This is a genomic window from Ructibacterium gallinarum (assembly GCF_014982785.1).
In the GTDB taxonomy this organism is placed as follows: domain Bacteria; phylum Bacillota; class Clostridia; order Monoglobales; family Monoglobaceae; genus Ructibacterium; species Ructibacterium gallinarum.
The window spans coordinates 57672-114609 of record NZ_JADCKB010000008.1 but is presented as its reverse complement, the minus strand read 5'-3'; the positions used below and the strand labels follow the sequence as shown (position 1 = coordinate 114609).

The following is a 56938-nucleotide window of genomic DNA, read 5'->3' as shown; positions in this document are numbered from 1 at the left end:
TTTGGAATTTCACCCCGGCAATACGCCCGTGAACACCGGAAGAACCCTGAACCGGGCATACAAATTTAAATTACTCGATTTAAAATAAAAAGAATCATGAAAAAATAGTTGACAAGGGGCTGGATTTGTGATAGAATAGCCCTTGCGCTGGTGTAGCTCAACTGGCAGAGCAGCTGATTTGTAATCAGCAGGTTGCGGGTTCGAGTCCCATCACCAGCTCCACAACGTCGGAGCAAAGTTCGCTTTGCTCCGATTTTTTATTGCATAAAAAATCAGTCGCCTGCTTCCTTGCTCCTCCTTTTTCCCAGAAGCGCACGCGCTTCACCACTGCCGAACGAGTTTGAGAAAAAGATAAAGCTTCAGCCCGCAGCCGCAGAGTAAGAAGAAAATCCTGCATAAGCTTCTGCCGGCGCCCACCGGCCGTCACTTTTCGGGAGCCCTTTGCGCTCAAAAACCGGGCACGGATGAACGGTGTTTGCCGCCGAAAAGGCGCAAAAATTTTATTTCCGTGCCGTCCGGGAGAGGCATGACGGAACCGGGTTCGGCGAATCATTTAAAAATAAAATTTTTGCACAAGCGCGTGCGCTTCTTTGCGGGAGCCCTTTGCTCAAAAACCGGGCACGGATCAGCGCGTGCGCTTCTTTGCTGTTTCTTTTGTTTGGCAGTAGTGATGCGTTTACGCTTTCCGGTAAAAGTCAACCAGCACCAACCCCATCCATAAAAGGCCGGTGACGCCAAAAAAGGCATAGAGATGCGCCACAAGGCCGGCAAAGCCCAGCATGGAAAAGGGCAGGGCCGCAAGGCAGAGAACGGCGGCGCGGAAAATCCTTTGTTTTGTCCCTGCCGGGGCAAAGGCAGAGAGAATTCCAAACCCCTGGGAAACGGCGGTGGTGCAGATTGCCATCATTAAAATGAGGGAATACAGATATTTTTCACTTCGCCCTGCCATGGCCGCCAGCTGAAGCATGGGGATTTCACTGTCCCACAGGGCGTCGAAATACTGGGACTGCACCGCCCAAACGGCTGTAATCAAAATTCCCAGCACCAGCCCGCCGGTGACTGCCGCCGTCCGAATTTCCTTCATGGTGATTTGTTTGCACAGAGGAATCAGAACCGAGGCGGCGGAAATGGTGTTGTAGCTCACATAGCAGATGGCGGAGGTCAGCATGCCGCGGCCTAGGGACGCAAACGAAAAGGCGGATTGGGTGCCAAACAGTACCGAACAAATACAAATATAGAAAATACCTGCAATCATGCAGGGAACTAAAACCGTATTAAGCGCTACAATCCCCTTAAGGTCAAAGGCCAAAATGAGGAAACAGACAGCGGCCATGAAAAGGCAGCCTGCCGGTGAGGGCAGCATCAGGCTTTGGCGGAGCAGTGCGCCGGAGCCGGCCAGCATGGTGAAAAATCCACAGAACAAATAAAGAAGCATAAACAGGCGTACCGCCCCGGCTCCGCGGCCTGCAACCGCCTTAAGATATCCGTCAAAGGTGGTGATGCCGGAAAGAGAGGCCCGGCGCAGAATGAGATAACAGACCGCAATCAAAAGAAAGGTGGCAAGGACAATACCGCTGTGGTCGGTGCCGCCGGGGAAGTTGAAATATTCCATGATCTCTCTTCCCGAGGCAAACCCTGCCCCGATGACCAGCCCAATATATACCATGGCAATTTTCAATCCGTTCTTCATTTTTTTCTCTCCCTTGTCCACTGTATTTTGGGGCCGAAGCGGCCTGTTTTACTATATATAGCGGACAAGGGTAAATATGCAAAAAATCCGTAATTTTTTCTGAAAAAAACTTGACAAAACCCCTTGAATGTGATAATATAATTCATACCTCTGTGAAGAGGCTTTATTTGTGTTAAAAAAAGTCCGGGGAACTCTCAGGCAGAAACCGGCTTTTGAATTTGGATAAACGAGGTGAAAAAGATGCAAACCAAGATTACGCTGGCCTGCACCGAGTGCAAGCAGAGAAATTACGATACCACCAAGAATAAGCAGAACTGCCCGGACAGACTGGAAATGAACAAGTACTGCAGATTCTGCAGAAAGCACACCGTGCACAAAGAGACGAAATAAGCTGTTAAAGCAGTACGCTTTCAAGGAGTGTAAGTTATGGAACATACAAAGCCAAATTTCTTTGTAAGAATTGTGAATTACTTCAAAGAAGTCAAGTCTGAAATGAAAAAGGTGGTATGGCCGGCCTTTTCCAAGGTGAGACAGAACACCATTATCGTTATTATTTATGTGTTGATTGTGGGCGTAGTCATCTGGGCGCTTGATATGCTCTTTACCTGGGGCATGTCGTTCTTTATCAATCGGTAGAAACAGGAGGGAAGGGGTTTTTCCCTGATAATATGGCAAGTGCAAAATGGTATGTAGCCCACACCTATTCCGGCTACGAGAACAAGGTCATGACCGATATTCAAAAGACGGTGGATAACCGCGGTATGCACGATGTGATCCAGGAGATACGAGTGCCCATGGAAGAGGTTATCGAAATGAAGGATAACCAGAAAAAAGTGGTAGAGCGCAAAATCTATCCCGGCTATGTGATGATCAAGATGATCATGACGGATGAGAGCTGGTATGTGGTGCGTAACACCCGGGGTGTGACCGGCTTTGTTGGTCCGGGTTCCAGCCCGGTGCCTCTTACCCCTGAGGAAGTCGAAAGTATGGGTCTTGAGCATACCACCGTTTCGCTGGACTTTGAGGTCGGCGACCATATGCGGGTCAAGTATGGCCCTCTGGAGGGTTTTGTCGGCGTGATTACCGAAATCCAGATGGATAAGAAAAAGGTGCGCGCCAAGGTTTCCATGTTCGGCAGAGATACCGATGTGGAACTGGAGTTTAACCAGGTAGAAGCCCTGGCATAGCCCCGCGGCAGCGAATCACAGCCTGCGGCGGCGGAATCGGCGCAAAGCGCCGGGACATTTTATTCATTTGTTACCCACACGGAGTATTCCGTTTATATATTCCGGCAGAGGCCTGCCGGTTTGTGGGAGGGAAGGCCGCGGTTTTGGCGGGTATCCCGATATTACCACGTTTGTGAAACAAGGAGGTGTATTGAAGTGGCACAGAAAATTACAGGTTATATTAAACTGCAGATTCCTGCGGGAAAGGCAACGCCGGCTCCTCCGGTTGGTCCTGCGCTGGGTCAGCACGGTGTGAACATCATGGATTTCACCAAGCAGTTTAATGAAAGAACACAGAAGGACGCAGGTCTGGTAATCCCGGTTGTTATCACCGTATATCAGGACAGATCCTTCACCTTTATAACCAAGACTCCCCCGGCTCCGGTTTTGATCAAAAAGGCCTGCAAAATCCAGAGTGGTTCAGGCGTTCCCAACAAGACCAAGGTAGCAACCCTGAGCAAGGCGGATCTTCAGGCGATCGCAGAGCAGAAAATGCCCGATTTGAACGCGGCTTCTTTGGAAGCGGCAATGTCAATGATTGCTGGAACAGCACGGTCCATGGGCGTTACCGTGGAGGAGTAGTTAAGTCACAGGCACTGAAAATTGTGGGAGGAACGCTTTGAGCGTTCTGTGAAACCACCAAGGAGGATGTAACATTGAAGAAAGGTAAAAAGTATCAGGACAGCGTAAAGCTGATTGAAAAGGGCAAGCAGTATGACCCGGCAGAAGCGCTGGATCTGGTCTGCAAGACCGCAACCTGCAAGTTTGATGAGACCATCGAACTGCATGTGAAGCTGGGCGTTGACTCCAGACACGCGGATCAGCAGGTCCGGGGCGCAGTGGTACTGCCCAACGGTACCGGTAAAACGGTACGTGTTCTGGTCTTTGCCAGAGAGGGCAAGGCAGAGGAAGCCAAGGCCGCAGGCGCTGATTATGTGGGCGCTGAAGAGCTGGCACAGAAGATCCAGAGCGAAAACTGGTTTGATTTTGACGTAGCAGTTGCTACTCCGGATATGATGGGTGTAGTCGGACGTATCGGACGTATCCTGGGCCCGAAAGGCCTTATGCCGAACCCCAAGGCGGGTACGGTTACCCCGGATGTTGCTAAGGCGATTTCCGACATCAAGTCCGGTAAGATTGAGTACCGGCTGGACAAGACCAATATTATCCATTGTCCCATTGGCAAGGCGTCCTTCGGCGCTGAAAAGCTTATCACCAACTTTAACGCATTGATGGGTGCGGTGATTAAGGCAAAACCGGCGGCGGCCAAAGGCCAGTATTTAAGATCGGTCACGGTTGCTTCCACCATGGGCCCCGGCATCAAGATCAATCCCAACCGGATTGAGGGCTAAGGGCACATTCCGTTAGAAAAAGATGCAATGGAATAGATTCCGCAGACAGCAGGTGGCATAGCCGTAAATCCTGCCGAGGATGACTTTGTATGTATCAATAGGCATATAATGTCCCTCGCAGACCTGCGGGGGACTTTTTCGTTCGGCAAAAGAAAGCAGTTCCCATGCGGAAGGAAACGACAGAAAGGAGGATGTACAATGCCGAGTCAAAAAGTATTAGAAAACAAAAAGGCGATTGTTGCACAGCTGACAGAGAGATTCCAGAACGCTCAGGCGGGGGTTCTGGCGGATTACAGAGGTCTTACGGTTGCACAGGATACCGCTTTGCGTGCCAAAATGAGAGAGGCAGGCGTAGAGTATACGGTGCTTAAAAACAACCTGACCCGGTTTGCGGCAAATGCGGCAGGCCTAAGTGAACTTGACGAGATTCTGCATGGCCCGACGGCAGTGGCAACCAGCACAGACGACGTGGTGGCGCCCGCTAAGGTTCTGGTAGAATTCGCCAAGGAAAACGAAGCCCTGGAACTCAAGGGCGGTTTTGTAAACGGAAAGGTAATTTCCCTGGATGAGGTTAAGGTTTATGCCGCAATTCCGTCCAAGGAAGTGCTCATTTCCAAGATGCTGGGCTCTTTGCAGTCACCCATTAGCAAGCTGGCAAGAACCCTGCAGGCTATCGTAGACGAAGAAGCAACCCCGGGTAAGGCTGCTGCAGAGGCTGCGCCCGCCGAGGAAGCACCCGCTGCTGAGGCCGCTCCGGCTGAAGAAGCACCGGCTGCCGCTCCGGCTGAAGAAGCACCGGCTGCCGCTCCGGCTGAAGAAGCACCGGCTGCCGCTCCGGCTGAGGAAGCACCGGCTGCCGCTCCCGCTGAGGAAGCACCGGCTGCCGCTCCCGCTGAGGAAGCGCCCGCCGCTGAATAATCTGTGGTATAGACGCCGCTGAGCAGATGCTGAAAAGATAGCATTCCTTGCGGCAAGAACACCGCCGTTGCGGCCAAAAACAGGTTTTGGCTTAGGAAACGGCAAATCAACTTTTGAATAGAAAAAATTATATAATGGAGGATTTTAAAATGGCTGACGTAACAAAGATTCTTGATGAAATCAAAGAACTGACCCTGCTGGAAGTAAATGATCTGGTAAAGGCTTTGGAAGAAGAATTCGGCGTATCCGCTGCCGCTCCGGTTATGGTAGCCGGTGCAGCTGCTGGCGCTGCCGCTGAAGAAGAAAAGAGCGAGTTTGATGTTGTACTGGCAAGTGCTGGTGCACAGAAGATCAAGGTTATCAAAGTGGTAAGAGAGATCACCGGCCTGGGCCTGGCAGAAGCAAAGGCTCTGGTAGACGGCGCTCCCAAGACCGTAAAGGAAGCTGCTGCAAAGGACGAAGCAGAAGAGATCAAGTCCAAGCTGGAAGAGGTTGGCGCATCTGTAGAACTGAAATAATTTCATCCGGGGTCTCCCGGAAGAAAAGAACGGTTTATAGAATGCCGCACCTTGCAGAAAAAGCGAAAATTGCATAATTCTGTATGAGAGCCCTCGGCGTGTACCTATGTGCGCGCCGGGGGCTTTTTGTTTTGCGGGAAAGAAAATCCATTTTAACAAAAAGTGTTGTCTCGTTTTTCCTGCAAGGTGCGGCCACCGGCCCGGCATAAGCTTATGCGGGATTGTCCCTTGCCCTGCGGCTGCGGGCTGAAATCTCGCCTTTTCTGATACGTTTGCTCGGCGTTTGGTGAAGCGTTTGCGCTTCTGGGCAAATTTTTTTCAAAAAGGGGTTTCTTTTTTTTCATTTCTGTGTTATAATATAGTAGCATAATATTATCCTGCTGGCAGTGTACCCATTTACAAACCAAGGGCGGCCGGCGGTAAAAGAGTGATGTACCATGAAAGAACATGTAGTATCCGGAATTAAAAAATTGGCAGTGATGCTGATTGCCAGTGTCATGCTGCTGGGCATTGTGCCGGTGGGGCTGGTTTCCCGACCGGCCACAGTCAGCGCGGAAGGGGAGTTTCTGCGCCTTTCGCCCGCGGCGGAGACTTTTGTCTCCTCCAAGCCGGAAGAGCGGACGCTTTCCGGCAGTCAGATCGCGCCCGGCATCGTCATTACGGGCGGCAGTTATGATGCCTACTATAAATTTGATCTGCGGAATCTGCTGGATAAGGATCCGGAGGAGATTCATGATGCCCGGCTGCGGCTGGGGATCGTCAATGCCGGCGGCGAACCGGAAACGGTAGTGCGGCTGTGGCTGATGCCGGAAGTAAACTGGAATGAAAATATGAATTATACCTCCCGGCCGTCGGAGGTGGGAGAGATTAAGCTTTGCGAAACGGCGGTCAATACACAAAATAATGAAATTCCGCTGGAAGCGGATCTGACCGAGTACCTGAAAAAATGGGTAGAAGACGGCAGAGAGTTTGTAGCTTTGCATCTGGATATTCTGTCGCCTTCCGTTACCATATCCTTTGCGGGAAGCGGCTATGAAGACCCGGCGTACCGTCCGGGCCTGAAAGTGGTGACCGGTTCTGCCCAGGATCCGGATCTGCCGGTGCTGTCCAAATCGGAACTTACGGCGGCAGAAACTTGGGGCAGTACGGTTCCTTATGACTGCCTGGCAGCGGGCGGCGGCGCAGAAACCTATCTGCGGTTCCGGTTCCAAAAAGAGAATATTAAGGGTGCGGTTTACCTGGCACAGCTGCAGCTTCAGATGCTTTCGGCAGAGGAAGGAGCGGAGTTTGCGGTGTATCAGGTTCTGGGAGAAAATACAGAAACGGCGGAAAATGCGCCGGGACAGAAGGAACTTCTGCTTTATAGTACGTCTATGCCGGATGCCGGACGCCTGCGCAGTATCGACCTGACTGATATCGTAAACGATACCCTAAGCCGGGGAGAAGAGGAGCTGGTTCTGCGGCTTGCCGGCGGCGGAAGCGGCCAGACGGTGTTTGCCGGCGGAGAAGATGCGCCCCGCCTTGCTATGCGGGTATCCGATGATTACCGGGTGCAGGCGGCGGTGGAAGCGTCGGTACATATGTTGGGTGAAAATACCGATCCGGAGGCAGTGACCTCTGCCCTTTCAGATGGATATACGGCGCCGGACGGCGTGTACGCGGAAATCCGCTGGACTGCGGAGGATGCGGAAACCGGTGAAAATGTTTTCGATGTGCTGGAGGCGGACGGAACGGTCAATCGTCCACGGTGGTTTGAGCCGGCGGAGCGGATCAAAGCAACCGGCCGGATCGTGTCCGGAAGCTGTGTCCGGGAACGGGCGTTTTATCTGACGATTTTGCCGGAGGAGGCTCCGAATTATACCGGAGAGAGTTTTGACAGCTGTGTTTATCCAGGGCTTGCGGAGAGTGAAGTACAGCAGCGGTTTGAATCGGAAAATTGTCAGGCCCGCAGCCGGTGGGTCGGGACCAAGAACTTTGCGTACCGGACGCTGGATCAAGACGGTATGATGGTGCTGAACCTGGCCTGTGACAGCGAAAAACAGAATTACCTGACGGTAAAGATCTGGATGGATGACGGTGCGGCGGAAACATTGGCTATGCAGAATCTTGCCGGTTCGGACAGCGATTGGATTGTATTGAGCGGTTCCGGCCAGACGCCGGAGACAGACGGCGGTTTTCTGTACCGGACCTATCCATTGCCCGAGGAAATGACGCGGGGCAAAGAATTTGTCAGTTTGGGCCTGCGGCTGGCGCCGGAGGCGGAAGCAGACACTCAGGTAAATATTTACGGCGCGTATCTTACCCAGTCCCCTTATTTTGACCCGCTGGCTTTTGCCCAGCAGGGCGAAGAAGTTGCGGGGAAGGAGCCGATTACCGACACGGCGTTTTATAAGTTTTTGGAACGGCTGTATCTGGTGACCCGCCAGCCGGTGCTGGAGCTGTGGGAGCAGACCCAGAGCAGTGAAGTGGTAGCTGGACCAGAGCCGGCGGATGAAAAAGCCGTATTCGGACCAGAGCCGGCGGGAAATACACAGACGGGCGCAAGCGGCCTGGACAATGCCGCAGCGGTGCAAAACAGTGCGGCGGCGCAGCAGACACAAACGGCGGCCGGCACTGGAGCAGAAACAGCGGCCGGCGCTGAAGCAGAAACAGCGGCCGGTGTGCAAAAAGAATATATGCCAAAGAGCTATACATGGGTGGATGAGGATACCCATACGGTTTTGTTCCGCAGCGGAGGGGATCAAATTGCGGTATCCATGCCCCGGGACGGGAAGCTCGCCCAGGTGCGCCGTAACGGCGCCTATTACGATACCTACAGCGAGGTGGATGCGGAAGATCATGAAAACGGCATTACCACGGTTCATTATGGCAAATATGAGATTTTGCTGAACCGGACCGGCACGGGGGCGGCTCGAATCCCTGTACAGGGACTGGAGGGTATCTACCAGGATTTGGTAAGCGGCGAGTATTACAGCTTTTTAGGCCCCGGCGCTTTGGCAGACGATAGTGTTCTGCCGGAGGGCACACAGCTTAAAAATGGCAAAACCGCCGTACTCGAACCCGGAAACGCCATGATTTTGGAGTTTTTGGCAGAGCCGCTTTATACTTCGGACTGGCGGGTCAGCGCGGTGAACGGCGTTTCCGTATCCCGGATAGAATTTGCCGCAGAAACGCCCATACAGTCGGTTTCCGTTAAGAATGTAGGGAGAATATCGGCGGAAACAGAAGATTTACAGATTATCTGTGCGGTTTACGAACGGGGGATTTTGGCCGGCGCGGCACGGCAGGAGACGGCGGCGGTGGCCGGACAGGGAGAATATACGGTTTCTTTTGCAGATGCCGGACTTTCCATTCGCCCCGGACAGACGATGAAAATATTTATAGAGCCTTCGGACGGGACGGCGGGCGCTATGACGCCTAAGCTAGAGCTTCCCTGATGGAGAGTATACATAGAGAGGATTTCGAGTTATGGCTTTTTGCAGAAAATGCGGACAGGAGATTCCGGATGGAATGCGGTACTGCACAGCCTGCGGTACGGATTCCCAGTCCGGAGAAACTTACGGCGGCGGTCAGAACAGCTGGCCTTTTGAGATGCGGGACGAAACATGGGCGTTTCACCCGGAGGATATCCGCCGGAATAAGGGTTATGCGGTGCTGGCCTATTTGGGGATATTGGTACTGGTGCCGATTTTGGGGGCAAAACATTCCGCGTTTGCCCGGTTTCACGCAGGGCAGGGGCTGCTTTTGCTGATCATCGGCGTTGCCAAATCACTGTTTTTCAGGATTTTGCAGGCAGTGCTTGATACCACCATTTTCGGAATTTTAGAGCCGGCCTTTGCGGCAGTCAGCGGCATTTTGTCTTTGCTGCTCCTGGCGGGAATGGTTTTTGGAATTGTTTGCGTCGTACAGGGTAAGGCAAAAGAATTGCCGATCATCGGCCGCTGGCGTCTGCTGAAATAGAATACACAAAAGGGACCGCTGCAAGTGAGAAAAACTCATCTGCGGCAGCCCCTTTTGTATATATTATAAGGATTAAAGAATGGAGACAATACCATAGGCTGTAAAGCGCCTTGTTCAAAACGCCGGCACTCTTTTCATCCTATTTTTTTAGACGCGACCAAAAAGAAAAAAGTTCCCTGAAAAACAGGATTTTCATGAAAATTTAAGATTTCCCTAAAAGGTGTATATTTTTCCTGAAAACCGTATAAGATGAATATGAATAATCCATGAATATTCGCCGCGGAATATTGACAAAATTCTTGTTTTTGATATATAATTGTGATATTATGTAGAATTATATGCCGGCGCAGGGAAACGCCGGCTTGTTTGGGAGTAAGGGAAAGAAAAAAGAAAGGCCGGTTTTGAAAATGAGTATGCGTTATAAAATTGTGGCAATGGCAGTTACCTGCTTTTTGGTGATTTGTTTTACCGTGCTGGGCGTGATTGCGGCAAAGAGGATCTCTTCTCAGCCGCTGGGCAGCCAGGTGGCCATTGAGGAATTGGACAAAGAGGACAGCAGGGTTGGAATGGTGAATTTTTTGATTATCGGCGTGGATGAGGACGGCCTGCGCAGTGATACGATTATGCTGGTGTCCTATGACGGGTATTCTGACCGGCTGAATATTTTGTCTTTGCCCCGGGATACCCAGGTGGTAATGAACGGGTATAAGCAAAAGCTCAATGCCGCCATCGGCGTGGGCGCTCAAAACGTGAAAAACGGTAAGGATCAGGAACCGGAGGAAGAGCTGATCCGTCAGGTCAAAGCGCTTACCGGCCTGCCGGTACACTATTTTATGACGGTGGATTTTGACGGTTTTATCGAGATTATCGATGCCCTGGGCGGCGTGGACTTTAATGTTCCCTATAATATGAATTATGACGATCCGGCACAGGATCTGCATATCCATCTCAAGAAAGGTCCCCAGCATCTTGACGGCCAGCAGGCGCACGATTTTGTGCGGTTCCGGCATAATACGGATAATTCTGCCCCCGGCGAATATGCCATGGGCGACGAGGGCCGGATTTACTGGCAGCAGCGGTTTTTAAAGGAGCTTTTGCTTCAGAAAGCCAAACCCCAGTATTTTGCCAATATTACGGATGTGTTTGATGTGATTACCCGAAACGTGCGGACCAATTATACCGTACAGGACCTGTTGATGCATATTGATGAGATGCAGAATTTTGATTTCAGCAATATTGGGATGTATGAACTGCCTGGTGAGGCCAAATATATGGATGAATTGTGGTGGTATATTTATGATGGGGACAAAACATCAGCCCTCATTCAAGAGGTATTCCTGCCCCGGAGCGCGGAGCAGTGGGCCCAGGAGCAGGCGGCGGCCGAGGATGCCGGAGCAGAAGGGACGGACGGTACCGCCGCCGCAGGCGGGACAAGCAGTACAAGCGGAACGGGAAGTACGGCAAAGCCTTCGGTAACTGTGGCGCCGGCGCCTGAGGGTACCGCCAAAAGCCAGAGTGCCCGCACAGCTTCTCCGGTTCGATGACAAGAAGGACAAATGATGACGGCGCCCGGTTTTGGGGTGCAGGGCTCCCGAAAAAGTACGGCTGGCGGCCGGGCTTTTGGGAGCTTTTTTGCAATAAGAGAACAGCATGCTGAAAAAAAGGAGGATTTTTATGAAACGAAATATACTATGTGTCCTGCTTTCTGCGGGACTTTGCCTGTGGGGGCTTACGCCCGCCGCACAGGAACAGGAAATTACGGTAACGGTGGATGGTGCACCGGTGGTGTTTGCCGACCAGCAGCCGGTGATGGAAGCAGACCGGATTTTGATTCCGATACGGGGCGTGTTTGAGGCTATGGGAGCAGAGGTCACCTATCTGCCCGCCCAGGACGGCCTGCCGGAGCGGGCGCTGGCGGAAAAGGACGGGACAGCCATTGTATTTCAGATTGACGGTACTGCGGTGTCCGTAACGGAAAACGGGGAGAACCGGACCGAATATCTGGATGTTCCCGCCCGGCTCATGAACGACAGAACCATGATCCCTCTGCGGTTTTTGGCGGAGACACTGGGATATACGGTGGACTGGATCGAGGAGGAAAACCGGGCGGAAATCACCGCACCGGACAGCGGAGAGACACCGGACAGCGAAGAGACGCCGGACAGCGGAGAAGCCATACAAAACAGCGGCCGGGTGGCTCTTGGGCAGTATAACGGTATGGCAATCGCCGCAGACGGCAGTGTCTATGCCTGGGGGGACGGCGAATACGGTCAGCTGGGCGGCGTAGAGCGTGCGGAAGAACCGGTTTTGCTCTCCGGCCTCAGCGGCGCGGTGGCCGCGGCCTGCGGACGGCGGAGTATGTATGTGTTAAAGAGCGATGGTACGGTTTGGAGCTGGGGTTATAACGGCGCCGGCGAGCTGGGCCGGAAAACGGAAGGGGAAGCGGACCCGGTACCCGGGCAGGTAGAAGGGCTTTCGGGTATTACGGCAGTATCTGCCGGGGAGAATTTTGCCCTGGCCCTCAGCAAAGACGGCAAGGTTTATAGCTGGGGAGATAACCGAAGCGGGCAGCTTGGGCTTTCGGATACCGAAAACCGCCAAACGCCCCAGGAGATTACCGCCATCAGCGGCAGGGTGATTTCCCTAAGTGCCGGAAGCGCACACGGGGCGGCGGTGACCTCGGATCAGACCGTATGGCTGTGGGGGTCCAACAGTGATGGCCAGCTGGCAAAGCCAAAAGGGGTCAAGCAGGAAGAGACGCCTTTCCGGCTTAGCAGTATCAGCAGGATTACGGCAGTGTCTGCCGGGGAGATGCAAACCCTTGCCCTGCGTACGGACGGCAGTGTGTATATGTGGGGTACAACCTATATTGGTCTGCCTAAGGAGGAGACCGGTGAGACGGAAGAAACGGAAACACCGTCTGCGGAAGGAGAGAGCGGCGAGGAAGAAGCTGTGGTGGTGAAGCAGATCGATGAAGAAGGCTATTACCGTTATGATGAACCTCTGCGGATGCGCTATATCTATTATGATATGGAATGGGAAGAAGACCGGATCCAAATTTTAATTGATGCGGCACAGATCAGTGCCGGCGGTGCACAGAGTGCGGCGCTGGTGGATGGAAAGCTGTATGTCTGGGGTGACAGTCCCTTGATGCCTTATCGTCTCAAAGATCAGAACTGGCGGTATTATGCCCAGGAGTATACCGGTCTTGACGGACTTTCGGCGGTATATGCCGGCAGAGAGAAAGAGGTATATATGCTGCAGGACAGCGGACAGCTGTGGCGGCTGGACAGCAGCGGCAAAACCCAGATCATGGATCTGGGTACGATATAAGGTGTATGGCTTTGTCCTTACCGCAAGGGATTGTGTACTAAAAAATATACGGAAAAAACTGCACAAAATTTATGAAAAATTTTAAAAAAAATCATGAAAATCACCAAGGGTAAACCTGTGGAAAAAACAGGCGGATCCCTTGACAAATGCGGAATTTTGGGATAAAATAATACGGTTCGCAGTATGCGGAAAAGGAGGAGAAGCATCCCATGGAGGATCTGAGAGCGGCGCATAAGGCCGTTGGTCTTAAGCAGTCGAAAAAGGCGGTGCTTGCCGGGCGTGCGCAAAAGGCGTATGCGGCAGCGGACGCAGATCCGTGGGTGATCGAACCTTTTGTAGAGCTGTGCAAGGAACACGGCGTAGAGCTGGTGTATGCCGAAAGCATGAAGGCGCTGGGACGTGCCTGTCATGTAGAGGTGCCTACGGCTTGTGCGGTTTTGCTTTTTAGCTGCGAGGAAAACAGGTAAAAGCGCTTTGGCGTTTTTATAGATAATTTATATGCATGGAGGTGAACATATTGCCAACATTTAACCAATTGGTCAGAAAAGGAAGAGCAACGGTAGAGAAGAAGTCAACGGCGCCGGCTTTGCTGACGGGTATGAATACCATCAAGAAAAGACCGACCGACCAGGCATCGCCCCAGAAGCGCGGTGTTTGTACTTCTGTTAGAACCATGACGCCTAAAAAGCCGAATTCGGCACTGCGTAAGGTTGCCAGAGTTAAGCTTACCAACGGAATCGAGGTTTCGGCGTACATTCCCGGAATCGGCCACAATTTGCAGGAGCACAGCGTGGTTATGATCCGTGGCGGCCGTGTTAAGGACCTTCCTGGTGTGCGTTACCACATCATCCGCGGTACGCTGGATACGTCCGGTGTGGACAAGCGGCTGCAGGGTAGATCCAAGTACGGCGCAAAACGCCCGAAATAATCCGTGCTTTGTAAACTGACACAATGAAATGTAAGTGCATATATGTTCATGATATAAATGGCTTTATATGCACGGCAGCGGGGAAACCCGTTGAGTACCTTAATGGTGAATAAACCTGAAGAAGGAGGGGAAGAGAAGTGCCAAGAAGAGGTCATATTGCCCGCCGTGACGTGCTGCCTGATCCTGTTTATAACAGCAAGACGGTAACACGTTTGATCAACAACATCATGTTGGACGGCAAAAAGGGTGTAGCTCAGAAAATCGTTTATGATGCGTTCGAGATGATCAAGGAAAAGACCGGCAAGGATCCGGTGGAGGTTTTTGAGGACGCAATGAACCAGGTTATGCCGGTACTGGAAGTCAAAGCCCGCCGTGTCGGCGGTGCCAACTACCAGGTGCCGATTGAGGTGAGAGCGGAGCGCCGGGAGACTTTGGGTCTGCGCTGGATCACCATGTTTGCAAGAAAGCGTTCTGAGAGAACCATGGCGGAGCGTCTTGCAAACGAATTGATGGATGCTACCAACAGCACCGGCGGTGCCTTCAAGAAAAAGGAAGACACCCACAAGATGGCAGAAGCGAACAAGGCGTTTGCCCACTATCGCTGGTAAGCCGAATACCAAAGCGGATTTTGCTTTGTAATACGCCGGAAAACTCCTGCGGATTGCCGCAGGTTTTTTCGGGGTGAGAGAAAAATCAGGACTGCCCGGCATGGACCGGGGGCCCGCGAAAGGAGAAACTTATGGGAAGAGCGTTTTCGCTGGAGAAAACCAGAAATATAGGCATCATGGCGCATATTGATGCTGGTAAGACAACCACCACGGAACGTATCCTGTTTTATACCGGACGTGTGCATAAGATCGGCGAAACCCACGAGGGTGCGGCTACCATGGACTGGATGGAGCAGGAGCAGGAACGCGGTATTACCATTACCTCCGCTGCAACCACAGCACAGTGGAAGAACCACCGTATCAATATTATTGATACCCCGGGACACGTGGACTTTACCGTAGAGGTGGAGCGTTCTTTGCGTGTACTGGACGGCAGTGTTACGGTGCTCTGTGCAAAGGGCGGCGTTGAGCCTCAGTCTGAGACCGTATGGCGTCAGGCGGATAAATACCAGGTTCCGAGAATGGTATATGTCAATAAAATGGATATCATGGGCGCTGATTTTTACAATGTAATACAGATGATGAAAGACCGCTTAAAGTGTAATGCGGTACCGATTCAGCTGCCTATCGGCGCAGAGGATGAGTTTAAGGGCCTGATCGACCTGATCGAGATGAAAGCATATGTTTATTACGATCAGCTGGGTCAGGACGAGAGACAGGAAGAGATTCCGGAGGATATGAAAGAAAAGGCAGAGGAGTACCGTCAGGCACTGCTGGAGTCGGTGGCAGAAACCGACGAAGCATTGATGGAGAAATTCTTTGAAGACGGCGATTTGTCTGTTGCGGATATCAAGAAGGCGATTCGTAAGGCTACCATAGCAAACGAAATGGTACCGGTACTGTGCGGATCTTCTTACCGGAATAAGGGCGTACAGAACATGCTGGATGCGGTAGTTGACTTTATGCCATCCCCGCTTGACGTACCGCCCATCAAGGGAATTATCCCCAGAACCGAAGAAGAAGCCGTGCGGCATTCTTCTGACGATGAGCCCTTTGCGGCTTTGGCATTTAAGATTGCTACCGACCCGTTTGTAGGAAAGCTGTGTTTCTTCCGTGTGTATTCCGGAACCCTGCACAGCGGTTCTCACGTATACAATTCCGTAAAGGATAATAAAGAAAGAATCGGGCGTATTCTGCAGATGCACGCAAACCACAGAGAAGATATTGAAGTGGTATATGCAGGTGACATCGCGGCGGCGGTTGGTTTGAAGAACACCACCACCGGTGATACCCTGTGTGATGAGAAGGCGCCGATTATCCTTGAGTCTATGGAGTTCCCGGAGCCGGTTATCCGTGTTGCTATCGAGCCAAAGACCAAGGCCGGCCAGGAGAAGATGGGTATTGCCCTGTCCAAGCTGGCAGAAGAAGACCCAACCTTTAAGACCTATACAGACGAAGAGACCGGACAGACCATCATTGCCGGTATGGGCGAGCTGCATCTTGAAATCATCGTAGACCGTCTGCTCCGTGAGTTTAAGGTAGAGGCAAACGTGGGTAATCCCCAGGTATCCTACCGTGAGACCATTCGGACGGCGTCCCACGTGAACCACAAGTACGCAAGACAGTCCGGTGGTAAAGGTCAGTACGGACACGTTGTTTTGGATATCGAGCCTTTGGAGCCGGGCAGCGGCTATGTGTTTGAGAACAAGATTGTCGGCGGTGCGATTCCGAAGGAATATATCCCGGCGGTTGACGCCGGTATCCAGGGCGCAATGCAGACCGGTGTGCTTGCGGGCTATCCGGTAGTTGACGTAAAATGTACCCTGGTAGACGGTTCTTATCACGAAGTGGACTCTTCAGAAATGGCATTTAAGATTGCCGCTTCCATGGCCTTTAAGGAAGGCTGCAAAAAGGGTAACCCGGTTATCTTGGAGCCGATCATGAAGGTAGTTGTTAACGTACCGGAGGATTACATGGGCGACGTAATCGGAGATCTGAATTCCCGCCGCGGCCAGATCCAGGGTATGGAGGCAAGAACGGGCGCGCAGGAGATTACGGCAATGGTTCCGCTGTCTGAGATGTTCGGATATGCGACAGAGCTTCGTTCCAGAACCCAGGGCCGTGGCCAGTATTCCATGGAGCCCAGTCACTTTGAAGAACTGCCAAAGAGCATTGCGGAAAAGATCATCAAAGAGAGAACCAAGACGGAAGACTGATTTCCCTGCCGAATGCAGAGGTTTTTAGTCGATGCAAAAAAATAATTTCAAAAGAAATTTTAAAATTTTAAAAAAAACTATTGAAATTATGATAAAAGAATAGTAGAATAGACGTATACTATTTTGTTAAAATGATAAATTTTCTATAATTCCAATTGTAGGAGGAAAGTAAAATGGCAAAGGAAAAATTCGAAAGAAGCAAACCCCATGTCAACATTGGTACCATTGGCCACGTTGACCATGGTAAGACTACCCTGACCGCGGCAATCACCAAGGTTTTGGCAATGGAAGGTAAAGCGCAGTACGAAGCCTATGATATGATCGATAAGGCTCCGGAGGAGAGAGAAAGAGGTATCACGATCTCCACTGCACACGTTGAGTATGAGACGGCAAACCGTCACTATGCACACGTTGACTGCCCGGGACATGCTGACTACGTAAAGAACATGATCACCGGTGCTGCTCAGATGGACGGTGCAATTCTGGTTGTATCCGCTGCAGATGGTCCTATGCCCCAGACCCGTGAGCACATTCTGCTCTCCCGTCAGGTTGGCGTACCGTATATCGTTGTATTCATGAACAAGGTTGACCAGGTAGACGATCCGGAACTGCTGGAGCTGGTTGAGATGGAAATCAGAGACCTGCTGACCGAGTATGAGTTCCCGGGCGACGACACCCCGATTGTAAAGGGTTCTGCTCTGCAGGTACTGGAGAGCGACTCTACCGATCCTAATGCTCCTGAGTACGCTTGCATTCATGAGCTGATGGATGCTGTTGACAGCTACATCCCGACTCCGGAAAGAAAGAGCGATCAGCCGTTCCTGATGCCGATCGAGGATATCTTCTCCATTACCGGTCGTGGTACCGTTGCTACCGGTAGAGTTGAGAGAGGCCGTCTGAACATGTCTGACGAAGTTGAAATCGTTGGTCTGTCCGATGAAACCAGAAAAGTGGTTGTAACCGGTATCGAAATGTTCAGAAAGCTGCTTGACTACGCAGAAGCTGGTGATAACATCGGTGCTCTGCTGCGTGGTGTTGCACGTGACGAGATCGAAAGAGGTCAGGTTCTGGCTAAGCCGGGTACCATTACCCCGCACACCCAGTTCAAGGGCGAAGTATACGTTCTGACCAAAGAAGAAGGTGGCCGTCATACCCCGTTCTTCACCAACTACAGACCGCAGTTCTATTTCAGAACAACGGACGTAACCGGTGTTGTTAATCTGCCGGAGGGTGTAGAAATGTGTATGCCTGGTGATAACATCACCATGACCGTGGAACTGACCACCACCATCGCTATCGAGGAAGGTCTGCGTTTTGCTATCCGTGAGGGCGGCAGAACCGTTGGTTCCGGCGTTGTTACCGAAATCATTAAATAAGTTTTGTAGTTTCAAAAGACCTGTGTGCTGAGGCACACAGGTCTTTTTTTTGTGTGGGTCAACGCCGGAACGACAGAAGGACAATTTTTGGGAAAGAGGAGGAATGACGGAGCGCAGGAGTTTTCGGCGGTTTTTGCCGAAACGACAACAGCGAAGTCCATAGGCGCCCGGTTTTTGGGCGCAGGGCTCCCGCAAAGAAGCGCACGCGCTTCACCACTGCCGAACAAGTTTGCGGAAAAGACAAAGTTTCTGCTCGCAGCCGCAGGGCAAAGCGCAAGCAGCGAACTTTATTGGCGCCCGGTTTTTGGGCGCAGGGCTCCCGCAAAGAAGCGCACGCGCTTCACCACTGCCGAACAAGTTTGCGGAAAAGACAAAGTTTCTGCCCGCCGCCGCAGGGTTGATGGAAAATTCTATCCTTGGTATGCGCACGCGCTTCACCACTGCCGAGCAAGTTTGCGGAAAAGACAAAGTTTCTGCCCGCAGCCGCAGGGCAAAGCACAAGCAGCGAACTTTATTGGCGCCCGGTTTTTGGGCGCAGGGCTCCCGCAAAGAAGCGCACGCGCTTCACCACTGCCGAACAAGTTTGCGGAAAAGACAAAGTTTCTGCTCGCAGCCGCAGGGTTGATGGAAAATTCTATCCTTGGTATGCGCACGCGCTTCACCACTGCCGAACAAGTTTGCAGCAAAGATAAAGTTTCTGCCCGCAGCCGCAGGGCAAAGCACAAGCAGCGAACTTTATTGGCGCCCGGTTTTTGGGCGCAGGGTTCCCGCAAAAGCGGAGCTTTTGTGGGAAAGAGGAGGAGCAAGGAAGCGGACGCAGTTTTGTCGTTTTTCGACAAAACGGAGTTGAGCAAACTTTATTGGCGCCCGGTTTTTGGGCGCAAAGGGCTCCCGAAAAGTGACGGCCGGTGGCCGCAATTTTTGGGAAAGAGGAGGAATGACGGAGCGCAGGAGATTTCGGCGGTTTTTGCCGAAACGACGACAGCGAAGTCCATAGGCGCCCGGTTTTTGGGCGCAGGGTTCCCGCAAAAGCGGAGCTTTTGTGGGAAAGAGGAGGAGCAAGGAAGCGGACGCAGTTTTGTCGTTTTTCGACAAAACGGAGTTGAGCGAACTTTGCTCCGACGATGTGGCATGTTACGTCAATATGTTTTGTGATACAATGCGCCTGCATTTGACAGAGAGTACCAATTCAGGTTCTTTTTGTCATACATTACATTCCGCCGCAGGCGGGAGAGGAGGATTTCCATGTTTAATTTCACAACAGGCACACGGAATAGACAGCGTGTGCTGCCCACCCAGCCGGGAACGGGTGAAAATGGTGCGGCTTCTGGTATCCAAGGCCGTGCCGGGGCATATCCCGCATCCGGCAGAGGGGCTTTGCCGCAAACCGCCGAGCAGGGACAAATACCGGGGCAAAGCGGTATGCAAAACCAGATGCAGGGGCAAAGCGGTATGCAGGGACAGGTCCCGGGTCAGAATCTGGCGCAAAGCCGCTATATCGACCAGCGCATTGACGAAATCGAGGCGCAAAGACAGGCGTTTGCCCGTCAGAATCCCAATTTTGATATGCGCGCCGAAATGGAGAACCCGGCTTTTGTCAACTATGTCTGGGGAAACGGCTTGTCCATTGAAGACGCCTATTTCCTGGTGCACCGTGAGGAACTGCTGGAACAGGCGGGTATGGAAGCGGTACAGGAGATGTTGGAGCGCAGAAACCGGATCAGCGAAAACGGCGCGGCAAAGAACCGTCCGGCCATTGCCAGAAAGAACCCCAAAGACCTGTCCGACAAAGAAGTGGACGACATTATCGAGCGGGCGCGCAGAGGGGAGAAAATCTCCTTTTAGTCCTAAGGGCAAAGGCGTTTTTTCTGATTAAAAAAGAAGGAGGATATGAGGATGAATTATTTAAATACCCAAACCACAACCACCAATCAGCCGGGCAATCAGCTGACCCCGGAGATGAAAACCTATTATGACCGGGCGCTGATCCGGTTTGCCAGCCCCAAACTGGTACATGCCCAGTTCGGCCAGCAAAAGCCGATTCCGGCAGGAAGCGGAAAGACCATTGAATTTCGCAGATTCAGTCCCCTGCCGAAAGCCATGACGCCGCTGACTGAAGGCGTGACGCCGAAGGGCAATACCTTAAACGTGACCACAGTGGAATCCACCGTGGAGCAGTACGGTGACTATGTGACCATGTCCGATATGCTGACCCTTTCTGCGGTGGATTCGGTCATCAGCGAAACCCAGAATGTGCTGGGCGATCAGGCCGGTAGAACCCTTGACACAGTAATCCGGGAAAAAATCAATGCCGGAACCAACGTCCAGTACGGCAACGGTAAGGCGGACAGAAATGTTTTGGTAGGCGGCCAGCCAAACTACGAGGACAACGACTATCTGTCGGTAGCGGCGGTCAAGCGTGCGGTTGCCACCTTGAAGCGAAACAATGCCGCTCCCTTTAAGGACGGCTGTTATGTGGCCATCATCCACCCGGATGTTGCCAACGACCTGACCAACGATCCGGAATGGAAAGCGGTTAAGCAGAACGTGGATCCGCAGGATTGGTACAAGGGCGCCATTGGTAAGATCCATGGGGTGGTCTTTGTGGAATCCACCGAGGCAAAGATCTTCCGCGCAGGTACCCTGCGGGATCCCGAGAAGCTGACCAAGGGGGATCCAGAGGTTCTGACCGTAGCAGGGGTGGCCGAAAAGGTGATTACCCTGCGTGAGGAATTGACCGAGGACGATGTGACTTACCTCTCCGGCAAAAAACTGCAGATTAACGGTTTTGATTATTCAGTTTCTTCTGCCAAGGCAGGAGCGGCTGGCGCGGCTACCATTACCATTGCAGAAACGCCGGACGCATCGGTCACGCCGGATACCATCATCTATCCCGCAGGCGCAGGGGCGGACGGCAGGGATATCTATTCTACTCTGTTCATTGGCCAGAACGCCTATGGTGTGACCTCCATATCCGGCGGCGGTCTGCAGACCATTCTCAAGCAAAAGGGCAGTGCTGGTACCGGCGACCCGCTGGATCAGCGCTCTACGGTGGGCTGGAAAGCCACCCAGACTGCAGAAATCCTTTCGCCGGAGTTCATGGTGCGTGTGGAAACCACCTGCAGCTATTAATGGTTTATCTGCAAAAGGGCGGAAATCCGCCCTTTGCAGGAGAAAAGGAGGGGTAAACAATGCCAAGAAAAGCAAACAGTCAGGAAAACCGGGAGGCTTTTTATAAAGAGCTGGTGCCGGTTATGCTGCTGAAAGACAACAGCCGCTATAAAGACGACGTGACCGTCACGGTCAACGGCGTCAATTATCAAATCCAGCGTGGGGTAACGGTGATGGTGCCCCGGTGTGTTGCGCTGGTTTTGGAACGCAGCCGCCGGCAGGAGCTTGCTGCCCAGGCGTATGTGGAAAGCCTGAAAAGGTAGGTGATCAGCATGGAATTGCGCAAGGTGATGGAAGTGGCAGACGCACTTTGTCCCAATCCCTATACCATGGAGGAAAAGCTGCGATGGTGCGATGAGGTGTCGGCGGGGATTCGCCGGGAGATCAAAAAGATCTATGACACCATTGAAACCACCGTGACCCAGCCGGGGGAACTGACTCTGCCGGAGGACATCAGCTTTGAGGATATTGAGGTAGCCTATCTGGACGGAAAACCCATGGATAAGGTGGATTTTCGGAGCTTTGCCCAGGGGGAGCTGTGGAAACAGCAGCAGACGCCGGTGCATTTAAAACTGGTATTCCTCACCCGGCACCAGCCGGTGCGGTGCATCAAGCTGACCGGAACCTTTGATGTGGGCGAGAACTTTATCAAAATGGACCAGCCGCCCTTTTATCCGGGTGACTGTATCGAGTGGGTAGAGATGGAGGATCTTGCGGCAGAGCCGGATTGGACCCAGGCAAACAGATGCTATGTGATAGATCTGGTGTATGACGGCCTTATGGTAGAGGACGGCGCGTTTTCGCCCCAGACCGGGGCAAAGCTGGCAATGCGCCGGGTGATTGATGACCTGACCGAGATCGACGAGCTGCCCTATGACAATATGTATGTCGAATACCTGCTGGCCAAAATGGCGCTGTATCAGCATGACTATACCGGCTACAGCGCCCACATGACCCAGTATAATACCTTGTACGAGGGCTTGCGCCGGGATTATAAAAACCGGTCGCCCCTTAACGAGGTGTCCCGGTTTCATAAATACTGGCAGGATTAGAAGGAGGAATGGCATATGCTTCTGCCGCCTTTTGGGGCAAAAGAGAACAAAAACGTCCGGATCTTGCGGTTTGGCGGTCTGGATCAAAGAGAAAAGGCGGGGGCGGAAAGCCTCTTTGCGGCGGAGAACCTGAGCGCCGACGCCTATCCGGCGCTGACCCTTTGCAAATCCCGGCGCAGGGCGGCGGAGGATACCGGCATTACGGCGGTTTGCGCTCCGGAGTATTCCGATGCCCCCCTTACCGCCTTCACCGGGGTGAAGAACAACCGGTTTTATTACCAGGGGAAAATGGCAGAAGGGACAGCCCTTTCTGCCGGAGAAAAGTCCATTGCGGATTTTAACGGGAAAATCTGTATTTTTCCGGATAAGGTGTATTATGATTATCTGCCTGACCCGGAAACCGGGGAGGTAGACAACAGTTTAAAAAGCATGGAAAAGACCCTGACCGTCACCGGGGTCAGCTTTTACGGCTCGCAAAATTCCCTGACCGGTGTCTGCACGGCATATTTAAGTAAATCCAATGCGGGTTTTGACCGGTTTCAGCCGGGGGAGAGTATTATTATTAGCGGTTGTAAAAAAACCGAAAATAATGTCTGTCAAATAGAGGGCCGAAAGGACATGGCTTCTGAGACCGCCATTGTCAGTGCGGTGGTAGAAAGCGCGGCGGCGGGAAAGTTAGAGCTTTTGCTGTTTAACCGCCGGGGGGAGCGCACCGCCTTTGCCAGTACCACAGAATCCGGGGAGATTACCATCGGGGTATCCATTCCGTCCATGGACCATGTTTGTGTCCATAACAACCGGCTTTGGGGTACGGCCGCAAACGGGGAGTATGTGTATGCCTCCAAATTGGGGGACTGCTTTAACTTCAACTCCTTCCAGGGATTGGGAGACGACAGTTGGTACAGCGCCATCGGCACCCCCGGCACATTTACGGGGATTTGCAGCTACCGCACGGCGGTGGTGGCGTTTAAGAGGGATTGCATCCACCATGTATACGGTGACGCGCCTCAGAATTTTTCCATTCCCAAACAGACCATGGGCGGCTGTATCGACGGAAGAAGCATCACGGAGCTGGGCGGTGTGCTGTATTATTTGTCAGCCGCAGGCTTTTATGGATACAGCGGCGGAGAGCCGTATTTTGTCAGCCCTCAGCTGACGGCGGCCTATGTTTCCTGTGCGGCGGGCACGGACGGAAAGCGGTATTACGCCGCGGCGTATCAGGCGGACGGAAGCTGTGATGTCCTGGTCTATGACCCGGCGTATCAGACCTGGCATAGAGAGGACAATACTGCCTTTTTGGGCTTTGTCCGGCACGGGGGCAGGCTGTATGCCGCCGCCGAAAACGGGCTGTATGAGCTTTGTGCCGGAGAGGAACCGGAAAGCTTCTCCTTTACCACCCAGAATTTGACCTATGACACCATGGAGCATAAGGGGCTTAACTGTGTGTGGCTGCGGATGAAGGCAAAGACAGACACCCAGGTGAGAATCAGCGTTTCCCGGGATGGCGGCCCCTTTGCGGTTTGTGCCGAATATTTGCAAACGCCCGGGCTGGGGGTCAGACGGGTGCCGGTTCGGTTCGGGGCCTGTGACAGCTTTCAAATTCAGGTCAGCGGATACGGCCGGGCGGTATTTTATGATCTGGAACTGATTACACATCAGGGAGGGAAAACCTATGGAATATGAAACAACTTTTAAGAAAAAAACAAACACGTCCTCCCGCAATGCGGAGGTTCCGGTGCGGCAGGACGGCCAGGTGGGAATTCGGGCAACCCTGAATAATATGGGGTTTTCCAATGACAGCATCGGCTATGATGATGCAAGTGGCTATGTGACTTTGAACGGACGTTCTTTCATGAAGCCGGGCTACTTGGATGATGAGGCCGGTGTATCTTATGCCAATGCCGGAGATATTCAAAAAAGCGTAATCAATTTTTACCGCAATACCAGCAATCCGGTAGTGCGGGTCAGCGACGCCTATGCCGGGGCGGCAGGGCAGTACGGCCTGTCGGCAGATGCCCTGACCTATGGCAATGGCACGGTGTCCATCGGCGGCACACCTCTTGATATTTTGTATATTGATGGGGAAGGCAAGGCCTGGGCATGGCAGAATGACGTGCAAAACGCAGTAGATGCCTATGCCAATCAGACCGGAGTGCAAACGCCTATGGATCTGGCGGACGAGTATGCCCGCCGGTATCTGTCCGGGGCAAAAAATCTTGCAGACCGGTTAAGCCGTATGGAGGATTTCAGTTATGACCCGGACACCGACCCGGTTTTTCAGGCCTACCAGCAAAAGTATCGGTTAGAGGGGGATCGTGCCAGCCGAAATGCGGTGGCGTCCTATGCGTCTCTCACCGGAGGGTACGGCAATTCGGCAGCGGCGACTGCGGCGGCGCAGGCCGGGCAGTATTATGCAAAACAGCTGACCGATACCATACCTACCCTGGCACAGCAGGCCTATGACCGGTATATCGAAAAGTACCAGACCGACTTAAGCCTGCTTGACCAGATGGTGGATCTGTACGATACCGCCTATGAGAACGCGGCTTCTGCCAACGACCGCCAGCGGGAGAACGCCAACACATCCGCCAAGAGCAATGTGGAGCGGGATCAGGCCAGTTATGAACGTAACCTCCGTGACTGGGAAAAAGAATGGGAGGAGCGGCAGAACTGGCAGGCATTTGACCAGGCGGGTCGTGACAGCTATTGGAACGAGGTGTTTAACACCCAGGCGGTTACGCAAAATAATTATCAAAATGAGGGACTTCGGCTTGACAACGTACAGAAGCAGATTTACCAGCAGTATTATGAACAGCTTTTGCGTGCGGAATTAGCCGGCAGTCAGCTTGACAACCAGCTGACCCAGGAACAGATTAAAAAGCTGTATATGCAAAACCTTTTGGGACTGTATTAAAAAAGGGGCTGTCACAAGTGCAAAAGCACAAGGGACAGCCTCTTACAGAATGTTATTTTTTCGCTTCATGTGTTTTTTGGCAGACACAGCTGCCGGAACAGCCGCTGCATCCCCCGCAGCAGCCGCCCTTTTTCTTCTTTTTCCAGAGGGAATAGAGAATGCCAAGGACGGCGGCGGCCAAAAGAACAGAGAGGACAATGGTTGCAAACATAGGGTAAAACCACCTTTCAAAAGATTAGATACGCTGCACGCTTCTGGGGGTATGTAAGGTCTGGCTCTGGCGATAGGGGCGGCAAAGCAGATAGATGCCGCCGGCAAGGACCAAAATGGCAGCAACGGTGCCAAAGCCAAAACTTCCATAGAGGAACAGGCTGCCAAATTGGTTGATACAGAGGGCGGTCAGATAGGCAAACACGGTCTGATAGCCCAGTGCGAACCAGGTCCAGCGGGCGCTGTTCATTTCCCGCCGAATGGCGCCCATAGCGGCAAAGCAGGGAGCGCAGAGCAGATTAAACACCAGGAAAGAATAGGCGGCAGGGGCGGAATATGCGGCGGCCAGGCTCTGCCAGATTTCAGAGCCGTCCTCAGCTACCTCGGCAAAGCCATAGAGAATGCCAAAGGTACCCACTACGTTTTCCTTGGCCACCAGTCCGGTAATGGCTGCCACGGCGGATTTCCAGTCGCCCCAGCCAAGGGGAGCAAACAGCCAGGCAAAGCCCCGGCCGATCATGGACAGCAATCCGTCGCTTAGGTCATCTACCATGCCAAAGCCGTCCTCTGTAAAACCAAAATTGGAGGTAAACCAGATAAAGATGGTGGACAAAAGAATGATGGTTCCGGCTTTTTTGATAAAGGACCAGCCGCGCTCCCACATGCTCCGCAGAACGTTGCTGACGGTGGGAATATGATAGGCGGGAAGTTCCATAACAAAGGGGGCGGGGTCTCCGGAAAACATCCGGGTCTTTTTCAGAATAATGCCGGAAATGACAATGGCGGCAATGCCTACAAAATAGGCGCTGGGCGCCACCCACCATGCCCCGCCGAAAATTGCACCGGCAATCAGCGCGATAATGGGAAGCTTTGCGCTGCAGGGGATAAAGGTGGTGGTCATAATGGTCATTTTTCGGTCTCGGTCATTTTCGATGGTACGGGAGGCCATAACCCCGGGCACGCCGCAGCCGGTGCCGATCAGCATGGGGATAAAGGATTTCCCGGACAGGCCGAACCGGCGGAAAATCCGGTCCATAATAAAGGCAATGCGCGCCATATAGCCGCAGGCTTCCAAGATGGCCAGCAGGAGAAAGAGTACCAGCATTTGGGGCACAAACCCCAGGACAGCCCCCACGCCGGCAACAATGCCGTCTAAGATCAAGCTTTGCAGCCAGTCGGCGGTATGCATGGCGGTCAGTGCGTTTTCAATCAGCACGGGAATTCCGGGAACCCAAAGCCCCAACAAAGAAAACCCATCGCCAAACAACCCGTCATTGGCCCAGTCGGTGGCCCAGGTGCCCACCGTGGTCACCGAGAGGAAATAGACAAAGAACATAACGACGGCAAAAATGGGCAGAGCCAAAATACGATTGGTCACCACCCGGTCAATCCGGTCAGAGACAGAGAGCGCATAGCGGTTTTTCTTTTTCACCGTACCCCGAAGCACGGAAGTAATGAAGTCATAGCGCTCGTTGGTGATAATGCTTTCCGCATCTTCTTTTGTTTTCTCTTCCGCCTTGGTGATGATGTCTGAAACATTGGGCAGATTCCCCGTCAGTTTGTCGTCCCGTTCAAAAAGTTTAACGGCATAAAACCGAAACTGCTGCGGCGGAACATGGCCCTGAAGCCGCTCTTTGATAACAGAGAGATAGGTTTCGGTCTGTGCCGAGAAGGCAGGCGGCTTTGGCGCCGCCGTACCCGCAAGAGAGACGGCTTTTTCCGCAGCCTGCTTGATGCCTCTGCCTTTCAGGGCAGAAACCGCAAAGACCGGACAGCCTATCGCAGAAGAAAGCTTTTTAAGATCCATGCTGTCCCCGTTTTTTTCAACAATATCCATCATGTTGACAGCCAGCAGCATGGGGATTCCCAATTCCATAAGCTGGGTGGTCAAATAGAGATTCCGTTCCAGGTTGGTGCCGTCAATGATGTTTAAAATGACGTCCGGTGTTTCACCCAAAAGGAAGTTCCGGGCAACCACCTCCTCTAACGTATAGGGAGAGAGGGAATACACGCCCGGCAGATCAACAATGGTGACATCGCTGTGTCCCTTCAGCCGGCCTTCTTTTTTTTCCACCGTAACGCCCGGCCAGTTCCCTACAAACTGGTTCGCCCCGGTCAGGGCATTAAACAGCGTGGTTTTGCCGGAATTGGGATTCCCGGCAAGGGCAATTTTGATTGACATACAGGTTCCTCCTCAAATAGGTTAGTCTAAACTAACTAAAAATGAAAAAAATAATTGCTTCACAAAGTAGTGTGCTTTGCCCCAAAGGGGAAAAGGCGGGCTTATTCCACCTCGATGAGGGCGGCGTCGTTTTTACGAATGGAAAGGGAATAACCCCGAACACTGATTTCGATAGGGTCGCCCAGGGGGGCTACTTTGCGTACCATAACCTGAGTACCTCGGGTAATGCCCATATCCATAATCCTGCGGCGAACAGCGCCGGCGCCTTCCAACTTAACCACCCGGGCGGTTTGCCCACATTGGATGTCTTTGAGTGTTTTCATTGTTTTCCGTCTCCTTTCTGCCATTTCAGCGGCATATCTAGTTTTCTTTCTATGTTCAAAGATTTTTTATAACCAGCAGTATGCGGGAGAGAGTCAGACCAAAATCCGGTTTGCCATAGCGCGGTCGATGGCGATTCTGGCATCTTTAACGTGCACAATCAAATTTCCGCCCCGATTGGAGACCACCACAACCGTTTCTCCTTCGGCAAAACCCAAATGATACAGATGTTGGCGGATATCGTCTCTGCCGGTAATTTTGAGAATGGTTTTATTTTCTCCCATCTGTGCCATGGATAATGGCATAAGCGCTCCTCCTTTCTGTGTTAGTCTTAACTAACTACAAAATAAGTTTAACGCAACTAACCGAATTTGTCAAGGGGAAAAAGGAAAAAAATACAAAATTGGTAAAAGCGCATGAGGGGAGGAGGAAAAAAGAGGGGAAGAAACAGCAAAAAACCCAAGCAGGGAAGGAAAAAGAGAAAAGACAGGGAGAGATTGACCGGGAGAAAAATTCATGGTATACTAAAGAAAGAGTGAAAAGGAGGCGCGGGAAATGCAGATCAAGGAATCGGCGGAGAATTATCTGGAACGGATTTTGATGCTGAAGAATCAGAACGGAACGGTACGGAGCATTGATATCGCCCATGCCATGAATTTTACCAAAGCCAGCGTATCGGTTGCCATGAAGAATTTTCGTCAGGAAGGATATATTAAGATGGAAGACGACGGGGAGATTGTGCTGACGGAGAAGGGGTTAAAGGTGGCGGAGCGGATATATGAACGGCACCAGGTGATTGCTCGTGCATTGATGGCGCTGGGGGTAGAGGAAAAGACGGCATATGAAGACAGCTGTAAGATAGAGCACGATATCAGTGACGAGAGTTTTTTAAAGCTGAAAGAGCATGTTTTGCGCCATGAGGAAAAAGAATAAAAAAGAATTGGTCCGCCGCCTGCGCTGTTTAAGGAATGGAAAGAGAAGTTTTTAAAGGGAGTGACCTTGTGAAAAAGGTTGATAAGAACGAAAGATATTTTCTGGCCTGTGAAAGAGACTGGGTTTATTTTACTTTAATTGCAGTTGCAGGCTTTTGGGGAGCCTATACCTATTTGCTTCGGGGCAATATATTCTGCAATGCGCAGACGGGTAATGTGGTTTTGATGGGGCTTGCCCTGGGCTCTGGAAAATGGCGGGACGGACTGTATTATCTGGTGCCTATTTCGGCTTATATTTTGGGGGCTTTTGTGTCTGAGTTTTTCCCAAATCCACTGAAACGCCATTTTTGTGTACGTTGGGATACGGCGCTCATCTTGATTGAAATGGCGGCGGTGCTGGGCTTGGGGTTCCTGCCGGAGACTGCGCCGGTGCAGATTGCCCAGGTGGTCATTAATTTTATTGCCTCTATGCAGTATAATACCTTCCGTCAGGCAGAAGGTGTGCCTATGGCTACTACCTTTGCCACCAACCATATTCGGCAGATCGGTGTTGGATTAGCCAAGGAATTTCACCGCCGGCATACGGCAAATAAGGATCATAGAGAGAAATTGGTCAAGCACTGCGGCATGCTGTTCTTTTTTGCTGCCGGGGCTGTCATAGGGACGGTTTTCTGCCATTTTTTGATCGGGAAAGCCATCTGGATTACCATAGTGCCCTTGGGGGTCATTTTTGTGACTCTGCTCCATGCGGATCTGACTACCGAAAAGGATATGGTAGAAAAAAAGCCGGCTGGACATTAAAAACGGGACGAAAAAATTGTCCCGTTCAGACTGTCGAAAAAGTCGTTATACCGCAAGCGAGACAATAAAAACAAAACGCACTTCCTTTTCATAAACTTTATGTTGTCGTATAAAATGACGCCGGATTCATCGAGAAACCGGCGTCATTGCTTGCTTTTCCCGCAATCGCTCTCTGCCGTACCTTTGTACGCTGACGAAAGCAATTGCGGAAAATCTAACTTCCTTTTTCAACATCTGTCAGCGTGTCGATACTTTATCGACACGCTGAACGGGACGAAAAAAGTCGTCCCGTTTTTTGTGTATTGCTCCAATGGACTGTCCTGTCGAAAAGGCGGCGGAGCGGCAGAAAAACTGCTGTTCTTTGCAGAAAATCAAAGAATTTGTCAACGGAAATATTTTGCAATTTATTGTCTTTATGCTATAATAATACAAGAAAGGAAGAAATTACCAACAACGAAAGGGGATAAAGACATGAGTGTAGAGTATCAAGAAAGGGGAACGGTGCGGGAACTGCCGCGGGTGAATCCGAGAGCAGAGATGCAGATGCTGGAAAAGAGCCGGAATTTCACACGGTGCGGGGAGAGCCGAACCATACCCATACGGAATATCAGCCCGAATCCGCATCAGCCGCGGCAGGAGTTTGACAAGGAGGCGCTGCAGGATTTATCCATATCCATTATGGAATATGGTCTGATGCAGCCGGTAACGGTGCGGCAGATAGGGCCGTTTGACTATGAACTGATCGCGGGAGAGCGGCGGCTGACGGCCTGCCGGAACTTGGGAATGACCTATATACCGGCCATTGTCATGACGGCGGATGCCACGGACAGTGCGGTGCTGGCGCTGGTGGAGAACATTCAGAGGGAAAACCTGAATTATATCGAAGAGGCGGAGGCTTTCAGCAATCTCATTCAGGAGCACGGGCTGACCCAGGAGGAATTGGCGGAGAAGCTGGGCAAGAGCCAGTCTACCATAGCCAATAAGATACGGATATTGAAGCTGTCGGCCAAGGTGCGGCAGATGCTGACGGAATATCGGCTGAGCGAGCGGCATGCCCGTGCGCTTTTGCGGCTGCCAGATGACCGGCAGCGGCAGCGGGCGGTAAAACTGATTGTGGAGCGGGGTCTGAATGTAGCAGGAACCGAGGAACTGGTGGACAAGCTGCTCAAGGCGGCAGAGAAAACGAAAGCGGCAGAAAAGACGGCAGAAAGCCGGGGCTTTGGGGACATGCGGATTTTCAGCAATACCATACGCCAGGCGGTGGAAATGATGCGGCGGTCGGGGATTGAGGCCAAGGCCAGCCGGAAAGAGAGCGATAGGTATATTGAGTATACCATTTTGATTCCTAAAGAAGGGGAAGGAAACACGGAAACACAGGAGAAAGAATGGTAATTTTATATTCGTTTTATGGGAAAGGAGCGTCCTGGGAAAAAGGGTATATTTTTGCGGTCTATTTACTTGCGGTGGAAAGGGCACTGCATATCCCTCCAATGTTATTGTTGAAGAAAGAGAGACAAGGCGAAAAATTGCACAAAAATGTAAATATCCCCTTGACAAACGGCAAAGATGGAATTATAATCAAAAATGACAGCCAAAAGGCGCTGGGAGTGATGCACTCACAGCGCTTTTTCTGGTATAGAGGCAATGGAGCGCAGATGGGAAAGGAGCAGATAAATGGCGAATATCAATGAGCTTTTCGGTTGTATGGTGTTTGATAGCCAGGTCATGCAGGAACGGTTGCCGAAGGATATTTTTCGGCAGGTGAAAAAGACCCGGGAAGAAGGTGTGCCGCTGACCCGGGAGGTAGCGGATGTGGTGGCCAATGCCATGAAGGATTGGGCGATTGAAAAAGGGGTGACCCATTTTGCTCACTGGTTTCAGCCCATGACGGGGGTTACGGCGGAGAAACATGACAGCTTTATTTCGCCGACTGATAACGATAAGGTGATTATGGAGTTTTCCGGGAAAGAGCTGATTCGGAGCGAGCCGGACGCATCCAGTTTCCCGTCGGGGGGGCTGCGGTCCACCTTTGAGGCAAGAGGCTATACCGCGTGGGATCCCACAGCCAATGCGTTTATCAAAGACGGCATTTTGTGTATTCCCACCATTTTCTGTTCTTATACGGGTGAGGCGCTGGATAAAAAGACGCCGCTGATGCGGTCGCTGGAGGCGCTGAATATACACGCCATGCGGATTTTGCGGTTGTTTGGGCATACAGAAGTGAAGCGAATTGCCACCACAGTGGGGCCGGAGCAGGAATACTTTTTGATTGATCGAAAGGTTGCGGCCAAGCGGCGGGACATTACCTTTACAGGGCGAACGCTGTTTGGCGCCATGCCGCCAAAAGGACAGGAACTTGACGATCATTATTTTGGAGTGGTCAAGTCCCGGGTATCGGAGTATATGAAGGATCTGGATGAATCTTTGTGGCGGCTGGGGATTCTGGCAAAGACCAAGCATAATGAGGCGGCTCCTTCCCAGCATGAGCTTGCGCCCATTTTCTGTGCGGGTAACATTGCGGCGGACCATAACCAGCTGACTATGGAGCTGATGAAGAAGATTGCGGAGAAGCATTCCATGAAATGCCTGCTGCACGAGAAGCCCTTTGCCGGGGTCAACGGCAGCGGTAAGCATGACAACTGGTCGATTTGTACGGATACGGGAATCAACCTGCTGGATCCGGGCAAACGTCCTCATGATAATTTGCAGTTTTTGGTATTTTTATGTGCCGTGCTGAAGGCGGTGGACGAATATCAGGACCTTTTGCGGATGGCAGTAGCTACAGCCGGGAACGATCACCGGCTGGGAGCGGCAGAAGCGCCGCCGGCAATCATATCGGTATTTTTAGGCAGTGAACTGACCGAGGTTTTGGAATCCATTGAGAAGAGCAGTGACTATATCAGCCGGAAAAAGGAAATTATGGAAACCGGCGGCGTGGACGCACTGCCGAACTTTGTCAAGGATACCACCGACAGGAATCGAACCTCCCCCTTTGCTTTTACGGGGAATAAGTTTGAATTTCGTATGCCGGGGGCGAGTCTTTCCATATCGGGCCCCAACTTTCTTTTGAACACGGCGGTGGCAGAGGCGCTAAGCCAGTTTGCGGACGTGCTGGAAAATCGCGGGGATATGCCGTTTGACCAGGCGGTACTGCAGCTTTTGCAGGATACCATCCGTGCGCATAAGCGGATTATTTTTAACGGAAACAACTACGGTGAAGAATGGGTCAAAGAAGCCGAACGGCGTGGGCTTTGCAATTACAGGACGGCGCCGGAGGCGCTGCCGGCGTTTGTGGCGGAAAAGAATCTCAAACTGTTTGAGAAGCACCACATTTTGAGCCGTGACGAGGCCAGATCCCGTTACGAGATCAATCTGGACAATTACAGCAAGGTACTGAATATCGAGGGAATGACCATGCTGGAGATGGTGCACCGGGATATTCTGCCAGCAGTGACGGAGTATATAGGCACGCTGGCAAAGACGGCGGGTGCAAAGAAACAGGTTTGCCCGGCGGCGTCCTGTGAGACAGAGGAAGCGCTGATCAAGAAGCTTTCGGAGTTGTCGGCATCGCTGTATGAATTGGCTGGAGAGCTGGAAAAGAACATTGCGGCGGCCAAGCTGGTGGAAGAGAAACAGAGCCAGGCGGAATGTTATCGGGATACGGTGCTTTCCAAGATGGAGCAGGTTCGTATTGTTGCGGACGAGATGGAGGTACATATGCCAAGAGAGGTGTGGCCGCTGCCGTCTTATGGGGATCTGCTGTTTAGCATACAATAGATAAAAGGACGTGGCAAGATGAAACAAGGAGTGTTTGCGGCGCTTGCGCTGGTACTGCTGGCGGGAGTGCTGGCAGTATTCTGGATTGGCGGCGTGATCATGGGCCGTTCGGGGACAGACAGCTATACGGGCGGTGCGCCGGTGGATTATGTGATCATTCTCGGCTGCCGGTTAGATGGCAGGGAACCCGGCCGGTGCCTGGAGGAGCGGGTCAAGACGGCGGCGGAGTATTTGCGCAAGCACCCCTTTGCCATGGCGGTTTGTTCCGGCGGCCAGGGAGAGGACGAGGAGATCTCCGAGGCGGAGGCCATTGCGAATGCGCTGAAAAAGCGGGGGATCTCAGCGGGCCGGATTATTTTAGAGGACCAGTCCCACAGCACTTATGAAAATTTTCAAAAAAGCAAAGAGATTTTGGATCGCCGCAAGGGCGGGGAGCCGTATCAGGTCAGTTTTGTGACCAATGATTTTCATGTATACCGTTCCCGGCTTTTGGCAGAGGAGATCGGGTTTTCTTCTCCGGCGGCAGTGTCTGCCAAGACGCCGGCATCTCTTTATTATACCAACTTGCTGCGGGAGATTGCGGCAGTCGCAGCAACCTGGTGTGGCTATCGGTAAAAAAAGAACCTCCGCAACAATGCTGTTACGGAAGTTTCACGGTACTCAAACCTTGGGCAGTCCCGGACGGTAGGAGTGGCCGTGGCAAATGGCAATGGCCAAAGCATCGGCAGTATCGTCCGGTTTTGGCACTTTGTCAAGACCCAAAAGCAGTTTTACCATCTGTTGAACCTGGGTCTTGTCGGCTCTGCCATAGCCGGTAACGGCCTGCTTGACCTGAAGCGGTGTGTATTCAAAAATGGGGATCTGGCGGTTCAGGGCAGAGAGCAAAAGAACACCCCGGGCCTGGGCCACATTGATGGCAGTTTTCTGGTTGCTGTTAAAGAACAGCTCTTCAATGGCCATAAAATCCGGGTGAATGCGGTCAAGGATCTGGTTCATGTCCTCATAAATGGAGCGGAACCGGTCAAACATGGGCATGGCGGCGTCGGTGGTGACAGCGCCAAACTCCAAAGGCCGAAAATGGTTGTTTTTGTATTCTACGATTCCATAGCCCACAATGGCAAAGCCGGGGTCGATTCCTAATATGATCATGATAAGCCACCTGATTTTTGGTATATTTTTTTGATAAATCCCCTTGCAAAAGAGGGGGACGTATTATATAATGATAAGCAAAGAACAATTCCAGTATATCACAGTTTGGAGGAAATTACAATGGCAAAAGAAAAGGTAGTCCTTGCGTATTCGGGCGGACTGGATACGTCCATTATCATTTCATGGCTGATTGAGAACTACGGCTATGAGGTCATCGCGGTCTGCGGCGACGTGGGTCAGGGCAAGGAGACAGAGGGCCTGGAAGAGCGTGCCAAGGCCAGCGGTGCGTCCAAGGTCTATATAGAAGATCTGCGGGACGAGTATGTAGAAGATTTTATCTTCCCCACCTTAAAGGCGGGTGCAGTGTATGAGGGCAAATATCTTTTGGGAACCTCCCATGCCCGGCCGATCATCGCCCGGCGTCTGGTGGAGATTGCGGAAAAAGAGGGTGCAGTGGCGATCTGTCACGGCGCAACCGGAAAGGGCAACGACCAAGTACGGTTTGAGCTGACCATCAAGGCATTGGCGCCGCATTTGAAGATTATTGCTCCCTGGCGGATCTGGGACATCAAGTCCAGAGAAGATGCGGTGGATTATGCGGAAGCGCATGGTATTGAAGTGCCGGTCACCAAAAAGGATCTGTATTCCAGAGACCGGAATATCTGGCATATCAGCCACGAGGGGATGGATCTGGAGGATCCGGCCAACGAACCGCAGCTGGACAGCCTTTTGAAGTTGTCGGTACCGCCGGAAAAGGCGCCGGATCATCCCACCTATGTGACCATCGGGTTTGAAAAGGGCGTGCCAGTTTCTATTGACGGTGAAAAAATGGCGGCAAGACCGCTGGTAGAAAAGCTGAACCAGTTGGGTGGCGAAAACGGTATTGGGATTGCGGATATCGTAGAAGACCGTCTGGTAGGCATGAAATCAAGAGGGGTATATGAGACCCCGGGCGGTACGATTTTGTATGCGGCTCTGCAGGAGCTGGAGTATCTGTGTCTCGACCGTGACACCCAGGCGTTTAAACGTCAGGCGGCCATCAAGTTCAGCGAACTGGTGTATGACGGTAAATGGTATACGCCGCTACGGGAAGCGCTGTCGGCTATGGTAGATTCCATGGAAGAGACAGTAACCGGCGAAGTGCGGCTGAAGCTGTATAAGGGCAGCGTAACACCGGCAGGTGCGAAATCCCCGTATTCTTTGTATAACGAGGATATTGCCAGCTTTGGCGACAGCCACGAGCTGTACAGCCATAAGGACGCAGAGGGCTTTATTAACCTGTTTGGCCTGCCGCTGAAAGTCCGTGCCATGATGAAGCAGAAGAACGAGGAAAAATAAAACCTTTCCCTGCGGTATGGGAAAGAAGAAAAACCGGCAGAAAGCGGTGGTCCGCTATCTGCCGGTTTTTTTATGGGATAAGGTGGAGGTAATGGCGTGAACCGGGCAGGCCCGGACACAGTCTCCACAGCGGATACAGTCCATGCTGTTGGGTTTGTCAAACACCGGAATATCCATTTTGCATGCTTTTTGACAGGCGCCGCAGCGGGTACAGCGGTCAGTGTCCACCTTCAAACGGTAAAAGGCAATGGGATGAAAGAGGCCGTATACTGCGCCCAAAGGGCAGAGATATTTGCAAAAAGGGCGATAGACCCAGACGGACAGCAAAAGGATCAGGCCTAAGATAACCGCCTTGAGGGCAAAAAGACTGCCGGCGGCGGCACGCAGATTTTCGTTTGCGGCAAGCAGTGGAATCCCGGCCATCAGTGTCCCGGCGGGGCAGATCAGCTTGCAGAACCAGGGCTGTCCCTGACCGACAAAATCCACCACCAAAAGGGGGAGAAGGATCACCAGCAGAACCAAAATGACATATTTCATCCATTTGAGTATTTTGTCGCCGGGCAGGTTTTTCCGCTTTTTAAAAAAGGGAATTTTATAAAGAAGATCTTGTACCAGCCCAAAAGGGCAGAGCCAGCCGCAGACAAACCGGCCCAACAGTGCGCCGATAAAGAGGAGAAACCCCAGCACATAAAAGCCGAATTTGTTTCTGCCGCTTCCAAGGACGGCCTGCAGTGCGCCGATGGGACAGGATCCCAGCGCGCCGGGACAGGAATAGCAGCTGAGTCCGGGCACGCAAAAGGCCTTGGAAGGGCCTTTAAAAATCGTTCCTTTCACAAAACCAACGGCATAGCCGTTGGTAAGCGCCGTCCATATCAGCTGTACCCAAAGGCGAAGACGGTTTTTTCGTTTATCAGCCAATTCCGATACACTCCAGACATACATAAATTGCTTTTTGCAGGACAATGGCGGCCTCGCCGCCAAAGATGCCGCCGCCAACCATCATAATCAGTCCCAGCGCGGCCAAGGCGGCAGCTAAAAATTTTTGCAGTCCTTTTTTCATCTTATTCCACCGCCTCTAAGAGGTCGTTGATGATCTTTTCCCATTCGGCCTTGGTCATCATTCCCACATAGGAACGCCCTACCTGCTGTCCCTGTTCGTTGACAAACAGGGTTTCGGGGATACTGCTGACTTCATACAGCTTATTTGCAATCAGGTCGGGAGAGGGGAGCAGATGGACATAGTCGGCGCCGGTTTCGGCGGCAATTTGTTTTGCCTTTTCCACCTGGGCATCGTCAATGTTGCCGTTTAAGTCCCCTGCGTCAGAGACAATGCCAATGACCTGAAAGCCCTTGTCGGCGTATTCCTTGTTCAGGGCGCCAAGATCGGGCATTTCCTTCAGACAGGGCGGGCAAAAAGTGCCCCAGATGTTGATCATGGTCAATTTGTGCCCCTGAAACAGGGTTTGGTCGGCCTCCTGGCCGTCAAGGGTCTGGGCGGTGAATCGGGTAAAAGCATTTTTCCCGGTGGTCTCATTCTCTGCGACGGTTTGCCAGGCGCTGGAGGAATCGGTGTTTTGGTCGTTTTGACAGCCGGTCAGCAGAAAAGCCGATGCGGCCGCCAGAGTAAGACAAAGAAAAGCAAGTCGTTTCATCATGAAAATCTCCTTTTTATAGTATGGTTTCCACTTTAACAGTAAGCATTCGTTTTACAAAAGGGCAATGCCGGCTTTTTCACAGGCAGAGATGGTCTCCTCGTCCCAGACGGAAACCTGAACCTCGCCAATGTGGGCTTTGCCCAAGAGCAGCATGCAAAGGCGGGATTGCCCAATGCCGCCGCCCATGGTCAGCGGCAGTTTCCCATCCAGCAGTGCTTTGTGAAAGGGAAGAGAGCGGCGTTCTTCACAGCCGGCCTTGACAAGCTGACTGGTAAGGGATTCTTCATCTACCCGGATTCCCATGGAAGAGACCTCCAGGGCACAGTCTAAGACATCGTCCCAGAAGAGAATATCGCCGTTGAGCTTCCAGTCGTCATAATCGGGAGCCCGGCCGTCGTGTTTTTGTCCGGAAGCCAGAAGATCGCCAATCTCCATGATAAAGACAGTTTTATGTTCTTTGGTATAGATATTTTCCCGCTCTTTGGGGGAGAGGTCGGGATATAGATCCTCCAGCTCCTGGGTAGTGATAAAGCTGACTTCCCGGCAGAGCTGAGTATCTATCTGCGGGAAAGCCTTTTTCAGATCCGTGAGGGTATCACAGACCGCGTCCACAATCTTCCTGACGGTTTCCATCAAGAATGCCCGGTTCCGGTCTTCCCGGCGAATCACCCTGCACCAGTCCCACTGATCCACATAGACCGAATGGAGGTTAGAGAGAACCTCGTCCCGGCGGATGGCGTTCATATCGGTATAAAGTCCCTCGCCCGGGGCAAAGCCGTATTTGCCAAGGGCCATACGCTTCCATTTGGCAAGGGAATGCACCACCTGGGCTTCGGTTTTGGCATCGGGAATATCAAAGGTTACTGCCCGTTCGGTGCCGTTTAAGTTATCGTTAAGGCCGGTATTGGACGGAACGAACAGCGGCGCGGTTACCCGCCGCAGGTTCAGGGCGGCGGTGAGATGGGATACAAAGGATTGTTTGATGGTTTCAATGGCGGCCTGGGTATCATACAGGCCAAGGCGCGGCCGATAGCCGTCCGGAATGTGAAGCACGCTCATAGTTTGAATCACCTTTCTTTTTATATATCTCCGCCCGGCTGTGGGCGGATAAAAGTTGCGTTTGTTATGGCAGAGTCATTCCAATCAGGGCTGCTGAGAAATGGGAATGACCTTTTTGGCCATGGCATGGCGGATAATCTCGATGACATTCACATTACCCATGGTGCCGGCAATGGTCATCCGGGTCAGACCGTCCACGCCCTCAGAGGGCAGGTTCACCTCAAAATCTTCCTCCGAGGTTTTGTCATCCACCACGGCCTGCAGTTTATAGCCGGCGGCGTGGGAGGCGGCAACCACCTCTTCTGTATAGGAACCGTAAGGGAAGGCAATCATATCGCATTCCCGCCCGAGATTTTTTTCGATTTCATATTTGGATTTACGAAGTTCGGTTACCAAATCTGTTTCAGACACTTCGCCCAGGGCGGCATGGCTGGCGGTATGGGACTGAATTTCAATCAGTCCGCTGTCCTCCATCTCTTTTGCCTGTTCCCAGGTAAAGTGGGAATAGTTCACCTGCCCTTCACCAGCCACTGCCCCCATGGTATCGGTTACCACAAAAATGGTGGCGGGAATCTCCAGTTCTTTTAAAATGGGATACGCAATTTCATAATTGCTCAGATACCCATCGTCAAAGGTGACAATAATGGGATTGTCAGGCAGGGTCACACTGCCGTCGGTGCAGGTGACATAGTCATAATACTGCCTAAGGCTGATGGGGGTAAAATTGACCTTAATGGCGGTCATGTGGAGCCGGAAGTCATAAGGGGAGATCAAGGAGATCTCGTTGCCGTTGCTGAAGGGTTCGTCGGTGATGTGATGGTAGAGGAGAATGGGGACTTTAACGTCCTTTTTCTCCGGCACTTCCGGTTCTTGCGGGGTGGTAATGGGATTTTCGCGGGGGCCGCCCTCTACGGTTACCACCCAGGCAGGCGGGGTAGAGCGGTCGGTAGTTTCTGCGGCGGCGGGGAGGCAAAACGCCGTCAAAAGCGCCGCAGATAGTAAAAACAAAAGGGTTTTAGTAGTTCTTTTTCTCATAGTCACCAAATACCTTTCCTGCGCAGTCAATAAAGGTGTCGTTGTCATTGGTGCGCAAAATCCAGCTTAAAATATTTTCAGTTACGTCAGATGCACTGCGGTCCGCAAAGGCCCGGCGGATTTTATGCATCATGTCAAGTTCTTTGGCACTTAGCAGAAGCTCTTCCTTTCGGGTACCGGACTTGGCAATATCCACCGCAGGGAAGATCCGGCGTTCCTGCAGGCGGCGGTCAAGGTGTACCTCCATGTTACCGGTTCCCTTGAATTCTTCATAGATCATGTCATCCATCCGGCTGCCGGTTTCGATAAGAGCGGTTGCCAGAATGGTCAGACTGCCGCCGTTTTCAATATTTCTGGCGGCGCCGAAGAAGCGTTTTGGTTTATACAGGGCGCCGGGATCCAGACCACCGGAAAGGGTTCTGCCGGTGGGGGCAATCGTCAGGTTATAGGCCCGGGTCAGCCGGGTAATGCTGTCAAGCAAAATAACCACATCATGCTTGTGCTCCACCAGGCGCTTGGCACGCTCCAAGACGATTTCCGCCACCTTGACATGATTCTGGGGTTCTTCGTCAAAGGTGGAGAAAATGACGTCGCCGTTGATGCTTCTTTGCATATCGGTGACCTCCTCAGGCCGTTCGTCAATGAGCAGGACAATCAATTTAATATCCGGGTGGTTGGTGGAGATACTGTTGGCAATATTTTTAAGCAAGGTGGTTTTTCCGGCTTTGGGGGGCGCAACAATAATGCCGCGCTGACCCTTGCCAATGGGCGCCACCAGATCAATAATCCGCATGGCATAGTCGGTGCGTCCGGTGGAAAGATGCAGGCGCTGATCAGGGTAAATAGGGGTCAGGTCGTCAAAGGCCTTGCGGCGAATGGAGACATCCACCCGGTCGCCGTTGACCGTCTGTACATACAAAAGTGCCTGATACCGCTCCCCTTCGTGCTGCATTCGGGTATTGCCAATGATAAAGTCTCCGGTTTTCAGATTAAACCGCCGGATCTGATTCTGAGAAACATAGACATCGTTTTCACCGGATTGATAGTTGTCACTGCGCAAAAAGCCATAGCCGTCCGCCATAATTTCCAGAACACCGCTCATTAAATTGGTGCGGCGTACCGGGTCGCTGTAGGTAATTTCCCGGGTTACCATCCGTTTGGCATGGGGTTCGGATTCGCTGTTTTCTTCGTGACTTTCCGGCCGTGTAAGCCGCCGCTTATGGGTGGCAGGGGGCTCCTCTGGTTCTCCGGCTCCTGCCGTGTGGAGAAGGAGGGGCTGTTCCTTTTCCGGCGTTGCTTCCGGTGCCGCCTCTGCAGGGGATTCTTCTGCCGCCTTTGCAGGGGGTTCGGCCGTTTCGATTTTCCGTTTGCGGCCCCGGGCAGGCTTGGCGCCTTCCGTAGTTTCCCCGGTATCTAAATTATTTTCTTCGGCTGCCGGTTCCGCCGTTTCGATTTTCCGTTTACGGCCTCGGGCAGGTTTGACAATTTCCATATTTTCTTCGGCTGCTGCTGGTGCGGCGGTCCTATTTTCTGCGGCAGCCCGGCGTTTCGCCTCCCGAAGGGCAGCCTCCTGTTTTTCGGCAGTATCCAGAATGGACTGCACCGAGAGAATCTTTTCTATTAGCTCCGCCTTACGGTATTTGATCAAATTTTTGATATGCAGTTCCTTTGCCATATCGCGGAGTGCGTCCAGCTTCATGGTGGCAAGCGCTTCTCTTTCCATAATCATAATTTCATAGCCTTTCCGGCTCACAGATTCATGCGGCAGCCGCCGCAAAGGTTTGCCCCACCGGGTATCGTGAGCCGGATACCGGCGGGATGGGCAAAATGGTTATATTAAAGCTCGACCGTCTCCTGCGTTTGTGTGGGAGGCGGATTGTCGTCGGTTTGTTCTGACTGCGGCAGAACCAGCCGCAGGAGTGGATTGTTAAGATAAAGAATCTTGGTGGCGGAAGATTGTTCAATGGCATAGGCGAGATAGGTATTCTCCCTAAGCGGGGTAATGCCCCAGATGAGGGCCAGCAGGATACAGGCCACCAGAAAACCTTCCAAGAGCCCCAGAACCAGCCCGGCCAGCCGGTTAAAGAAGCCGATGACGGGGAGGGAGGCAAACAGGTGGAGAATGCGGCCAACCAGTATCAGTATCAGCTTGGCGGCAATCAGAACCAGCAGGAAGGACAAAATATTAATCAGCAGCAGAGTAAGATACTCGGCTGCGCCGTTTTCAAAGGTTTGGATACCCTGATTCATGGCGTCAAGGAGAAAATCAGGGGTAAGCGCCGTTCCCGGCGCTGCGGCCGGGTCGGCGGCAGCGCCGCCCAGCGCGGAAAACAGGGTGTCATAAAGGGGAGTGGTCCGCAGGAATGCGGTTACTGTTGGATAGAAGAGCCATGCCAGCACAATGGCGGCAAGGAAGGAAAGAAGTCGAAAGCTCATTTTCACAAACCCGCTTTTCCAGCCGGCAAAGGCAAAAATACCGATAAGAACAACCAGGACCACATCGGTCCAGCTGAAAAGGAATGAAGATGGCATGGCAAAACCTCCTTAAAGTAACAATACATTTTTCAGCGCATCCTGACAATATAAGCAGAAGTACTGCCGGCGGCAAGAACGGTTTTCTGATCGCCGAAGACCCCCAGGCTTTTGATATCGCAGGGGCTGGAAACGGTTTTTTTCAGCTTACCGCGGGAGTTGATATACATAATATCGCGCTGGCGGGAGACAATGACGGTACTGCCGCAGACGGCCAGATTGCTGATGCCGCTGTCTGCGTGGTAAGAGCCTTTGAGCTTGCCGGCGGTGTCGTATAGCTCTAAAACGGCATTGCCCCGGTTGTCGCTGGTGAGGAATGCCAGAAGATCATCGCTTGAAATGTCGTATTTGCCGGGTTGTTTGCCGGCAAAAGAAACGGAATACTGGAACCGGCCGCTGCCGGAGAAGCCGCAAAGCTCTAAGTCGGAGACGGCCAGCAGGCGGCTGCCGGAGAACCGAAGTTCTGTTACCACGGTGCCTTCCCGGTCGGCGGTGCCTACCACCTTTTTGCGGCTGAGATCGATAAACTGGATCCGTGAGGAGGCCGTATCGGTAGTGCTGATCAGCTGAGCCACCGCCAAATGCTTGCCGTTGTCGCTGAGGGCGATGTCCATAATATAGCCTTCGCCGCTGTTCCAGCTAAAGATTTCCTTTCCTTTTTTGTCAAAGACGGTCACCTTTCCCTTATAGCCGTCTGCGGCGGTGGCAAAGGCACAGTCGCCGTCTTTGTTCAGTTTAGCGGAAATAATATCGTTGCCGAGGCTGAATTCCTGAAGCTTTTCGCCGCCATGGAAGAGGCCGGCAAAGCTGTTGCCGGCAAGATCGGCGGCAAGCACATAATCGCCGGCGGTTTCCACAATGGGCTGGGAAAGCGGAAGGTTCAGGGACCAAAGCGTTTCGCCCCGGGTATTTACGGTTTTAATGTATTGTTTATTATATAGAAGAATGTTGTTTCCAAAGGGGATCAGGGTATAATTGCCGCCGGTTTCAAAATCCATATCAATGGAGCGGGGCCGGTGGGAAGGGATCATCAAAAGATTGATCAGCAAAATCAGAACCAGCAGGGCGGCAATCAGCAGCAGGATCAGCCGGCCCGGGCGGAAGGTAATCCGTTTTTTCCGCAGGGCAAGAGAGGTTTCTGTATTGAAAAATACAGAAAGCTGCTGTTTTGGATGTTTCAGAATGGGTAAGTTTCGGTTTATTTTCATATTTATTCATCCCAAATCATAATAGACTTTTTTTAAGAACAAACCTTGTGGGGGAGCAGTCAGACCACATCGTTTCCGGTCGCCGCTTTTGATAATGGCGGGAAGATCGTCAGGATCAATCCGGCCCATGCCGATTTCCGCCAGTGTCCCGGTCATGATGCGGACCATGTTGTAAAGGAAGGCGTCTGCCTCCACGGTAACACAAATAATTTCGTTTTGTTCGCCGCTGACTTCGGCCCGGCAGACAGTGACCGTACGGACGGTGGTTTTCTGGTCGCCGCCTGCGGCCATAAAGGCGGAAAAATCGTGCTTGCCCTCCAGCATAGGCGCTGCGGCGCAGATGACCTTGGCGTCAAGAGGATAGGGCAGGTGCCAGCTGTAACGGGTAAGAAAGGGATTCTGCATCCGGGCGTTTAAAATACGGTAAATATAGCGCTTGCCCCGGGCAGAGAACCGGGCGTTAAAGTCTGGCGGTACCTCCCAGGCGGACACAGCGGAAATATCATCGGGCAGAAGATGGTTGACCGCATAGGGGATCCGATCCGGGGGGATGGTGGTATGGGATCTGAAATTGAGCACATAATCAAGGGCATGGACGCCGGCATCGGTGCGGCTGCAGCCGGTCACCGAGATGGTCTCGCCGGTAAGGCGGGACAGGGTGTCCTCCAAAACCTGCTGGACGGTAATGCCGTTTTTCTGCCGCTGCCAGCCGTGGTAATGGGTGCCGTCATAGAGAATGCGCATGGCAATGTTTTTGGTCATAAGGCGGCGCCTCCCCCAGTCCAGGGCAGAAACCGCAGTGCAAGGAGCAGGGCGGCAAGCAGAAGGAAACAGAGCCACGCGGCAGAGTCAGCTTTGGTGTATTTCAGTTCATGGAGCCGGGTACGGTTTTCACCGCCCCGGTAACAACGGCATTCCATGGCGGTGGCCAGCTCGTCGGCCCGCCGGAACGCACTGATGAACAGCGGAATCAAAATAGGAACCATGGCTTTGGCACGCCGAAGCAGATTGCCGGATTCAAAATCCGCGCCCCGGGCAGACTGCGCCTTGATGATTTTATCGGTTTCCTCCATGAGGGTAGGGATAAAGCGCAGTGCAATGGTCATCATCATGGCCAGCTCGTGGGCGGGCAGGCCGATGCGCTTAAAGGGGGAGAGCAGATGCTCCAGCCCGTCGGTCAGCGCAATGGGGGAGGTGGTCAGGGTCAGCAGCGAGGTGCCCAGGATTAAAAAAACCAGGCGCAGGATCATGAACGCCGCAAAATAGAGCCCCTGCTTGGTAATGGTAAAAATCCACCAGTGAAAAACCGGATCGCCGCCGGTGAGAAACAGGTTAAACAGCCCGGTGATGACAATAAAGACAAAAATGGGCTTGAGGCCTTTGAGTACAAATTTCAGCGGAACCCTGGAGATAAAAATACAGCCGAAGGTAAAGACAGCCAGAATAAGATAGCCCAAAAATCCGTTGATGGAGAAGGTCAGGATCATGTAAACAAGGACCAAAAGCAGCTTGGTTCTGGGGTCAAGACGGTGTATGATGGTATCGCCGGGGAAATACTGTCCCAGAGTAATATCTTTTAGCATAAGGGATTTCCCTCCGGTTTCAAAATTGGAATCAGAACGCGCAGCGCGTCCTCAACGGTATAGATGCCGCCGGGAACAGGCAGGCCTTTTTGTTTCAGGCCGTCCATGATCCGGGTGATTTGAGGAACGTTGAGACCGATCTCACTCAGCCGCTGTCCCTGCTGGAACACGGCGTCGGTAGTGCCGAACATTTCCACCCGGCCGTGGTTCATGACCAGAATCCGGTCGGCAAGCTTGGCAATATCCTCCATACTGTGAGAGACCAAAATAACGGTCATATTCATCCTCTCGTGCATATCTTTGATTTTAAAGAGAATCTCATCCCTGCCGGCAGGATCAAGGCCGGCGGTGGGTTCGTCCAGAATCAGGACCTTTGGCTCCATGGCAAGGACGCCGGCAATGGCGGCGCGGCGTTTCTGCCCGCCGGAGAGGTCAAAGGGGGATTTTGAAAGAAGCTCTTTTTTGAGCCCCACCATATTGGCGGCAAACGCCACACGTTCCTCAATTTCTTTGGGGTCAAGCCCCATGTTAGAAGGACCGAAGGCAATGTCCTTGGCCACGGTTTCCTCAAAGAGCTGGTACTCCGGATACTGCATCACCAGCCCCACGTCAAAGCGGAGGGCGCGCATATCGGTGCCCTTTTGACCCAGCACCCGGCCGCCTATGGAGATGGTGCCGGAGGTGGGTTTTAAAAGACCGTTGAGCAGCTGGATCAGGGTGGATTTCCCCGATCCGGTATGGCCGATCAGGCCAATAAATTCGCCCTCACTGATTTCCAGATTGATATCTTCAAGGGCTGTTTTTTCAAATGGGCCGCCCTGCATATAGACATAGCCCACGTTTTTCAGCTTTATCATGAAAGTTCACCTGTGTGTTTGATAGAATGAAGACGCTCCATAATGGCGTCAATGCAGGCATCCGCGTCTAAGACCGCCGGGTCAAGATCAATGCCCTGCTGGCGGAGCCGGTAAATCAGTTCGGTTGCCTGCGGGGTGTCAAGCCCCAGTTTTTTCAGTTCCTGCACTTGAGGAAAGATTTGCTTGGGGGTTCCCTGCATTTTGATTTCGCCTTGGTCGATCACCACCACTCGGTCGGCCTGTACCGCCTCGTCCATGTAGTGGGTGATGAGCACCACGGTCATGCCCAGGGATTGATTCAGCTTTTTTATGGTGCTGAGAATTTCCGCCCGGCCGGATGGATCCAGCATGGCGGTAGGTTCGTCCAGAACCAGAATATCGGGCTGCATGGCCAGAACGCCGGCAATGGCGACCCGCTGTTTCTGTCCGCCGGAGAGCATATGGGGGGCGTGACGGCGAAAGGCGGTCATATTGACTGCCGCAAGTGCCGCATCTACCCGCTGCCGAATCTCTTGGGGAGGTACGCCCAGATTTTCCGGGGCAAAGGCCACGTCCTCTTCCACAATGTTGGCAACCATCTGATTATCGGGGTTTTGAAAAACCATACCCACCCGCTGGCGGATATCATAAAGACGGTCGGGGTCAGAGGTATCGATGCCCTCTACCAATACCCGTCCGGAAACGGGGGTCAAGATAGCGTTCAGATGTTTTGCGATGGTGGATTTGCCGGAACCGTTATGTCCCAAAACGGCGAGAAATTCGCCTTTGTTGATAGAGAGAGAAACGTCCCGCAGCACCGGAATATCCTGCCCGGACTCTTCGTTGTGATAAGAGAAGCAAAGATGATCGATATAAATGATGGGTTCCAAATGGATACCTTCTTTCTGTGTCAGGCCTGCCAGCGGGAACTATAGCCGCAGGGCAGGACCAGGCTTTTGCTGGTAACGGGCAGGCCAACCTCGTCCACGGCAAAGGAGCCGCCAAACTGCCGGCGCAGCGTCATGCGGAAGATATTTTCCATAATGCTGCCGGAAAGGCCGGTGGTATAGGTGTTGACCAGGAAAAAGAGCGGGTCATCACTGAGCACCTGCATGCAGAGGCAGATCAGCGGGTACAGCTCCTGTTCGATTTTCCATAGTTCCCCGCCTGGGCCGCGGCCGTAAGAGGGGGGATCCATAATAATGCCGTCGTATTTTCTTCCGCGGCGGATTTCACGCTGAACGAATTTCTTCACGTCGTCCACGATATAGCGGATAGGGCGCTGGGAAAGTCCGGAGAGCACAGCGTTTTCCTTGGCCCAGCTGACCATGCCTTTTGCGGCATCCACATGGCAGACGGAAGCGCCGGCGGATGCGGCGGCCAGGGTGGCGCCGCCGGTATAGGCAAAGAGGTTGAGAACATTAACATTCTCTCTGCCGCTTTTTTGAATGATATGGGAGAACCAATCCCAATTGGCGGCCTGTTCGGGGAACAAGCCAGTATGCTTAAAGCCCATGGGTTTGATACCGAAAGTAAGCTCGTGATAATTCACCGTCCAGGAGGGCGGGAGCTTATGAAAGGTATGCCAGCTGCCGCCGCCGGTACTGCTGCGCACATAGCGGGCGTCCGCCTGCTCCCAGAGGGGAGAGCGGTCAGTGGGGTCAAGTTCCCAAACGATTTGCGGGTCGGGACGCACCAAGATGCGGTTGCCCCAGCGTTCCAGCTTTTCGCCTTTGTCGCAGTCAATCAGTTCGTAATCTTTCCATCCGTCTGCGAGAAACATCTGTCATACCACCTTTATGCCCGCATACGCCAGTCTGCCTGAAAGCCGCACAGCGGCGATTTGGGGCAGAGAGATAAAAACGGGTTTATGTTATAAAAATCCAAGATACATCATTATACCATTTTTAAGCCAAAGCGTCAAGGTATGAAAAGGAAAGAGGGGGTGTCCAAATTGCCAAATCGGAGGCTGAAATTTATGAAATTATATTGACTTTTCACGAAAATGGGAGTATAATGAAGCGGTTGTATGCGGATACTTTAAAGCAGGAGAAAAAGGCGGTGAACCGTATGGCAAAGGCAAAGAGCGAAAACAGCAGTATAGCGCAGAACAAAAAGGCCTATCACGATTATTTTGTGGAGGCGGAGTATGAAGCGGGGCTGGAGCTGCGGGGCACCGAGGTCAAGTCCATCCGGGCCGGCCGGGTGAATTTGAAGGACAGTTATGTGTCCTGCAAGACCGGCGAGGCCATCTTGATTGGGATGCACGTCAGCCCGTATGAGCAGGGGAGTATTTTTAACCACGATCCGCTGCGGCCAAGGCGGCTGCTGCTGCACCGGCAGGAGATCAACCGGCTGATTGGGCTCACCCAGCAGCAGGGGTATACGTTGATTCCGCTGCGTCTGTATTTTAAGGGACAGCATGTGAAGCTGAAGCTGGGGCTGTGCCGGGGCAAGAAGGACTATGACAAGCGCGCCGCGGCGGCGGAGCGGGATGCGAAACGGAATATGGACCGCGCCATCCGCGAGCACAGATAGTATGAAAAAGAAATGAAAAACATATATTAAAACATATATTATATCAAAGAACGGTGAGAAAAAATGTTACATTTTGAAGTGGATATGAGTGTAGACTACAAAGCCATGGGCTGTGCGGAGCCGGCAAAGGCGCCGAAGCTTTCGGCATATATCCTGGACGAGCGGTACCTTGAGGATACCAACTGGAAGACGCGGCCGGCAGTGGTGATTTGTCCGGGCGGCGGATATGGGTTTGTGTCCCCGCGGGAGGCAGAGCCCATTGCAATGCGGTACTGCGGTGCGGGATATCATGCCTTTGTGCTGGATTATTCCATAGCGCCCACAGGGTGGCCGGCGGCGTGCTGTGAGCTGTCCAAGGCGGTGGCGTATGTGCGGAGCATTGCAGAGGAGCACCACATTGACAAGGATAAAATTGCGGTCTGCGGTTTTTCGGCAGGCGGTCACCTTGCGGCCAGCCTGGGCGTATATTATGATGAGGAAATGATTCTAAAGTATTCCGGAGCAGAAGCCGGGGAGAACCGGCCCAATGGCATGATCCTGGGATATCCCGTGATCACGGGCGAGGAAGAAAAGACCCATATGGGAACGCTGCAGAACTTTATGGCAGGCCGGGAAGAGGTGCGTCCGTATTTTCCGCTGGAAGAGCATGTAACGCCCAAGACGCCCAAGACATTTTTGTGGCATACGTTCTCGGACGGCGCGGTACCGGTGGAGAGTTCCATGCGGTTTGCGGCGGCTCTGCTGAAAAATAGAGTAGAATATGAATTACATATCTTCCCGGAGGGAGAGCATGGCCTTTCCCTTGCCAACAAGATTACGGCAAGTACGCCGGGCGGCATTATACCGGCGGTTCAGCCTTGGGTGGATATGTCCATACGCTGGCTTGCGCAGTTATAATGGGAGCACAGATATCCCCCGCCTTTTAGGCGGCGGGTTCCATTTCAGAGGGAGTTATCATCTCCCTCTGAAACCCTGCGGAGCGAATTACAATCTGTTGCAAGCTTAGCAGGAGCGTTGCTCCGATTTCAAGCGGGTAGAAAAAGAAAAAAGAGCCGGAGACGATTTTGGCCCTTGATAGAAATGGGGATGTAAAGGTTTCGACGGGGAAGCAGAGACACAAGGAGCGGGCCGCAGCGGGTACTGCGTAAAAAACCCAAACTTAAAAATAAACGCTAATAACGATAATTTAGCATACGCTGCCGCTTAGTGCAGCTGTCCGCCCCGGAATACCGCAGTCCGGGGAGAGGGCATCAACGATGCGGTGAACGTGAGCCGGGAAAGCTTTGACCCGGCCATGAAAGATGAAGCTACCGGCCGCCGGTGTTTGTCAGTGGACACCGACGGGCGGGAATACTGACCACTGACTACGCCCGTAGCGCTTTGTGGGGATGCTTTTTCGGACAGGGGTTCAATTCCCCTCATCTCCACCAAATCGGAGCAGTAATTTTGATAAAAAATTACTGCTCTTTTTTTCTCCTGAAAGCCCTTAATACAAACGATTTTAAAATTTTATAAATTAGTGATTGCTGTTATGGGTACGATTTTTTGCGTTTCTTTATGCTTTTTGTAAGTGTTTTTATTTTGAGTAATTGTTAAATCGCGGTGCAATCGTTTCTTTATGCCGCCAATCGTTAAATTTGTAAATAGACACGGTTTCAACGGATTCGGTTGCTTGGTGTATTTGGACAAAATAATATTAGGACTTGAATATAGATAAATTTTATGATATAATAATTATTAATTATATATCTATATAATAAGCGAACGGAGATTGAAAAGCAGACACACATGGATTCAAGCCAGGTGTTCATCCCTTTTATCGGGTACATTGGGCGGCGAAACGGAATAAATTTCATACAGCAATACTGCCCAGACACAGGCGGTATCGGTGCAGTAAGAAGGGTCTCTGTCGCAGAAGAATATCTCTGCAACATGGAGGCCGTTTTCTGTTTTTCGGAAAATGGCAAACCATTAGAATACATAGAAAGGCATAAACGAGATGATAGATGAACTGCGAAAACTGACGACAATAAGCGCCATTCTTTTAATTGGCGTGTTTACCTTTATTTTTTTAGGTGCTGAATACCTATATGTGAATATGATTGCGCTGACAACGGAGGCAGGAAATGCTGTAAATGCGCAGAACTATGTGCTTGGTGTGAGCACAGTCGGTTTTTTACTGTATCCGGCGCTGAGCCGCCTTGTAAAAAGACAGTATCAGGGTATCATTACCCTGGCATTAGCGCTGGCAGCGATTGTGTGTATATTCGTTATGCAGCAGCATTTATCCTATGCGGCAATTCTCATATCCGGCATGGTGCTGTTTTTTGTCCTTGGCTTTTTTGGCAGCGCGGTCCACAGCATAGCGGCGCGCATTGTTCGGGCAAGCGCGGCGCTGGCGCGGATTGTCGGGATAGCCTATGCCCTGGGGATTTTGCTGCAATTTTTAAACAACAACCTGGTCAATGTCGAAACCGCAGAAGCGGGTTTTCTATCCGCTTTTTTAGCCATGCTGTGCGTCTTAATGCTGTGGACACAGCAGCGGTACTTAAAGCATGTGAAAGAAACGGAACCGGAAAGCAGCGGGCAAAATGAGGAGGCGGCCATGTCCCGGAAAAAGCTGTCGGCAGGGCTTTTGCTGGCGTTGCTTGTCGCGCTGATGGCCTGCGTATTCAGCACATTGGACAACGCGGTAACACTCCCTCACGCGTCGGGACACGCGGACGTCGGGCAATGGCCAAGGATTCTCCTGGCTGTTAGCGGGCTTATGGCAGGGTTTTTGTTTGATATACGGAAAAGAAAGTTTATGAACCTCATCATGTACTGTGTGATGATGCTGTCCACGTTGTGTGTTGCGGTAATATGGCTGGGAGACCCGTTCCTGATCGGGCTTGTGGTGTTTTACCTGACTGCCGGTTTTTTCGCGGTATACTTTACCACCAGCTTTATGGAGCTGTCATTGCATATGCGGTTTCCAGCGCTGTGGGCAGGTCTTGGCCGCGCGGTTAACAATCTCAGCGCCGTCCTGGTTACAAACGGTTCGGTTACGCTGCTGTTTGCAGGCGGCGGTATTATCACAATCCTGCTTGTGCTGCTCTTGTTCGCGGCGGTTATGGTTGTAATGGCCGCGTATGCCGCGCAAATGCGGGAGATTACCAGGATGAACGATGCGCAGCGCAGAGAGGCAGACAAGTTTTCAAAATTTACACAGGTTTTCTCCCTGACGCCGCGTGAGAAGGAGGTTTTTCAGCAGCTGCTTGCCGAGCCAAACGAAAACCTCCAGGTAATCTCGGAACAATTGGCGATTTCCAGGACGGCTTTATATAAACATATCCGCAGCCTGAACGACAAGACGCAGACAGGAACCCGGCTGGATTTAACGCAATTTTATTATCAATGGGGCGAACGAAATACAATCAAAGGACCTATTGGCCAGCCCTTTAAAACGGAAACGGAAAATTTGTAAGTATATTTCTCCTCCCTTCTTAAATGGCGTTTGTCTTTTTCTGTGCTATTTTAAAAATATCGTGCGGATTTTACATCTTAAAAACAAAAACATAATCCATTGATTCTTTGAAATGGAAAGCGAGGCGTTTGCCCCGCTTTTTTTATTGCTTTTTTCATATGCAAATATATGTTCGTAAAAACAGCCTCAAAATATCAAATAATAGAAAAAAATACATGAAAAATAGGGGGTTTACAAATGTTAACCCCTCCAAAACAGGCCAGAGTTTACATTTGATAACCCCAAAATGGCCGGGGGTTTACAAAATTCAACCCTGAAAAACAAAAAAATGTACGTTTGTAAACTTATATTTTTTTCAGGACTATGCTATATTTTTTTCAGAGACCGACAGTTGTTTGGAGGGAAATAAAAAAATCTGCAACATTAACAGGATGGACTCAAATGGGGATGCTCTGCCGGGCATTCAAAAAATAATTGTAAGAAGGAGGCAGAAAAATGGAAGTAATGGAAAGGATGCTCCCGTATGCAAAAAAAAATGTCCAGCTTGCCGTATATGACATGCTGGATCAGATGGAGGCAGAATACGGCGATGGCGAGGCGAAGGACGTGATTGCGGAGGCAAACATTTACGGCAATGTAAGCAAGTTTTCTATCACAGTGAAAGAGGGCGGTTGCGGAACCATTATGACGCTCGCTATGCTTGCGCCATGCTGCGGACTGTCCATTCCCGGACAGCAGCGTGCTTTGACCGCCGTGGCTGACCGGATCACCCAGCATCTAGAAAACGTGTTGGTGATGAAGGGCGTCCGGTTCCAGCCGCCGGAAGATACAGGCGCGGCGGCACAGTAAGCTGTGCCGAATATACTTGCCATACGGAAGGAGGCCGACGGCCTATGCAAATCAAATGCAAGCGGCGCTTGCCAGTGGTGTTATCCGTTACCCTGCTGGCAGCAGTCCTTTCCGCCTGCGGCGTTAAAGCGCCGCCCGTGCAAACCGGGATGCCGGTTCAGACGCCGGACAGCGGAAACGTTACCATTACCAAAACCAAAGCAAAAGCAACCGAGACAGAGTTGTACAGCGCGCCGGACGGTTCGTTCAGCATGCAAATCCCGGCCGGCTGGTCGGTATCCAGCGGAGGCACCGGGATGTATCACAGTATCCGCGTAACCGACCCGGAGGAGCCGCTGAACCAGATGTTCGTTTTGCTGAAAGCGGACGCCCTGCTGCACAGCCAGGCGGGGAAGGAGGCGTGGCAGTACACTTATGCAGCGGGCAACAGCCAGGCGTACCTATTTACCCTTGCGCCGGTATTGGCGCAGCCGTCCACTGAAAATTTCTATAAGCTGTTCCCCCAGTATGCGGACTTTGCCGTGCAGGCAGAACCAGGCTACGCGGGCTACACCTTCCCACGGTTTGAGGATTTCACTGTTACCGAGCGTTTCCCGTCTGCGGGCAATTTCGGGCAGGCGGCGCTGGGCGACGAGCTGCTCCGCGCCACCTTCACAGAGGATGGCAGGGAAGGCGAAGGGATGTTCGCCGCCACGGTGGTAGATTTCGGACCGGTTCAGATTGCCGCGGGCGCTCCGTCGGGCTATCAGATCCCCAGCGCGGACGGCGGCTATTATATGGCGTACAATATCATGGCGGTCACCGCTGCAAAGGATACGCTGATTGAGTGGGAAGACGTGCTGACCCAATGCATGGGGACGCTGGAATACTCCCAGGCTTATGTGCAAAGCGTGCAGCAGGCGGGGCAGGAGCAGGTGGCGCAGGCGATGCAGTTCAGCGCCAACGCCAATGCTGTTTTGGACGGCATCATGTCCTCCTGGGAAGCGCGCAGCACCAGCCAGGATATTATCAGCCAGAAGCAGAGTGACGCCACGCTGGGATATGAACGGGTTTACGATACCCAAACCGGCGAAATCTACCGGGCGGAAAACGGCTGGAGCGATACCTACCAGGGCGGGCGCTACGAGCCCGTAACCGACGACAGTGTGTATATAGAGCCTATTTCCGGCTATATTGAATAGGATAAAATCCTGGACAGGAGGGATTCCATATGAAGATACATAGCAAATTGCTTGGTGCTTTCCTTGCGCTGCTCCTGGCCGCGTTGCCCCTGCAGGCATTCGCATTCAGCGACACTGCCGGGCATTGGGCGGAGGCAGATATCAGCGCCATGACGGAGAAAGGATACTTAAGCGGCTACCCGGACGGGACGTTCCAGCCGGATAAAACCATCAGCCGCGCGGAATTTATGAAAATCATTACCGCCGTATACGGGCTGGTGGAAAGCGGCGATTCGTACCTTTTATGGGCGGACGTTGACCCGTCGGCGTGGTATGCGCCCTACACCGGCTCCGGGCTTTTGATGCCGCTGTACCAGGGGCTCTACCTGTACCCGGAGGAGCCTTTGACCAGACGGGACGCGGTGCATGCCATCCTGCCGATACACGGCATTGTGTGGGAGGGCCATCCCGGCGCTTCGGCGCAGGGCATGGCGGACTATGCAGAATATCAAGATGACCCGGCGATGTGCAGCATGATTTCTGCCGCGATTGACAACAACATTATGCTGGGCAAGGACACGGGCTTTGCGCCCTTTGATTATCTGACGCGGGCAGAGCTTTGTACGCTTTTGCGCCGCCTTGACGGCCGGGCGACTGACACGGAGAATTTGAACGGCATCATAAACGGGATTTTAACCGATGTGCTTGCGCAGGCGGGCAGCGCGCCCCCTGCCGGAGTACCGGGGGAAGTAACCGGATACAGCGGGGAATACGAAAAAGCCATTTTTGACATGGTAAACCAGGTGCGCGCCGAGAACGGCCTTGCCGCCCTTGCATGGGACGACGGCCTTGCGGCGCTGGCCCGCGCCCACAGCGAGGACATGATAAAGCGCGGCTTTTTTGACCATGTGAACCCGGACGGCCTCGGCCCGGACGGGCGCGCGGACGCGGCGGGCATTTCCTATTATATGATTAGTGAGAATATCTCGGCCGGGGACGCGGCGCCGGAGGTGATTATGGACGGCTGGATGAACTCGCCGGGGCACCGGGGCAATATCCTGGATCCGGAGGCGACGCGCCTGGGCGTAGGTGTCGTGTTGGGCGGCGAGCTGGGTGTTTACTGGACGCAGTGCTTTGCCGGGTAATTATAGAACATACGAAAAAGAAAGTATGAAAAATATATCTTAATAAATAAAGGAGTCTGAAAAAATGAGCAAACAACAGATAGCAAAAGGTTTGTGGCGGCGCGTGGGAAGCGCGTTGCTTGCCTTGTGCCTGCTGCTTGGGCTGCTGCCGGTGGCGGCGTTTGCGGCAAAACCCGTAATTCCAGCGGCCTATGTTGGGGTTGAAACACAAGATGGCTGGATTTATGCTTATGCCGGAGAGGCCTCCGGCTGGGAGGCAAGCGATCCGCAGACCTTGTCCGGTTTGGGTATCGCTTATGATGAGAATACCAATACCCTGACCCTGAAAGACGGCGAGTTCGTGAGCCTGGGAGCCAACTGCATGGGAAGTGATTTCACAATCAAGCTGACGGGCAATGTCACCTTCGGCCAACTGAACTTCACCGGCTGCGGCGCAATCGTTTCAGGCAATGGCGTAATGAATGTGAACAATAATGGCACAGATGCCATTCGTGAAGAAGCCATTTATATCAGAGGCGAATATGCCGATGCAAGATTTATCGTCACGGAAAATGCAACGGTGAATGCTATCAGTAAGAATGGTGCCGCATTGATCATTCATGGTACTGCGGCAAAGGAAAATGCACTGGTTTACGGCAGTGTGTCCTCCGGTGGAAAGACGGTCGAGCCCTATGTGCGTGGGAATTTCGATCCGCTTTTTAACAAATATACGGAATTCCCTTTCTATGTTGGTGAAACGAGGTATACTACTCCTTATCGGTTTAAAGACAGTCAGGGCAATTTGTATTTCGTGACTGGCGAGCATAAAGACTGGGGAGATGGCACAGGCGGCTGGTATCATATGGATTACATAGCTACGGGAGAAACCGTCACCGTTGATGGCAGGGAGTATCCGTTGTGCGAACAACTGGATGGTGCACCGGTGAGCCTTTCCTGGATGGAATTCTTCGGCCCCTACAGCTATGACCAAAAATATACACCATATAACGGTGGAACAAAAGAGCTTTATGACTGGACATTATACCATAGTCTGGAAGCCGGCGAATCTTTTTACCAAACGAGAGCGGCACAAAATCTGGTGCTGAAAGGCGACGGCGGAGGCACGACGCCCTCCGTAGACCCTGATGACCCCGATGACTCGCCGGTTATCAATTTACAAACGGTTTATGTGGATGAAGCGCCTAACGGTGTGTTGGCAGAGGGCAGGATCACGGCCTATCTGTTTGTCAGCAATGCAGCCGAAACGCCTACTGCGACCCTGGCATACAGCGATGGCACGGCTGAAAAAACCATGAACTTGACAACGGAGGGAGCCGCCTCCGCCGGTATCTATATCTACAGCGGCACTGTGCCGACAGATGCAGTTACTCTGGGCAGCATGAAATATGCCGTGGGAAATATCACTGCGGAATCTACGATTGATAAAAATGTCGTTGCCCATTTGGAAGTGGCGGTAACGGGCGCTGTTCCCGAAGGCGCCGTGCTGACACTGCGTGATTCTGAGAGCGGGATGATCTCCTCACGGATCATTAGCGCTCCGGGTACATTTAGCATGGGGTCTCCTGAACCCGGTACATACAAGGCAGATGTTACGCTGACAAAAGAAGGGCGGATTGCAACTTGCGGCAGTACGGAGCCTATCACCGTGACTGACGGCCAAAAAACCACGGCTAACCTCACCGTTAGTGGTGTGACGGTGGCGGGCGAAGCGAAGGCGACGGTGTCTCCCGATGTGAGCCACCGCGTTGACTGGTATGATGAGAGCGGCAAGCTTGTTGCCGTTGGCGAGAACTGTGTGTACTTTTCCGGTGAAACTCTATACGCCGAGGCTGTGCCTACCAACGGCGCCGCATTGGACTATCAAGCTTCAGGCCGTGTACAGGTGACAGGAGAATCCGTA

The 56938-nt window shown here is 52.3% G+C and carries 58 protein-coding genes, 1 tRNA gene, 1 other RNA gene and 1 other annotated feature (2 of these 61 only partly in view); of the genes, 41 read left to right on the top strand and 19 right to left on the bottom strand.

The window, feature by feature from the left end:
- Together INF28_RS05465 and INF28_RS05460 are read left to right on the top strand one after the other, a co-directional pair.
- Positions 1-69, top strand: partial view of an AraC family transcriptional regulator gene (locus tag INF28_RS05465; RefSeq protein WP_226392455.1) — the final stretch only. It extends 747 nt beyond the left edge of the window; 69 of the gene's 816 nt are visible here — the last part of the coding sequence; the start codon falls outside the window, past its left edge; the stop codon is at positions 67-69.
- A gap of 77 nt (positions 70-146) precedes the next feature.
- Positions 147-222 (top strand) — tRNA-Thr (locus INF28_RS05460).
- A gap of 454 nt (positions 223-676) precedes the next feature.
- Here the strand turns inward: INF28_RS05460 and INF28_RS05455 are convergent.
- Positions 677-1690 carry a YkvI family membrane protein gene (locus tag INF28_RS05455; protein ID WP_226392454.1) on the bottom strand — a complete coding sequence of 338 codons (1014 nt, stop codon included), beginning with the start codon at positions 1688-1690 and terminating at the stop codon, positions 677-679.
- A 240-nt stretch (positions 1691-1930) separates the two neighbouring features.
- Here INF28_RS05455 and rpmG point away from each other — a divergent pair, with 240 nt between their 5' ends.
- From rpmG to INF28_RS05340, 23 genes are all read left to right on the top strand, one after another.
- A complete protein-coding gene (gene rpmG / locus INF28_RS05450) occupies positions 1931-2080 on the top strand; it encodes a 50S ribosomal protein L33 (protein ID WP_226392461.1) in 150 nt (49 codons plus the stop codon).
- A 36-nt stretch (positions 2081-2116) separates the two neighbouring features.
- A complete protein-coding gene (gene secE / locus INF28_RS05445) occupies positions 2117-2326 on the top strand; it encodes a preprotein translocase subunit SecE (RefSeq protein ID WP_226392453.1) in 210 nt (69 codons plus the stop codon).
- Positions 2327-2358: 32 nt separating this feature from the next.
- Positions 2359-2877: a transcription termination/antitermination protein NusG gene (nusG, locus tag INF28_RS05440; RefSeq protein ID WP_226392452.1), complete on the top strand. Its 519-nt coding sequence runs from the start codon at positions 2359-2361 to the stop codon at positions 2875-2877.
- A gap of 195 nt (positions 2878-3072) precedes the next feature.
- The gene (gene rplK / locus INF28_RS05435; protein WP_226392451.1) at positions 3073-3498 is read left to right on the top strand and encodes a 50S ribosomal protein L11; all 426 of its coding nucleotides are present in this window, start codon (positions 3073-3075) and stop codon (positions 3496-3498) included.
- A 74-nt stretch (positions 3499-3572) separates the two neighbouring features.
- Positions 3573-4268: a 50S ribosomal protein L1 gene (gene rplA / locus INF28_RS05430; protein WP_226392450.1), complete on the top strand. Its 696-nt coding sequence runs from the start codon at positions 3573-3575 to the stop codon at positions 4266-4268.
- Between the two features lie 21 nt (positions 4269-4289).
- Positions 4290-4417: a sequence feature (ribosomal protein L10 leader region), on the top strand.
- A gap of 49 nt (positions 4418-4466) precedes the next feature.
- Positions 4467-5186: a 50S ribosomal protein L10 gene (rplJ, locus tag INF28_RS05425; protein WP_318961725.1), complete on the top strand. Its 720-nt coding sequence runs from the start codon at positions 4467-4469 to the stop codon at positions 5184-5186.
- Between the two features lie 149 nt (positions 5187-5335).
- Positions 5336-5704, top strand: coding sequence for a 50S ribosomal protein L7/L12 (rplL, locus tag INF28_RS05420; RefSeq protein WP_226392449.1), 369 nt, complete (start codon positions 5336-5338; stop codon positions 5702-5704).
- Positions 5705-6141: 437 nt separating this feature from the next.
- Positions 6142-9141 carry a DNRLRE domain-containing protein gene (locus tag INF28_RS05415; RefSeq protein ID WP_226392448.1) on the top strand — a complete coding sequence of 1000 codons (3000 nt, stop codon included), beginning with the start codon at positions 6142-6144 and terminating at the stop codon, positions 9139-9141.
- Between the two features lie 31 nt (positions 9142-9172).
- Positions 9173-9664, top strand: a complete 492-nt coding sequence (locus INF28_RS05410; RefSeq protein ID WP_226392447.1) for a zinc ribbon domain-containing protein — start codon at positions 9173-9175, stop codon at positions 9662-9664.
- Between the two features lie 413 nt (positions 9665-10077).
- Positions 10078-11208 (top strand): LCP family protein, encoded by a 1131-nt coding sequence (locus INF28_RS05405; RefSeq protein WP_226392446.1) that lies wholly within the window; start codon positions 10078-10080, stop codon positions 11206-11208.
- Positions 11209-11338: 130 nt separating this feature from the next.
- A complete protein-coding gene (locus tag INF28_RS05400; RefSeq protein ID WP_226392445.1) occupies positions 11339-12997 on the top strand; it encodes an RCC1 domain-containing protein in 1659 nt (552 codons plus the stop codon).
- A gap of 209 nt (positions 12998-13206) precedes the next feature.
- Positions 13207-13464 (top strand): ribosomal L7Ae/L30e/S12e/Gadd45 family protein, encoded by a 258-nt coding sequence (locus tag INF28_RS05395; protein ID WP_226392444.1) that lies wholly within the window; start codon positions 13207-13209, stop codon positions 13462-13464.
- 50 nt (positions 13465-13514) lie between these two features.
- Complete coding sequence (gene rpsL / locus INF28_RS05390; protein WP_226392443.1) at positions 13515-13925, top strand: 30S ribosomal protein S12; 411 nt, start codon at positions 13515-13517, stop codon at positions 13923-13925.
- 137 nt (positions 13926-14062) lie between these two features.
- The gene (gene rpsG, locus INF28_RS05385) at positions 14063-14533 is read left to right on the top strand and encodes a 30S ribosomal protein S7 (protein ID WP_226392442.1); all 471 of its coding nucleotides are present in this window, start codon (positions 14063-14065) and stop codon (positions 14531-14533) included.
- A 131-nt stretch (positions 14534-14664) separates the two neighbouring features.
- Positions 14665-16749: an elongation factor G gene (gene fusA / locus INF28_RS05380; protein WP_226392441.1), complete on the top strand. Its 2085-nt coding sequence runs from the start codon at positions 14665-14667 to the stop codon at positions 16747-16749.
- A gap of 173 nt (positions 16750-16922) precedes the next feature.
- The gene (gene tuf, locus INF28_RS05375) at positions 16923-18125 is read left to right on the top strand and encodes an elongation factor Tu (protein ID WP_226392440.1); all 1203 of its coding nucleotides are present in this window, start codon (positions 16923-16925) and stop codon (positions 18123-18125) included.
- Between the two features lie 87 nt (positions 18126-18212).
- Complete coding sequence (locus INF28_RS05370) at positions 18213-19280, top strand: hypothetical protein (RefSeq protein WP_226392439.1); 1068 nt, start codon at positions 18213-18215, stop codon at positions 19278-19280.
- A gap of 90 nt (positions 19281-19370) precedes the next feature.
- On the top strand, positions 19371-19970 hold the full coding sequence (locus tag INF28_RS05365; RefSeq protein ID WP_226392438.1) for a hypothetical protein: 600 nt from the start codon (positions 19371-19373) through the stop codon (positions 19968-19970).
- A gap of 51 nt (positions 19971-20021) precedes the next feature.
- Positions 20022-21257: a N4-gp56 family major capsid protein gene (locus INF28_RS05360; protein WP_226392437.1), complete on the top strand. Its 1236-nt coding sequence runs from the start codon at positions 20022-20024 to the stop codon at positions 21255-21257.
- 59 nt (positions 21258-21316) lie between these two features.
- A complete protein-coding gene (locus tag INF28_RS05355) occupies positions 21317-21559 on the top strand; it encodes a hypothetical protein (protein ID WP_226392436.1) in 243 nt (80 codons plus the stop codon).
- Between the two features lie 9 nt (positions 21560-21568).
- The gene (locus INF28_RS05350; RefSeq protein WP_226392435.1) at positions 21569-22348 is read left to right on the top strand and encodes a hypothetical protein; all 780 of its coding nucleotides are present in this window, start codon (positions 21569-21571) and stop codon (positions 22346-22348) included.
- Between the two features lie 15 nt (positions 22349-22363).
- Complete coding sequence (locus INF28_RS05345; RefSeq protein WP_226392434.1) at positions 22364-24031, top strand: hypothetical protein; 1668 nt, start codon at positions 22364-22366, stop codon at positions 24029-24031.
- Entirely contained in the window at positions 24021-25262 is a 1242-nt protein-coding gene (locus INF28_RS05340) for a hypothetical protein (RefSeq protein WP_226392433.1), read from the top strand. Before INF28_RS05345 ends, INF28_RS05340 begins: the two co-directional genes overlap by 11 nt.
- A gap of 52 nt (positions 25263-25314) precedes the next feature.
- Here INF28_RS05340 and INF28_RS05335 read toward each other — a convergent pair whose 3' ends face one another.
- The 4 genes from INF28_RS05335 to INF28_RS05320 form a co-directional block, all read right to left on the bottom strand.
- The gene (locus INF28_RS05335) at positions 25315-25473 is read right to left on the bottom strand and encodes a FeoB-associated Cys-rich membrane protein (RefSeq protein WP_226392432.1); all 159 of its coding nucleotides are present in this window, start codon (positions 25471-25473) and stop codon (positions 25315-25317) included.
- Between the two features lie 24 nt (positions 25474-25497).
- A complete protein-coding gene (feoB, locus tag INF28_RS05330; RefSeq protein ID WP_226392431.1) occupies positions 25498-27654 on the bottom strand; it encodes a ferrous iron transport protein B in 2157 nt (718 codons plus the stop codon).
- 101 nt (positions 27655-27755) lie between these two features.
- On the bottom strand, positions 27756-27977 hold the full coding sequence (locus INF28_RS05325; RefSeq protein ID WP_226392430.1) for a FeoA family protein: 222 nt from the start codon (positions 27975-27977) through the stop codon (positions 27756-27758).
- 93 nt (positions 27978-28070) lie between these two features.
- On the bottom strand, positions 28071-28280 hold the full coding sequence (locus INF28_RS05320; RefSeq protein ID WP_226392429.1) for a FeoA family protein: 210 nt from the start codon (positions 28278-28280) through the stop codon (positions 28071-28073).
- 111 nt (positions 28281-28391) lie between these two features.
- Between INF28_RS05320 and INF28_RS12835 the strand changes: the two genes are divergently transcribed.
- The 7 genes from INF28_RS12835 to INF28_RS05290 all read left to right on the top strand — a co-directional run bounded on the left by INF28_RS12835 (position 28392) and on the right by INF28_RS05290 (position 34100).
- Entirely contained in the window at positions 28392-28514 is a 123-nt protein-coding gene (locus tag INF28_RS12835; protein ID WP_264175701.1) for a hypothetical protein, read from the top strand.
- Positions 28515-28530: 16 nt separating this feature from the next.
- Positions 28531-28908, top strand: coding sequence for a metal-dependent transcriptional regulator (locus tag INF28_RS05315; protein WP_226392428.1), 378 nt, complete (start codon positions 28531-28533; stop codon positions 28906-28908).
- A 35-nt stretch (positions 28909-28943) separates the two neighbouring features.
- A complete protein-coding gene (locus tag INF28_RS05310) occupies positions 28944-29708 on the top strand; it encodes a YoaK family protein (protein ID WP_226392427.1) in 765 nt (254 codons plus the stop codon).
- 471 nt (positions 29709-30179) lie between these two features.
- Complete coding sequence (locus tag INF28_RS05305; RefSeq protein WP_226392426.1) at positions 30180-31100, top strand: ParB/RepB/Spo0J family partition protein; 921 nt, start codon at positions 30180-30182, stop codon at positions 31098-31100.
- A complete protein-coding gene (locus INF28_RS05300; protein ID WP_226392425.1) occupies positions 31094-31399 on the top strand; it encodes a hypothetical protein in 306 nt (101 codons plus the stop codon). Before INF28_RS05305 ends, INF28_RS05300 begins: the two co-directional genes overlap by 7 nt.
- Positions 31383-33485 carry a glutamine synthetase III family protein gene (locus INF28_RS05295; protein WP_226392424.1) on the top strand — a complete coding sequence of 701 codons (2103 nt, stop codon included), beginning with the start codon at positions 31383-31385 and terminating at the stop codon, positions 33483-33485. Before INF28_RS05300 ends, INF28_RS05295 begins: the two co-directional genes overlap by 17 nt.
- 18 nt (positions 33486-33503) lie before the next feature.
- Positions 33504-34100, top strand: a complete 597-nt coding sequence (locus tag INF28_RS05290) for a YdcF family protein (RefSeq protein WP_226392423.1) — start codon at positions 33504-33506, stop codon at positions 34098-34100.
- Positions 34101-34145: 45 nt separating this feature from the next.
- Here the strand turns inward: INF28_RS05290 and ruvC are convergent, their stop codons facing one another.
- Positions 34146-34634 carry a crossover junction endodeoxyribonuclease RuvC gene (gene ruvC, locus INF28_RS05285; protein WP_226392422.1) on the bottom strand — a complete coding sequence of 163 codons (489 nt, stop codon included), beginning with the start codon at positions 34632-34634 and terminating at the stop codon, positions 34146-34148.
- A 120-nt stretch (positions 34635-34754) separates the two neighbouring features.
- On the opposite strand from ruvC, the gene INF28_RS05280 reads away from it, so the two are divergent.
- A complete protein-coding gene (locus tag INF28_RS05280; protein WP_226392421.1) occupies positions 34755-35972 on the top strand; it encodes an argininosuccinate synthase in 1218 nt (405 codons plus the stop codon).
- Between the two features lie 54 nt (positions 35973-36026).
- Here INF28_RS05280 and INF28_RS05275 read toward each other — a convergent pair whose 3' ends face one another.
- From INF28_RS05275 to INF28_RS05215, 13 genes are all read right to left on the bottom strand, one after another.
- The gene (locus INF28_RS05275) at positions 36027-36914 is read right to left on the bottom strand and encodes a 4Fe-4S binding protein (protein ID WP_226392420.1); all 888 of its coding nucleotides are present in this window, start codon (positions 36912-36914) and stop codon (positions 36027-36029) included.
- On the bottom strand, positions 36883-37032 hold the full coding sequence (locus INF28_RS05270; RefSeq protein WP_226392419.1) for a CD1871A family CXXC motif-containing protein: 150 nt from the start codon (positions 37030-37032) through the stop codon (positions 36883-36885). Before INF28_RS05270 ends, INF28_RS05275 begins: the two co-directional genes overlap by 32 nt.
- Before the next feature lies 1 nt (position 37033).
- Complete coding sequence (locus INF28_RS05265; protein WP_226392418.1) at positions 37034-37627, bottom strand: TlpA family protein disulfide reductase; 594 nt, start codon at positions 37625-37627, stop codon at positions 37034-37036.
- 51 nt (positions 37628-37678) lie between these two features.
- A complete protein-coding gene (gene asnA / locus INF28_RS05260) occupies positions 37679-38686 on the bottom strand; it encodes an aspartate--ammonia ligase (protein WP_226392417.1) in 1008 nt (335 codons plus the stop codon).
- 84 nt (positions 38687-38770) lie between these two features.
- Positions 38771-39721 (bottom strand): polysaccharide deacetylase family protein, encoded by a 951-nt coding sequence (locus tag INF28_RS05255; RefSeq protein ID WP_226392416.1) that lies wholly within the window; start codon positions 39719-39721, stop codon positions 38771-38773.
- Positions 39702-41450 carry a transcription termination factor Rho gene (rho, locus tag INF28_RS05250; RefSeq protein WP_404815145.1) on the bottom strand — a complete coding sequence of 583 codons (1749 nt, stop codon included), beginning with the start codon at positions 41448-41450 and terminating at the stop codon, positions 39702-39704. The genes INF28_RS05255 and rho overlap by 20 nt, the downstream gene beginning before the upstream one ends.
- A 107-nt stretch (positions 41451-41557) precedes the next feature.
- Positions 41558-42253 (bottom strand): CvpA family protein, encoded by a 696-nt coding sequence (locus INF28_RS05245; protein WP_226392415.1) that lies wholly within the window; start codon positions 42251-42253, stop codon positions 41558-41560.
- A 32-nt stretch (positions 42254-42285) separates the two neighbouring features.
- A complete protein-coding gene (locus INF28_RS05240) occupies positions 42286-43461 on the bottom strand; it encodes a DUF5711 family protein (RefSeq protein ID WP_226392414.1) in 1176 nt (391 codons plus the stop codon).
- 6 nt (positions 43462-43467) lie between these two features.
- The gene (gene truA / locus INF28_RS05235) at positions 43468-44301 is read right to left on the bottom strand and encodes a tRNA pseudouridine(38-40) synthase TruA (RefSeq protein ID WP_226392413.1); all 834 of its coding nucleotides are present in this window, start codon (positions 44299-44301) and stop codon (positions 43468-43470) included.
- Complete coding sequence (locus tag INF28_RS05230; protein WP_226392412.1) at positions 44220-45044, bottom strand: energy-coupling factor transporter transmembrane component T family protein; 825 nt, start codon at positions 45042-45044, stop codon at positions 44220-44222. The genes truA and INF28_RS05230 overlap by 82 nt, the downstream gene beginning before the upstream one ends.
- Complete coding sequence (locus INF28_RS05225; RefSeq protein ID WP_226392411.1) at positions 45038-45901, bottom strand: energy-coupling factor transporter ATPase; 864 nt, start codon at positions 45899-45901, stop codon at positions 45038-45040. Before INF28_RS05225 ends, INF28_RS05230 begins: the two co-directional genes overlap by 7 nt.
- The gene (locus tag INF28_RS05220) at positions 45898-46770 is read right to left on the bottom strand and encodes an energy-coupling factor transporter ATPase (protein ID WP_264175700.1); all 873 of its coding nucleotides are present in this window, start codon (positions 46768-46770) and stop codon (positions 45898-45900) included. The genes INF28_RS05225 and INF28_RS05220 overlap by 4 nt, the downstream gene beginning before the upstream one ends.
- 20 nt (positions 46771-46790) lie before the next feature.
- The gene (locus INF28_RS05215) at positions 46791-47663 is read right to left on the bottom strand and encodes a class I SAM-dependent methyltransferase (protein WP_226392410.1); all 873 of its coding nucleotides are present in this window, start codon (positions 47661-47663) and stop codon (positions 46791-46793) included.
- Positions 47664-47950: 287 nt separating this feature from the next.
- On the opposite strand from INF28_RS05215, the gene smpB reads away from it, so the two are divergent.
- The 8 genes from smpB to INF28_RS05175 form a co-directional block, all read left to right on the top strand.
- Positions 47951-48418, top strand: a complete 468-nt coding sequence (gene smpB, locus INF28_RS05210; protein ID WP_226392458.1) for an SsrA-binding protein SmpB — start codon at positions 47951-47953, stop codon at positions 48416-48418.
- Between the two features lie 63 nt (positions 48419-48481).
- Complete coding sequence (locus INF28_RS05205; protein WP_226392409.1) at positions 48482-49315, top strand: alpha/beta hydrolase; 834 nt, start codon at positions 48482-48484, stop codon at positions 49313-49315.
- 185 nt (positions 49316-49500) lie between these two features.
- Positions 49501-49848: a transfer-messenger RNA gene (gene ssrA, locus INF28_RS05200) on the top strand.
- A gap of 569 nt (positions 49849-50417) precedes the next feature.
- Positions 50418-51884 carry a helix-turn-helix domain-containing protein gene (locus INF28_RS05195; protein WP_226392408.1) on the top strand — a complete coding sequence of 489 codons (1467 nt, stop codon included), beginning with the start codon at positions 50418-50420 and terminating at the stop codon, positions 51882-51884.
- A gap of 495 nt (positions 51885-52379) precedes the next feature.
- On the top strand, positions 52380-52733 hold the full coding sequence (locus tag INF28_RS05190) for a hypothetical protein (RefSeq protein WP_177660187.1): 354 nt from the start codon (positions 52380-52382) through the stop codon (positions 52731-52733).
- A gap of 44 nt (positions 52734-52777) precedes the next feature.
- Entirely contained in the window at positions 52778-53914 is a 1137-nt protein-coding gene (locus INF28_RS05185; RefSeq protein ID WP_226392407.1) for a hypothetical protein, read from the top strand.
- A gap of 29 nt (positions 53915-53943) precedes the next feature.
- Positions 53944-55038 carry a CAP and S-layer homology domain-containing protein gene (locus tag INF28_RS05180; protein ID WP_226392406.1) on the top strand — a complete coding sequence of 365 codons (1095 nt, stop codon included), beginning with the start codon at positions 53944-53946 and terminating at the stop codon, positions 55036-55038.
- Between the two features lie 64 nt (positions 55039-55102).
- A protein-coding gene (locus INF28_RS05175) for an S-layer homology domain-containing protein (protein WP_226392405.1) crosses the window boundary here: on the top strand, positions 55103-56938 show its 5' portion. It continues 4974 nt past the right edge of the window; the window shows 1836 of its 6810 coding nt (coding positions 1-1836); the start codon lies at positions 55103-55105; its stop codon lies off the right edge, out of view.

What these genes read in the sequence shown, in the direction of transcription:
- INF28_RS05345 (WP_226392434.1), top strand. Translation starts at nt 22,364, where the DNA reads ATGCTTCTGCCGCCTTTTGGGGCAAAAGAGAACAAAAACGTCCGGATC.
- INF28_RS05295 (WP_226392424.1), top strand. Translation starts at nt 31,383, where the DNA reads ATGGCGAATATCAATGAGCTTTTCGGTTGTATGGTGTTTGATAGCCAG.
- INF28_RS05185 (WP_226392407.1), top strand. Translation starts at nt 52,778, where the DNA reads ATGCAAATCAAATGCAAGCGGCGCTTGCCAGTGGTGTTATCCGTTACC.
- INF28_RS05320 (WP_226392429.1), bottom strand. Translation starts at nt 28,280, where the DNA reads ATGCCATTATCCATGGCACAGATGGGAGAAAATAAAACCATTCTCAAA.
- INF28_RS05340 (WP_226392433.1), top strand. Translation starts at nt 24,021, where the DNA reads ATGGAATATGAAACAACTTTTAAGAAAAAAACAAACACGTCCTCCCGC.
- INF28_RS05410 (WP_226392447.1), top strand. Translation starts at nt 9,173, where the DNA reads ATGGCTTTTTGCAGAAAATGCGGACAGGAGATTCCGGATGGAATGCGG.
- INF28_RS05365 (WP_226392438.1), top strand. Translation starts at nt 19,371, where the DNA reads ATGTTTAATTTCACAACAGGCACACGGAATAGACAGCGTGTGCTGCCC.
- rplJ (WP_318961725.1), top strand. Translation starts at nt 4,467, where the DNA reads ATGCCGAGTCAAAAAGTATTAGAAAACAAAAAGGCGATTGTTGCACAG.
- INF28_RS05415 (WP_226392448.1), top strand. Translation starts at nt 6,142, where the DNA reads ATGAAAGAACATGTAGTATCCGGAATTAAAAAATTGGCAGTGATGCTG.
- tuf (WP_226392440.1), top strand. Translation starts at nt 16,923, where the DNA reads ATGGCAAAGGAAAAATTCGAAAGAAGCAAACCCCATGTCAACATTGGT.
- INF28_RS05265 (WP_226392418.1), bottom strand. Translation starts at nt 37,627, where the DNA reads ATGATGAAACGACTTGCTTTTCTTTGTCTTACTCTGGCGGCCGCATCG.
- INF28_RS05310 (WP_226392427.1), top strand. Translation starts at nt 28,944, where the DNA reads ATGGAAAGAGAAGTTTTTAAAGGGAGTGACCTTGTGAAAAAGGTTGAT.
- INF28_RS05350 (WP_226392435.1), top strand. Translation starts at nt 21,569, where the DNA reads ATGGAATTGCGCAAGGTGATGGAAGTGGCAGACGCACTTTGTCCCAAT.
- feoB (WP_226392431.1), bottom strand. Translation starts at nt 27,654, where the DNA reads ATGTCAATCAAAATTGCCCTTGCCGGGAATCCCAATTCCGGCAAAACC.
- rplL (WP_226392449.1), top strand. Translation starts at nt 5,336, where the DNA reads ATGGCTGACGTAACAAAGATTCTTGATGAAATCAAAGAACTGACCCTG.
- secE (WP_226392453.1), top strand. Translation starts at nt 2,117, where the DNA reads ATGGAACATACAAAGCCAAATTTCTTTGTAAGAATTGTGAATTACTTC.
- INF28_RS05395 (WP_226392444.1), top strand. Translation starts at nt 13,207, where the DNA reads ATGGAGGATCTGAGAGCGGCGCATAAGGCCGTTGGTCTTAAGCAGTCG.
- INF28_RS05280 (WP_226392421.1), top strand. Translation starts at nt 34,755, where the DNA reads ATGGCAAAAGAAAAGGTAGTCCTTGCGTATTCGGGCGGACTGGATACG.
- INF28_RS05360 (WP_226392437.1), top strand. Translation starts at nt 20,022, where the DNA reads ATGAATTATTTAAATACCCAAACCACAACCACCAATCAGCCGGGCAAT.
- INF28_RS05275 (WP_226392420.1), bottom strand. Translation starts at nt 36,914, where the DNA reads ATGTATGTCTGGAGTGTATCGGAATTGGCTGATAAACGAAAAAACCGT.
- rpmG (WP_226392461.1), top strand. Translation starts at nt 1,931, where the DNA reads ATGCAAACCAAGATTACGCTGGCCTGCACCGAGTGCAAGCAGAGAAAT.
- INF28_RS05255 (WP_226392416.1), bottom strand. Translation starts at nt 39,721, where the DNA reads ATGAGAAAAAGAACTACTAAAACCCTTTTGTTTTTACTATCTGCGGCG.
- INF28_RS05195 (WP_226392408.1), top strand. Translation starts at nt 50,418, where the DNA reads ATGATAGATGAACTGCGAAAACTGACGACAATAAGCGCCATTCTTTTA.
- INF28_RS05305 (WP_226392426.1), top strand. Translation starts at nt 30,180, where the DNA reads ATGAGTGTAGAGTATCAAGAAAGGGGAACGGTGCGGGAACTGCCGCGG.
- rho (WP_404815145.1), bottom strand. Translation starts at nt 41,450, where the DNA reads ATGATTATGGAAAGAGAAGCGCTTGCCACCATGAAGCTGGACGCACTC.
- INF28_RS05190 (WP_177660187.1), top strand. Translation starts at nt 52,380, where the DNA reads ATGGAAGTAATGGAAAGGATGCTCCCGTATGCAAAAAAAAATGTCCAG.
- INF28_RS05335 (WP_226392432.1), bottom strand. Translation starts at nt 25,473, where the DNA reads ATGTTTGCAACCATTGTCCTCTCTGTTCTTTTGGCCGCCGCCGTCCTT.
- INF28_RS05225 (WP_226392411.1), bottom strand. Translation starts at nt 45,901, where the DNA reads ATGATAAAGCTGAAAAACGTGGGCTATGTCTATATGCAGGGCGGCCCA.
- nusG (WP_226392452.1), top strand. Translation starts at nt 2,359, where the DNA reads ATGGCAAGTGCAAAATGGTATGTAGCCCACACCTATTCCGGCTACGAG.
- smpB (WP_226392458.1), top strand. Translation starts at nt 47,951, where the DNA reads ATGGCAAAGGCAAAGAGCGAAAACAGCAGTATAGCGCAGAACAAAAAG.
- INF28_RS05300 (WP_226392425.1), top strand. Translation starts at nt 31,094, where the DNA reads ATGGTAATTTTATATTCGTTTTATGGGAAAGGAGCGTCCTGGGAAAAA.
- INF28_RS05405 (WP_226392446.1), top strand. Translation starts at nt 10,078, where the DNA reads ATGCGTTATAAAATTGTGGCAATGGCAGTTACCTGCTTTTTGGTGATT.
- INF28_RS12835 (WP_264175701.1), top strand. Translation starts at nt 28,392, where the DNA reads ATGAGGGGAGGAGGAAAAAAGAGGGGAAGAAACAGCAAAAAACCCAAG.
- INF28_RS05400 (WP_226392445.1), top strand. Translation starts at nt 11,339, where the DNA reads ATGAAACGAAATATACTATGTGTCCTGCTTTCTGCGGGACTTTGCCTG.
- INF28_RS05325 (WP_226392430.1), bottom strand. Translation starts at nt 27,977, where the DNA reads ATGAAAACACTCAAAGACATCCAATGTGGGCAAACCGCCCGGGTGGTT.
- INF28_RS05205 (WP_226392409.1), top strand. Translation starts at nt 48,482, where the DNA reads ATGTTACATTTTGAAGTGGATATGAGTGTAGACTACAAAGCCATGGGC.
- INF28_RS05315 (WP_226392428.1), top strand. Translation starts at nt 28,531, where the DNA reads ATGCAGATCAAGGAATCGGCGGAGAATTATCTGGAACGGATTTTGATG.
- INF28_RS05270 (WP_226392419.1), bottom strand. Translation starts at nt 37,032, where the DNA reads ATGAAAAAAGGACTGCAAAAATTTTTAGCTGCCGCCTTGGCCGCGCTG.
- INF28_RS05455 (WP_226392454.1), bottom strand. Translation starts at nt 1,690, where the DNA reads ATGAAGAACGGATTGAAAATTGCCATGGTATATATTGGGCTGGTCATC.
- INF28_RS05240 (WP_226392414.1), bottom strand. Translation starts at nt 43,461, where the DNA reads ATGAAAATAAACCGAAACTTACCCATTCTGAAACATCCAAAACAGCAG.
- INF28_RS05355 (WP_226392436.1), top strand. Translation starts at nt 21,317, where the DNA reads ATGCCAAGAAAAGCAAACAGTCAGGAAAACCGGGAGGCTTTTTATAAA.
- asnA (WP_226392417.1), bottom strand. Translation starts at nt 38,686, where the DNA reads ATGAGCGTGCTTCACATTCCGGACGGCTATCGGCCGCGCCTTGGCCTG.
- INF28_RS05215 (WP_226392410.1), bottom strand. Translation starts at nt 47,663, where the DNA reads ATGTTTCTCGCAGACGGATGGAAAGATTACGAACTGATTGACTGCGAC.
- INF28_RS05230 (WP_226392412.1), bottom strand. Translation starts at nt 45,044, where the DNA reads ATGCTAAAAGATATTACTCTGGGACAGTATTTCCCCGGCGATACCATC.
- INF28_RS05290 (WP_226392423.1), top strand. Translation starts at nt 33,504, where the DNA reads ATGAAACAAGGAGTGTTTGCGGCGCTTGCGCTGGTACTGCTGGCGGGA.
- INF28_RS05180 (WP_226392406.1), top strand. Translation starts at nt 53,944, where the DNA reads ATGAAGATACATAGCAAATTGCTTGGTGCTTTCCTTGCGCTGCTCCTG.
- ruvC (WP_226392422.1), bottom strand. Translation starts at nt 34,634, where the DNA reads ATGATCATATTAGGAATCGACCCCGGCTTTGCCATTGTGGGCTATGGA.
- fusA (WP_226392441.1), top strand. Translation starts at nt 14,665, where the DNA reads ATGGGAAGAGCGTTTTCGCTGGAGAAAACCAGAAATATAGGCATCATG.
- INF28_RS05245 (WP_226392415.1), bottom strand. Translation starts at nt 42,253, where the DNA reads ATGCCATCTTCATTCCTTTTCAGCTGGACCGATGTGGTCCTGGTTGTT.